Source organism: Pseudomonas sp. PDM19, assembly GCF_014852215.1.
Lineage (GTDB): Bacteria > Pseudomonadota > Gammaproteobacteria > Pseudomonadales > Pseudomonadaceae > Pseudomonas.
Genome location: NZ_JACVBG010000001.1, coordinates 1,316,798 through 1,373,738, shown reverse-complemented (window position 1 = coordinate 1,373,738; position 56,941 = coordinate 1,316,798). Strand labels below are relative to the sequence as shown.

The 56,941-nt window shown below is 66.9% G+C and carries 46 protein-coding genes (2 of these 46 cut by a window edge); 20 read left to right on the top strand and 26 right to left on the bottom strand.

Annotation, left to right across the window (positions count from 1 at the left end; genetic code table 11):
- The 3 genes in view from IB273_RS05905 to IB273_RS05895 are tightly spaced (at most 58 nt apart) and all read right to left on the bottom strand, a layout consistent with a single transcriptional unit that may run on beyond the window.
- Positions 1–892, bottom strand: the 5' portion of a protein-coding gene (locus IB273_RS05905) for a zinc-binding dehydrogenase (protein WP_192223518.1). It extends 134 nt beyond the left edge of the window; 892 of the gene's 1,026 nt are visible here — the first part of the coding sequence; the start codon lies at positions 890–892; its stop codon lies off the left edge, out of view.
- Between the two features lie 58 nt (positions 893–950).
- The gene (gene dkgB / locus IB273_RS05900; protein WP_081520423.1) at positions 951–1,754 is read right to left on the bottom strand and encodes a 2,5-didehydrogluconate reductase DkgB; all 804 of its coding nucleotides are present in this window, start codon (positions 1,752–1,754) and stop codon (positions 951–953) included.
- A gap of 19 nt (positions 1,755–1,773) precedes the next feature.
- Positions 1,774–2,973: an MFS transporter gene (locus IB273_RS05895; RefSeq protein WP_192223517.1), complete on the bottom strand. Its 1,200-nt coding sequence runs from the start codon at positions 2,971–2,973 to the stop codon at positions 1,774–1,776.
- A gap of 177 nt (positions 2,974–3,150) precedes the next feature.
- On the opposite strand from IB273_RS05895, the gene IB273_RS05890 reads away from it, so the two are divergent.
- The gene (locus tag IB273_RS05890; RefSeq protein ID WP_225610080.1) at positions 3,151–3,528 is read left to right on the top strand and encodes a GFA family protein; all 378 of its coding nucleotides are present in this window, start codon (positions 3,151–3,153) and stop codon (positions 3,526–3,528) included.
- Positions 3,529–3,881: 353 nt separating this feature from the next.
- Here the strand turns inward: IB273_RS05890 and IB273_RS05885 are convergent, their stop codons facing one another.
- The 3 genes from IB273_RS05885 to IB273_RS05875 all read right to left on the bottom strand — a co-directional run bounded on the left by IB273_RS05885 (position 3,882) and on the right by IB273_RS05875 (position 8,161).
- Complete coding sequence (locus IB273_RS05885) at positions 3,882–4,214, bottom strand: DUF1508 domain-containing protein (RefSeq protein ID WP_081520420.1); 333 nt, start codon at positions 4,212–4,214, stop codon at positions 3,882–3,884.
- A 147-nt stretch (positions 4,215–4,361) separates the two neighbouring features.
- Positions 4,362–5,627: a carbohydrate porin gene (locus IB273_RS05880; RefSeq protein WP_192223515.1), complete on the bottom strand. Its 1,266-nt coding sequence runs from the start codon at positions 5,625–5,627 to the stop codon at positions 4,362–4,364.
- Positions 5,628–5,734: 107 nt separating this feature from the next.
- On the bottom strand, positions 5,735–8,161 hold the full coding sequence (locus IB273_RS05875) for a glucose/quinate/shikimate family membrane-bound PQQ-dependent dehydrogenase (RefSeq protein WP_192223514.1): 2,427 nt from the start codon (positions 8,159–8,161) through the stop codon (positions 5,735–5,737).
- Positions 8,162–8,513: 352 nt separating this feature from the next.
- Here IB273_RS05875 and IB273_RS05870 point away from each other — a divergent pair, with 352 nt between their 5' ends.
- From IB273_RS05870 to IB273_RS05855, 4 genes are all read left to right on the top strand, one after another.
- Positions 8,514–10,511, top strand: a complete 1,998-nt coding sequence (locus IB273_RS05870) for a TonB-dependent receptor family protein (protein WP_192223813.1) — start codon at positions 8,514–8,516, stop codon at positions 10,509–10,511.
- Between the two features lie 108 nt (positions 10,512–10,619).
- Entirely contained in the window at positions 10,620–11,243 is a 624-nt protein-coding gene (locus tag IB273_RS05865) for a hypothetical protein (RefSeq protein WP_139791685.1), read from the top strand.
- A 134-nt stretch (positions 11,244–11,377) separates the two neighbouring features.
- Positions 11,378–12,763, top strand: coding sequence for an NAD(P)/FAD-dependent oxidoreductase (locus IB273_RS05860; RefSeq protein ID WP_192223513.1), 1,386 nt, complete (start codon positions 11,378–11,380; stop codon positions 12,761–12,763).
- 11 nt (positions 12,764–12,774) lie between these two features.
- Complete coding sequence (locus IB273_RS05855; protein WP_192210971.1) at positions 12,775–13,119, top strand: cupin domain-containing protein; 345 nt, start codon at positions 12,775–12,777, stop codon at positions 13,117–13,119.
- Here the strand turns inward: IB273_RS05855 and IB273_RS05850 are convergent.
- Complete coding sequence (locus tag IB273_RS05850; RefSeq protein WP_192223512.1) at positions 13,109–14,596, bottom strand: PucR family transcriptional regulator; 1,488 nt, start codon at positions 14,594–14,596, stop codon at positions 13,109–13,111. The genes IB273_RS05855 and IB273_RS05850 overlap by 11 nt on opposite strands.
- 263 nt (positions 14,597–14,859) lie before the next feature.
- Between IB273_RS05850 and IB273_RS05845 the strand changes: the two genes are divergently transcribed.
- Positions 14,860–15,900: an ABC transporter substrate-binding protein gene (locus IB273_RS05845; protein WP_081520412.1), complete on the top strand. Its 1,041-nt coding sequence runs from the start codon at positions 14,860–14,862 to the stop codon at positions 15,898–15,900.
- Positions 15,901–16,519: 619 nt separating this feature from the next.
- Here the strand turns inward: IB273_RS05845 and IB273_RS05840 are convergent.
- Positions 16,520–17,881 carry an MFS transporter gene (locus IB273_RS05840; protein WP_192223511.1) on the bottom strand — a complete coding sequence of 454 codons (1,362 nt, stop codon included), beginning with the start codon at positions 17,879–17,881 and terminating at the stop codon, positions 16,520–16,522.
- Positions 17,882–18,079: 198 nt separating this feature from the next.
- On the bottom strand, positions 18,080–19,816 hold the full coding sequence (locus IB273_RS05835; RefSeq protein ID WP_192223510.1) for a response regulator: 1,737 nt from the start codon (positions 19,814–19,816) through the stop codon (positions 18,080–18,082).
- 149 nt (positions 19,817–19,965) lie between these two features.
- Between IB273_RS05835 and IB273_RS05830 the strand changes: the two genes are divergently transcribed.
- From IB273_RS05830 to IB273_RS05810, 5 genes are all read left to right on the top strand, one after another.
- A complete protein-coding gene (locus IB273_RS05830; protein ID WP_192223509.1) occupies positions 19,966–22,890 on the top strand; it encodes an autotransporter outer membrane beta-barrel domain-containing protein in 2,925 nt (974 codons plus the stop codon).
- 48 nt (positions 22,891–22,938) lie between these two features.
- On the top strand, positions 22,939–24,495 hold the full coding sequence (locus IB273_RS05825) for an EAL domain-containing protein (RefSeq protein ID WP_192223508.1): 1,557 nt from the start codon (positions 22,939–22,941) through the stop codon (positions 24,493–24,495).
- 30 nt (positions 24,496–24,525) lie between these two features.
- Entirely contained in the window at positions 24,526–24,930 is a 405-nt protein-coding gene (locus IB273_RS05820; protein ID WP_192223507.1) for a g-type lysozyme inhibitor, read from the top strand.
- Positions 24,931–25,157: 227 nt separating this feature from the next.
- Positions 25,158–26,771: an S-type pyocin domain-containing protein gene (locus tag IB273_RS05815; protein ID WP_192223506.1), complete on the top strand. Its 1,614-nt coding sequence runs from the start codon at positions 25,158–25,160 to the stop codon at positions 26,769–26,771.
- 3 nt (positions 26,772–26,774) lie between these two features.
- Positions 26,775–27,050, top strand: coding sequence for a bacteriocin immunity protein (locus tag IB273_RS05810; protein ID WP_151187193.1), 276 nt, complete (start codon positions 26,775–26,777; stop codon positions 27,048–27,050).
- A gap of 71 nt (positions 27,051–27,121) precedes the next feature.
- On the opposite strand, the gene IB273_RS05805 is transcribed toward IB273_RS05810, so the two are convergent.
- Complete coding sequence (locus IB273_RS05805; protein ID WP_192223505.1) at positions 27,122–27,868, bottom strand: AraC family transcriptional regulator; 747 nt, start codon at positions 27,866–27,868, stop codon at positions 27,122–27,124.
- A gap of 184 nt (positions 27,869–28,052) precedes the next feature.
- Positions 28,053–29,018 (bottom strand): AraC family transcriptional regulator, encoded by a 966-nt coding sequence (locus IB273_RS05800; protein WP_192223504.1) that lies wholly within the window; start codon positions 29,016–29,018, stop codon positions 28,053–28,055.
- Between the two features lie 92 nt (positions 29,019–29,110).
- Between IB273_RS05800 and IB273_RS05795 the strand changes: the two genes are divergently transcribed.
- On the top strand, positions 29,111–29,944 hold the full coding sequence (locus IB273_RS05795; protein WP_192210981.1) for an oxidoreductase: 834 nt from the start codon (positions 29,111–29,113) through the stop codon (positions 29,942–29,944).
- An 8-nt stretch (positions 29,945–29,952) separates the two neighbouring features.
- On the opposite strand, the gene map is transcribed toward IB273_RS05795, so the two are convergent.
- From map to IB273_RS05760, 7 genes are all read right to left on the bottom strand, one after another.
- Complete coding sequence (map, locus tag IB273_RS05790) at positions 29,953–30,723, bottom strand: type I methionyl aminopeptidase (protein ID WP_081520396.1); 771 nt, start codon at positions 30,721–30,723, stop codon at positions 29,953–29,955.
- Entirely contained in the window at positions 30,720–30,929 is a 210-nt protein-coding gene (locus IB273_RS05785; protein ID WP_081520395.1) for a ParD-like family protein, read from the bottom strand. Before IB273_RS05785 ends, map begins: the two co-directional genes overlap by 4 nt.
- Positions 30,930–31,025: 96 nt before the next feature.
- Positions 31,026–32,300, bottom strand: coding sequence for a CaiB/BaiF CoA transferase family protein (locus IB273_RS05780; RefSeq protein ID WP_192223503.1), 1,275 nt, complete (start codon positions 32,298–32,300; stop codon positions 31,026–31,028).
- Positions 32,301–32,326: 26 nt separating this feature from the next.
- A complete protein-coding gene (locus IB273_RS05775; RefSeq protein ID WP_192223502.1) occupies positions 32,327–33,649 on the bottom strand; it encodes an MFS transporter in 1,323 nt (440 codons plus the stop codon).
- Between the two features lie 67 nt (positions 33,650–33,716).
- Positions 33,717–34,715 carry an acyl-CoA dehydrogenase gene (locus IB273_RS05770; RefSeq protein WP_192223501.1) on the bottom strand — a complete coding sequence of 333 codons (999 nt, stop codon included), beginning with the start codon at positions 34,713–34,715 and terminating at the stop codon, positions 33,717–33,719.
- Positions 34,716–34,723: 8 nt separating this feature from the next.
- Positions 34,724–35,872: an acyl-CoA dehydrogenase family protein gene (locus IB273_RS05765; RefSeq protein WP_412548070.1), complete on the bottom strand. Its 1,149-nt coding sequence runs from the start codon at positions 35,870–35,872 to the stop codon at positions 34,724–34,726.
- On the bottom strand, positions 35,869–36,342 hold the full coding sequence (locus tag IB273_RS05760; protein ID WP_081520390.1) for a MaoC family dehydratase: 474 nt from the start codon (positions 36,340–36,342) through the stop codon (positions 35,869–35,871). The genes IB273_RS05765 and IB273_RS05760 overlap by 4 nt, the downstream gene beginning before the upstream one ends.
- A 110-nt stretch (positions 36,343–36,452) precedes the next feature.
- On the opposite strand from IB273_RS05760, the gene IB273_RS05755 reads away from it, so the two are divergent.
- Positions 36,453–37,352, top strand: a complete 900-nt coding sequence (locus tag IB273_RS05755; RefSeq protein ID WP_192223499.1) for a LysR family transcriptional regulator — start codon at positions 36,453–36,455, stop codon at positions 37,350–37,352.
- Here IB273_RS05755 and IB273_RS05750 read toward each other — a convergent pair.
- The 7 genes from IB273_RS05750 to IB273_RS05720 form a co-directional block, all read right to left on the bottom strand.
- The gene (locus tag IB273_RS05750) at positions 37,349–38,584 is read right to left on the bottom strand and encodes a BatD family protein (protein WP_192223498.1); all 1,236 of its coding nucleotides are present in this window, start codon (positions 38,582–38,584) and stop codon (positions 37,349–37,351) included. The two genes, IB273_RS05755 and IB273_RS05750, sit on opposite strands and share 4 nt — an antisense overlap.
- The gene (locus IB273_RS05745; protein WP_192223497.1) at positions 38,581–40,071 is read right to left on the bottom strand and encodes a VWA domain-containing protein; all 1,491 of its coding nucleotides are present in this window, start codon (positions 40,069–40,071) and stop codon (positions 38,581–38,583) included. Before IB273_RS05745 ends, IB273_RS05750 begins: the two co-directional genes overlap by 4 nt.
- Positions 40,072–41,046, bottom strand: coding sequence for a VWA domain-containing protein (locus IB273_RS05740; RefSeq protein ID WP_192223496.1), 975 nt, complete (start codon positions 41,044–41,046; stop codon positions 40,072–40,074). It lies immediately after the preceding gene.
- Complete coding sequence (locus tag IB273_RS05735; protein WP_192223495.1) at positions 41,033–41,527, bottom strand: DUF4381 domain-containing protein; 495 nt, start codon at positions 41,525–41,527, stop codon at positions 41,033–41,035. The genes IB273_RS05740 and IB273_RS05735 overlap by 14 nt, the downstream gene beginning before the upstream one ends.
- Complete coding sequence (locus tag IB273_RS05730) at positions 41,524–42,474, bottom strand: DUF58 domain-containing protein (protein WP_192223494.1); 951 nt, start codon at positions 42,472–42,474, stop codon at positions 41,524–41,526. The genes IB273_RS05735 and IB273_RS05730 overlap by 4 nt, the downstream gene beginning before the upstream one ends.
- On the bottom strand, positions 42,455–43,429 hold the full coding sequence (locus tag IB273_RS05725; RefSeq protein ID WP_081520383.1) for an AAA family ATPase: 975 nt from the start codon (positions 43,427–43,429) through the stop codon (positions 42,455–42,457). Before IB273_RS05725 ends, IB273_RS05730 begins: the two co-directional genes overlap by 20 nt.
- 86 nt (positions 43,430–43,515) lie before the next feature.
- Positions 43,516–45,108, bottom strand: a complete 1,593-nt coding sequence (locus tag IB273_RS05720; protein ID WP_192223493.1) for an arylsulfatase — start codon at positions 45,106–45,108, stop codon at positions 43,516–43,518.
- Positions 45,109–45,450: 342 nt separating this feature from the next.
- Between IB273_RS05720 and IB273_RS05715 the strand changes: the two genes are divergently transcribed.
- The 3 genes from IB273_RS05715 (at position 45,451) to IB273_RS31355 (ending at position 51,279) form a co-directional block, all read left to right on the top strand.
- Complete coding sequence (locus IB273_RS05715; RefSeq protein ID WP_192223492.1) at positions 45,451–47,307, top strand: DUF1302 domain-containing protein; 1,857 nt, start codon at positions 45,451–45,453, stop codon at positions 47,305–47,307.
- Between the two features lie 29 nt (positions 47,308–47,336).
- Positions 47,337–48,701: a DUF1329 domain-containing protein gene (locus IB273_RS05710; RefSeq protein WP_192210992.1), complete on the top strand. Its 1,365-nt coding sequence runs from the start codon at positions 47,337–47,339 to the stop codon at positions 48,699–48,701.
- A gap of 160 nt (positions 48,702–48,861) precedes the next feature.
- Positions 48,862–51,279, top strand: a complete 2,418-nt coding sequence (locus IB273_RS31355; protein WP_225610079.1) for a helix-turn-helix transcriptional regulator — start codon at positions 48,862–48,864, stop codon at positions 51,277–51,279.
- On the opposite strand, the gene IB273_RS05700 is transcribed toward IB273_RS31355, so the two are convergent.
- The gene (locus tag IB273_RS05700) at positions 51,259–52,173 is read right to left on the bottom strand and encodes a LysR substrate-binding domain-containing protein (RefSeq protein WP_081520379.1); all 915 of its coding nucleotides are present in this window, start codon (positions 52,171–52,173) and stop codon (positions 51,259–51,261) included. The genes IB273_RS31355 and IB273_RS05700 overlap by 21 nt on opposite strands.
- A 154-nt stretch (positions 52,174–52,327) precedes the next feature.
- Between IB273_RS05700 and IB273_RS05695 the strand changes: the two genes are divergently transcribed.
- The 4 genes from IB273_RS05695 to IB273_RS05680 all read left to right on the top strand — a co-directional run.
- Positions 52,328–53,155 carry a MaoC family dehydratase N-terminal domain-containing protein gene (locus IB273_RS05695; RefSeq protein ID WP_192223491.1) on the top strand — a complete coding sequence of 276 codons (828 nt, stop codon included), beginning with the start codon at positions 52,328–52,330 and terminating at the stop codon, positions 53,153–53,155.
- Positions 53,156–53,202: 47 nt separating this feature from the next.
- A complete protein-coding gene (locus tag IB273_RS05690) occupies positions 53,203–54,363 on the top strand; it encodes an acyl-CoA dehydrogenase family protein (RefSeq protein ID WP_081520377.1) in 1,161 nt (386 codons plus the stop codon).
- Positions 54,364–54,381: 18 nt separating this feature from the next.
- Positions 54,382–55,731, top strand: a complete 1,350-nt coding sequence (locus IB273_RS05685; RefSeq protein ID WP_192223490.1) for an MmgE/PrpD family protein — start codon at positions 54,382–54,384, stop codon at positions 55,729–55,731.
- Between the two features lie 78 nt (positions 55,732–55,809).
- Positions 55,810–56,941 carry the 5' portion of a CaiB/BaiF CoA transferase family protein gene (locus IB273_RS05680; RefSeq protein ID WP_081520375.1) on the top strand. 59 nt of this gene lie beyond the right edge of the window, so 1,132 of the gene's 1,191 nt are visible here — the first part of the coding sequence; it begins with the start codon at positions 55,810–55,812; its stop codon lies off the right edge, out of view.

Below are 56,941 nucleotides of genomic sequence, written 5' to 3'. Positions count from 1 at the left end.
TGGCGACGCCCTGCATCAGTCGTTCTGCGCCTGCGTGCAGTTCTTGCCAGTCGAGGGTTTCGCCATGGGCGTGGATACTGTTGAGCGCCACTTCATGCAGCGAGATGGCGGTACTGAAAGCCGGCAGCGGGGCGCCTTCCTGGCGGTCCTGGATGCACACCAGGTGGCCGTTGTAGCCCAGCAGCGGGGCGAGGCTGGCGGCGTGGTTACCGCTGACGGTGTCGAAGATCCCGTGCAGGCGACGCGGGCCGAGGGCTTCGAGCAGGTGCTGGGTCCACTGGCCGTCGCGGTAGTCGAAGACTCCGGCGATACCCAGTTGCAGCAGGTGCTCGCGGCGTTTCGCCGAGGCCGTCACCCACACGCGCAGGCCGCGTTGCAGGGCGAGTTGCGCCAGCAGGTAGCCGACTGCTCCGCCGGCCCCGGTCACCAGCACGTCGCGGTTGTTGCAGGCCGGCAGCTTGTCCAGTGCCTGCCAGGCGGTGAGACCGGGGCAGGGCAGGCTGGCGGCGGTGGCGTCGTCCAGCGAATCGGGCACCGGGTAGACGGCGCGGGCGCGCAGCAGGGTGTATTCGGCGAAGCTGCCGCCGCGGGTCAGCGCCTGGTGGTAGGCGACGCGGGCACCGGCGCGCAGGTTCACCTCGCTGCCCACCGCGATGACGATGCCGACGCCATCCACGCCGGGCACCTGGCCTTGCTGCCAGTCGTCGCGGCCCCAGTCGATCATCTTCCAGTCCACCGGGTTCAGTGCGATGGCGGTGTTGGCCACCAGCACTTCGTCCGGGCCCGGCGTGGGCACCGGCAGGCGGGCGAGGGTCAGCCCGTCGAGGCCGGCGCCGGGCGTCCAGGTCCAGGCGGCGTAGTCGTTTGCGGGGGTGTGCTCGGGTGCTCTCATGAGTATTCCTTGGAAGCGGAAAAGCCGCCCCGAGGGGCGGCTATCAGACAGGGACGAATCAATCCCAGGCCGGGGCCAGGCTTTCCGGGCTGGTGATGCGCTCGTTGCGCTCCAGCGCGGCGATGGCGGCCATGTCGGCGTCGGTCAGGCGCAGGTCGACGGCGCGCAGGTTGCCTTCGAGGTTCTCGCGCTTGGTGGACGAGGGGATGACCGAGTAGCCCAGCTGCATGGCCCAGGCCAGGGTGACCTGCGCCGGGGTTGCACCGTGGCGCTTGGCGATCTCGATGATCACCTCGTCGCTGAGCACCTTGCCGTAGCCCAGGGTCATGTAGGAGGTGATGTGGATGCCCTGGCTTTTGGCGAAATCGACGACCTTGCGGTTCTGCAGGTAGGGGTGCAGTTCCACCTGGTTGGTGGCGATCTGGCCCGCACCAACGGCGGCGATGGCTTCCTGCATCAGCGCGATGGTGAAGTTGGAGACGCCGATCTCGCCGGTCAGGCCCTGGGCCTTGGCTTCGGCCAGGGCGCCCATGAATTCGGCGACCGGGACTTCGCCCTTGGGTGACGGCCAGTGGATCAGGGTCAGCTCGACACGGTCGGTACGCAGCTTGTGCAGGCTGTCCTTGAGGCTGGGGATCAGCTTGTCGGCAGCGTAGTTCTCGGTCCAGATCTTGGTGGTCAGGTACAGCTCGTCACGCTTGACCCTGGCGCCGGCAATGGCCTCGCCGACGTCGGCTTCGTTGCCGTAGATCTGCGCGGTGTCGATGGCGCGGTAGCCCAGGTCCAGCGCGGTGCGGATGGAGTCGATGACGGTCTGGCCCTTGAGGCGGAAGGTGCCGAGGCCGAATGCGGGAACGCTCATGGGAAGTCTCCTTGGTCGATCAGTGAGTGGGAACCGCGCCAGCGGCGGCCGGTTCCATGGAATTTCTGCGGTCCAGACGGCCACTCAGGGCGGTCAGGCCGAAGGCGGCGAGGGTGACCACGGCGGCGATCCAGGGGGTGTGGCCCAGGCCCAGGTGACTGACGACCAGACCGCCCGCCCAGGAACCGCCAGCCACGCCGAGGTTGAACGCGGCGATGTTGAAGCCGGCGGCCACGTCTACGGCATCCGGCGCCACGCGCTCGGCCTGTTGCACGACATACACCTGCAGGCCTGGCACGTTGCCGAAGGCCACTGCGCCCCAGGCCAGCACCGTCAGCACCACCAGCCAAGGGTTGCCGGCGGTGAAGGTCAACACCAGCAGTACCGAAGCCAGCAGGCCGAAGATGATCTTCAGGGCGCTGACCGGGCCGCGCTTGTCGGCCAGGCGGCCGCCCCAGATATTGCCGATGGCCACCGAGACACCGTAGGCCAGGAGCACGGCGCCGACCATGTTCGGACTGAAACCGGCCAGGTCCTGGAGGATCGGCGCGAGGAAGGTGAAGGCGATCAGCGAGCCGCCGTAGCCCACGGCGGTCATCGCATAGACCAGCAGCAGGCGCGGTTGCAGCAGCACGCGGGCCTGGCGCAGCAGCGGTGCCGGCGGGGTGTGCTGGATGTTCTTCGGCACGAACAGCAGGCTGCCGAGCAGGGCGACCACGCCAAAGGCGGCGACCACCAGGAAGGTCACGCGCCAGCCCAGGTGCTGGCCGATGAAGGTGCCCAGCGGGATGCCGGTGACGAAGGCCACGGTCATGCCGCTGAACATGGTCGCGATGGCGCTGGCGGCCTTGTCCTTGCTCACCAGGTTGGTGGCGATGATCGAGCCAACCGAGAAGAACACACCGTGAGCCAGGCCGGTGAGGATGCGCGCGATGATCAGCGATTCGTAGCTGGGTGCCTGCCAGGCCACCAGGTTGCCGAGGGTGAACAGTGCCATCAGGCCGACCAGCAAGGCCTTGCGCGGGATGCGCCCGGTCATGGCGGTGAGCAGCGGTGCACCAATGGCGACGCTCAGGGCGTAGAGGCTGACCAGCAGGCCGGCGGAGGGCAGGGTTACGCCCAGGTCGGTGGCGATGGTCGGGATCAGGCCGACGATGACGAACTCCGTCGTGCCGATGGCGAAGGCGCTGAGCGTCAGCGCCAGGAGTGCGAGGGGCATGGTGTGGGGCTCCGGACGAATGGGATGCGATGGGAGGCATTGTCCGGAAGTCAGTCGTTGAGAAAAACGTGGTAAACAGCAAAGGATAGTTGAGTCGGAGTCACGAATACTGGGGTGTCTACGCTGATGTATTCATGAGGATCAGCGATGAAGGGCATCCCCGAGGAGGATTCAGCCATGCATTACACCGGCACCTGCCACTGCGGCGCGGTGGCTTTCGCCTTCGACGCAGAGCTCGATGAACTGGTGCGCTGCGACTGTTCGCTGTGCGGCAAGCGCAACGCCCTGATGGCGACCGTGCCGAAGGACAACTTCCGATTGACCCGCGGTGATCAGGCCCTACACCTGTATCGCTGGAACAGCGGCGTCGCGCTGCATTACTTCTGCGGGACATGCGGCATCTACGTCTACCACCAGCGCCGCAGCAATCCGGCGCTGCTCAGTGTGAATGCCTGCTGCATCGACGGCTTCGACCCGGAGTCGCTGCCGTTGCGGCGGGTGGACGGCAGGAGCATGACCACCGTGGTTTCCGGGAACGACGAAGCCAACCTGTAGGAGCAACTGTCTTTCCCTGGTAGTTCGGTGTTTGTGCTTTCCCCCTCACCCCCAGCCCTCTCCCTCAGGGAGAGGGAGCAAATCGTGCCGGCTGACGCTGTGATTTCATCCGGCACCGAACGGTCCCCTCTCCCCCTGGGAGAGGGTTAGGGTGAGGGCCGATCCGAGCACAGATCTATCCCGTAGGAGCGGGCGCTGTGCGTCGGTAATTCCCGCTAGTTGCGGATTCCGCCGCCCGGGACTTCGCGGATAAGTTCGTAGGGCGCATATCGCGCCAGCGTTATCCGCCCTGCAAGGCCAGATGCCCATAAAAAAGCCCCGCATTGCGCGGGGCTCTTTCATTCACTCGTCACTCAGGCGTGCTTGCGCAGCTCGGTGCTGAGGCCGGCCTGGGCGATCGTTGCGATCGCCTGGTCGCGAGCGGCCTCGGAGTCGTACAGCTTGCTGGTCAGCAGTTCTGCACCGGTGTTATCGCGGATCACGAAGAAATTCTTGCCGCCGGGGGACATCTGGCGCTTGTAGCGCTCGACGGCCGCACAGGAGCTGCGGAGGCTGTTGATGGCCTGCTCGGCTGCCTCCTGTGTCGGGTAGGCCAGAGTTTCCAGCAGAGTACCGTGGGCAGTGTTCTTGAGCAGAACGCGACGGTTGCCGCTGCTGAGTTCCTTGATTTCATACCAACCGGGCATGTGTAGCTCCATATAACCGGTGTCAACGTCCTGCGGGTGTTCCCGCAGGGTGACAGGCCAGTTTAGGAGTACGGGCGTTCTATTTGTATAGGAAAAGTCCTATGAATCATGGGGTTACTGTATCAATTTGTCTCAGGGCCGCGGGTCTCAGAACGTCGCCTTGACCTGCAGGCCGAGCAGCAGGGCGTTGTCGATGTCCTGGCCGGAGAAGGCGCCCGGCTCGATGACGTACTGCACGTCCGGGCGCAGGGTCAGCCAGGGGGTGGCCTGGTAGCCGTAGCTCAGCTCGATCAGTTGTTCGCCGCTGTCCAGGTTCGGATAGTCCTGGCCGTTGGCGAGAGCGTTGTTCTCCTGCACCTCGTGGCTGCGCGGGTTGGGCACGGCGCGGCCATAACCCAGCGCGAGGCTGTCCTTCGAGCGGCCTTCGAAGGGCTTGTAGAGCACGACGCCGGCGCCATACCACTTGGTGAAGGGCGAGGCGGCGCTGCTGGCGGCCGAGGCCTGGCCGAACAGGTGCAGGCTGCGCCCCTTGGTGGCCGGGTCGTTCCACACGGCCTGGTCCACCAGCAGGTAGTGGCCGCTGCGGCCGGACTCCTGCTTGTCGCTGCCGATGCGCTGTACGTCGGAGCTGTCGTAGTACCAGCCCAGCTTGTACTCGCCGGGCAGCTCGCCCTGGGGCTTGTAGATCAGCTCGATGGGCACCACGGTGCCGGTGGTGTGCTTGGGGGTGAGGTGCCAGGCGCGGCTGGAGTTGCCGTTGCTTTCCGGGTCGACGTTGAAGGCGGCGATGCGCAGCTGCCAGTCCGGCGCGAAGCTGTACTTCACCCGCGCTCCCAGGTGCGCGTTGGGGTAGTTGGTCCAGCCGCTGCCGCCGGACATGTTCAGCGGGTGGCCGCAGAAGCCGGCGTTCATGAAGTTGCAGAGGATACCGCTGTCCAGCCCGCCGACGTCGTTGCCCATGGCCATGTAGCCGAGCTTGAGGTTCAGCGCCTGGCTCAGGTCGTGCTCGTAGCTCAGCTCGGTCAGACGGGTGTAGAGGCCGCCGTAGTTTTCCTGGACCGGCAGGCGGTTGCCCACCAGGTCTTCCGAGGCGCTGTTGCCGCGGCGGTCGTTGATGGTCAGCTGGACCTTGCCGCCGTTGTCCAGGCCGTAGAGTTTCGACAGGTCGAACTGCACGCCCAGCTTGATGTTCTGCGAATAGCGCGCCGAGCGGTGCAGGCCGCCGTGGGCGTTGTAGGCGGTCTCGCCGCTGTAGTCGCCGGTGAACTTGACGCCGTCCTGTTCCAGCTGGTGGCGCAGGCCGCCCCAGTCGCCGGTCATGGTGGGTCGGTCGAGCAGGCCTTCTTCGGCCAGCGCAGGCAGCGAGGCGACGCACAGCAGCAGGCCGAGCGTGAGGCGAAGGGAAGTGCGCATGGGATTTCCTGAACGTGAAGCGAATAAAAAAAGGCGCGGTGGTAGTGCCGCGCCGGAAGGAGACGCCCGCACGAGGCGGGCGCGATGGGATCGTCAGGCCGGGCCGCTCACTGCTTGTCGGGCAGGGCGTAGGCCATTACGTAGTCGCCGCGATCGGTGGACTGGCGTGCGCCGCCGGCAGTGATGACGATGAACTGTTTGCCGGTCTTGGGCGACACATAGGTCATCGGGCCGCCCTGGCTGCCGACGGGCAGGCGGGCCTTCCAGATTTCCTTGCCGTTGCCGCTGTCGTAGGCGCGCAGGTAGAAGTCCTGGGTGCCGGCGATGAACACCAGGCCGCCCTGGGTGGACAGCGTGCCGCCGAGGGTCGGCAGGCCGATGGGGATCGGCAGGTGCATGCGGATGCCCAGCGGGCCGGTGTCTTCCACGGTGCCCACCGGAACCTGCCAGGCCACCTGGCGGGTCTTCATGTCGATGGCGGTGAGGGTACCGAACGGCGGCGCCTGGCACGGGATGCCGGCCACCGAGAGGAAGCGGTTCTTGTTCACCGCGTAGGGCGTGCCCTTGAGCGGCACGGCGCCCATCCCGGTGTTCAGCGCTTCGCCGCCGCCGGCCGCCGCGCCCTTGTTGGCCGAGGGGATCATCTGGATCCACAGGCCCAGGCGCATATCGTTGACGAAGATGAAACCGTGCACCGGGTCGGTGGAAAGGCTGCCCCAGTTCATGCCGCCCAGAGAGCCGGGGAAGCTCAGCGACAGGTCGGTACCCGGCGCGGTGTAGAGGCCGTCGTAGCGCATCTTCTTGAAGTCGATGCGGCACAGCAGCTGGTCATACGGCGTGGCGCCCCACATGTCCGATTCGGTGAGGGTCTGCGCGCCGATCTGCGGCATGCCGACGGATTTCGGCTGGGTCGGCGAGTAGGGCTCGTTGGGGATGTTGCCTGGCTTGACCGGTACATCCTTCACCTCGGTGAGCGGTTTGCCGGTGGCGCGGTCGAGCACATAGATCTGCCCGGCCTTGGTGCCGATCACCACCGCCGGCACGGTCTTGCCGTCGTCCCTGGTGAAGTCGATCAGGCTCGGCTGCATCGGCAGGTCGAAGTCCCAGAGGTCGTTGTGCACGGTCTGGTAGACCCACTTCTCGGCGCCGGTGGTGGCGTCCAGGGCCAGGATCGAGGCGCCGTAGGTGTGGTCGAGCTTGCTGCGCTCCACGCCATAGATGTCGGTGGAGGAACTGCCCATGGGCAGGAAGACGGTATTCATCGCCGGGTCGTAGGACATCGGCGCCCAGCTGTTGGGAGTGCTGCGCACGTAGGTCTTGCCGTCTGCCGGGGCCTGCTTGTCTTCCGGGTTGCCCGGATCGAAGGCCCAGCGCATGGCGCCGGTGATGACGTCGAAGCCACGGATCACGCCACCGGGCATGTCGGTCTGGACGTTGTCCGCGACGCGACCGCCGACCACCACGGTGGTACCGGCCATGAGCGGGGCGGAGGAGAGCTGGTAGTAGGAATCGGGCACGTCACCCAGGCCGGCCTTCAGGTCGACCTGGCCATTGTTGCCGAAGCCCTGGCAGAACTCGCCGGTGTCGGCGTCCACGGCGATCAGGCGCGCATCGATGGTGTTGGTCAGCAGGCGACGCTGGCAGTTGGCGCCGGCCGGCACGCTGGCGGCGATGACCTGCGAGCTGTTGGGCTGGGTCGGCTGGGCGATCTCCTTGGTGGCATCGAAGTAGGCCATGCCACGGCAGCGCTGCCAGACCTTGGACTGGGCGTTGATCTCGTTCTTCCAGAGTTCCTTGCCGGTGTCCGCATCGAGGGCGATCAGGTTGTTGTGCGGGGTGCAGATGAACACCTTGTCGCCGACCTGCAGCGGGGTGAGCTGGTCTTCCGCGCCATTGCCGTCGCTGATCGCCACGTCGCCGGTGTGGTAGGTCCAGGCCATCTTGAGCTGGTCGACGTTGCCACGGTTGATCTGGTCCAGTGCGGCGAAGCGGCTGCCGCCCTCGGTGTTGCCGTAGTGGGCCCAGTCCTTCTGCGCGTGGGCCGGGTCAACCGGTGTCAGACCGGGGCCCTTGCCGGTGGGGGCAACGCTGGGGTGGGCGACGAACATGTTGCCGGCGGCGATCACCACCAGCACTGCCAGCACGCCAGCGATGCCGTATGCACCACGACCTGCGTCGCGGCCGGCGGAGCGGGCCAGCAGCGGGTAGACCAGCGCAACTACCACGCCGATCGCGCTGAACATGAACAGGCGCGAGAACAGCGGCCAGAACACCAGACCGGTGTCGGCCACGGCCCAGATCGCGGTTGCCACCAGGAAGGCGGCGAACAGCCAGGCGCCGGCCGGCTTGCGAAGGGCGATCAGCAGGCCGGAAACGGCCATGGCCAGACCGCCGATGAGGAAGTACCAGGAACCGCCGAGGCTGACCAGGCGGATGCCGCCGGCGGCCAGGGCGAGGCCGAGGAGGGCGATGACCACACCCAGGCCGAGGAGGATGAAAGTGCTCACGCGGGAGGCGCGCTGTACCGGTTTCATACAGAAGGTTCTCACTGTTGGATTCGCCGATTATACTCTTAGCAAGCTAATTAACTAGATAGTACAAACGTCGAAGATGCGCCTTTTGTCAAAAGAAGCTGGGACGAATGCCATAGCCTCCTCCGGTTCTTGCCCAGAACATCCCGACCCACAATCCCCCTGTGCAGAGGCTGCCGAGACTGGCAGCATCGCTGCTCGGTCCTACAGAAGAATCCTAGCTGCCGTGCCTGTTTCCCGCTCCGTTGTGCCCGCCCGACTCAAACTGCTGCCGCTGCTGATCTGCGGCGTCACCCACGGCCAGCTGGCCCGCGCCGCCGACCCGCAGAGCGCCGAGCAAGCCCTGGCCGAACCCATGGTGGTGACGGGCGCCTACGCGCCGGTGTCGAGCTTCGACCTGCCGTTTTCCATCGACACCGTGCAGCAGCCGCAGCTCAGCGACGGCCAGCTCGGCGTCAATGCCTCCGAAGTGCTGCAGCGGGTGCCCGGCCTGGTGGTGCAGAACCGCCAGAACTACGCCCAGGACCTGCAGATTTCCTCCCGTGGCTACGGCGCGCGCTCGGCCTTCGGCATTCGCGGTCTGAAGCTGCTCAGCGATGGCATCCCCGCCAGCACGCCGGACGGCCAGGGCCAGGCGGCGACGCTGAACCTCGACGTCGCCGACCGCATCGAGGTGCTGCGCGGCCCGGCCTCGACGCTCTACGGCAGCAACAGCGGCGGGGTGATCCAGATGTTCTCCCGCGACGGTTACGGGGCGCCGAAGGTTGGCGCGGAAACCACCTTCGGCAGCGACGGCTTCAACAAGAACCACCTGTATGCCGAAGGCGGCACCGACCAGGCTGGTTTCCTGCTCGATGCCTCGCGCATGGACACCGACGGCTACCGCGACCACAGCGCCGCGCGCCGCGACCAGACCTTCGCCAAGCTCAACTTCAAGCCCGACGAAGACAGCCGGATGGCGCTGATCTACAGCAGCCTGGAGCAGAACAACACGCAGGACCCGCTGGGCCAGACCTGGGACGCCTATAAGCACGACCCGCGCTCCGTCGCTCCGGCTGCCGAGCTGTACAACACGCGCAAGAGCATCGATCACCAGCAGCTGGGCATGAACTATGAGCGCTATTTCGGCGATGCGACCCTGCAGTTCAACCTCTACGCCGGCCAGCGCAGCGTGGTGCAGTACCTGTCGATCCCCAGGACGGTGGCCTCCAACTCCCAGCGTGGCGGCGGTGTGGTGGACTTCGACCGCGAGTTCCACGGTGGCACCCTGCGTTGGATCCAGCCGGTGCACGGCGTGCCGGGCGAGCTGACCGTCACCACCGGGGTGGACTACGACCGCAGCGAGGATGACCGCAAGGGCTTCCAGAACTTCAGCGGCGACCAGTTGGGCGTGAAGGGCGAGATGCGGCGCAACGAGAACGACATCGCCACCAGCCTCGACTCCTACGTGCAGGCCCGCTGGGAACTGGGTAACTGGACCTTCGACGCGGGCCTGCGGCACAGCACCCTGAAAATGGAAGTGGACGATCGCTACCTGGCCAACGGCGACTCCAGCGGCTCGAAGAAGTACCAGCAGAGCAACCCGTCGCTCTCGGTGATGTACGCCTTCACTCCCGACCTGCACGGCTACGTCAGCGCCGGCAAGGGTTTCGAGACCCCGACCCAGGCCGAGATGGCCTACGCGCCGGGTCTGAGCGAGAGTTTCAACTTCGGCCTCGACCCGGCCACCAGTACCCAGTATGAGGTCGGTCTGAAGGCCAGGGTCGCCGGTAATACGCGGGTCAACGCGGCGATCTTCGAGATACGCACCGACGACGAGATCGTCGTCGCCAGCTCCAGCGGCGGCCGCACCAGTTACCAGAACGCCGGCAAGACTCTGCGCCGGGGTTTCGAGCTGGGGGTGCAGAGCGACCTGTCCGAACACTGGCAGGCCAACCTGGCTTACACGCGCCTCGACGCCACCTACGACGAGGACTTCGTCGAAAGCGGCAGTACCATCGAGAAGGGCAACCACCTGCCCGGTGTGCCCGGCAGCAGCCTGTTCGGCGAGCTGGTGTGGAAGCCGCAGGATGGCATCAGCATGGGCTTCGAAGGCCAGTACCGCAGCAAGGTCTATGTCGAGGACAGCAACGAGGACAAGCCGGCCCCCAGCTATGCGGTGTTCAACTGGCGCACCCGCTTCGAGCAGCACGTCGGGCCCTGGACCTTCCACCAACTGGTGCGCCTGGACAACCTGCTGGATCGCCAGTACGTCGGTTCGGTGATCGTCGGCGACAGCAACGGGCGTTACTACGAGGCGGCGCCGGGGCGCTCGTGGTATGCGGGGGCCGGGCTGGAATACCGGTTCGATTGAGTCGCCGCCGGATCGCCTTCCAATGTTCCGATTGTCGTCTGCGGGGCGCCACAAGGCCCCTGAATCCTCTATCCTCGCGTCCTTTGCATTGCGTGGGACGAGTTGGTAATGGGCAGATGGGCAATGGGCGCACTGTTGATGTGCGTGGCGGGCATGGCGTCGGCGGCTGATCCGCTGTTCGGCAAGTACAACTACGGCGCGGCGCAGAAGGGCTTCGGCAAGCAGCAGGGCTTCGTCGAATGCCTGCAGCCCATGGGCGTCACCGCGCGCTGCAAGGATGGCGTGGACTACGCCGGCACGCGCTTCCGCCTGGCGCTGACCTTCGACAAGCAGAAGCTGGTCGAGGCGGTGCTGTACAGCGAATACAACGATGCCGCCTACCGGCGCGTACTGCAGGAAGTGGCCAAACGCTTCATGCTGGTGGCCATCGCCGACGACAAGAACGTGGTCGACGTGCTGGCGCACACCCTCAACCCGAACCGCACCGAGGCCGACGCCAAGGCCATCGGCGACTTCGAGACCCATGCGCTGCGCAGCGGGATGATCAGCTACCGCCTCTACGAGCAGCTCGACAAGTACATCAAGCCGGGAATGGACGCACAGCAGGTAATGGCCAAGGTGTCATCGAGTATTCGCGTGGCCGAGGTCACGGTGAAGCACGGCAAGTCCGATAACTGGCTGATTGTGAAGTTCTCCAAGCCGGGCCTGGCGCCGAAGAAGCCCAAGGCCTGATATCACCGGCCGCAGCGCCCCGGCTTCATATCTTCGTATGAGGCCTTTCCCCGGATTGCATGGAATGGACGATTGTTCGCCACTGGCCTGACACAGGACAGTGGCGCCACTACCGTTCAACCTGGAATCCGCACATGAAACGTTCCCTGTGGCTGGAGGAAATCGCCTCCGAGCTCACTCCGCTGCCTGCGCTGGAAGGCCCGCTCGACGTCGACGTGGCCATCGTCGGCGGCGGCTTTGTCGGCCTCTGGACTGCGCTGCGCCTGCTCGAGCTCAAGCCTGATTGCCGTATCGCCATCATCGAGCGCGACATCTGTGGCGGCGGCGCCTCTGGGCGCAACGGCGGCTTCGTCATGTCCTGGTGGCCGAAGATCAGTTCGCTGGCCGCGCAGTGCGGCAAGGACGAGGCACTGCGCCTGGCCCGCGCCTCGGCAGCGGCCATCGGTGAGATCGAAGCGTTCTGCAAGGCCCACGACATCGACGCGCACTTCCGCCGTGCCGGCTGGTTGTGGACTGCCACCACCGACGCCCAGCGCGGTGCCTGGAAGGGCGTGCAGCAGACCTGCGAGCGCCTTGGCGAGCCGGTGTTCCAGTCGCTCTCCGACAGCGAAGTGGCGCGCCGCGCGGGATCCGCGAAACACCTCGAAGGCGTGCTCGAAGCCAGCAACGCCACCGTACAGCCCGCCCGCCTGGTGCGCGGCCTGCGCCGGGTGGCGCTGGAGAAGGGCGTGCGTATCTTCGAGAACACCCCCATGCTCAGCCTGGAGCGCGGCCGGCCGGCGGTGATCCGTACCCCCGGTGGCGAGCTGCGCGCACCGAAGGTGGTAATGGCGACCAACGCCTGGGCGGCGGCAATTCCCGAACTGCGCCGTACCATCCTGCCGGTGACCAGCACCGTGGTCGCCACCGCGCCGATCCCGGAGCGCCTGGAGCAGATCGGCTGGACCGGTGGCGAAGCCATCACCGATTCGCAGCTGATGGTCGACTACTACCGCACCACGCAGGACGGCCGCATCGCCTTCGGCAAGGGCACCGGGATGATCAGCTTCGCCAGTCGCATCGACGAGAGCTACGACCACAACCCGCAGCTCAGCGAAGACACCGAGCAGGACCTGCGCCGCACCTACCCGCAGCTGGACGACGTGCCGGTGACCCACAGCTGGTCCGGCCCCATCGACCGTACCTACGACAGCCTGCCGGTGTTCGGCCACCTGGAGGACGCGCCGCACATCGTCTACGGCATCGGCTGGAGCGGCAACGGCGTCGGACCGAGCCGCCTGGGCGGGCGCATCCTCGCCAGCCTGGCGCTGGGCATCGATGACGAGTGGAGCCGTTGCGGCCTGGTCGGCCGGCAGCCCAAGCGCTTCCCGCTCGAACCGGTGCGCTACGTCGGCGGCCTGATGGTGCGCGGCGCGGTGCAACGCAAGGAACAGGCCGAGGCGCAGAACCGCAAGGGCGGCTGGCTCGACCGCACCCTGGCCGGCTTCGCCCCGGCAGGGCTCGAAGACAAGGACCTTTAGGAGAAAGAACCATGCCCCAACCGATCCTGCTCACCGGCACCGCCGGACTCGAACTGCCGGCGCCGCAGCCGGTGAAGGAACCCCTGGGCACTCCGGTATCCAGCGCCGCGACCCACGCCGAGGAAGGCGAGGGCGGCCTGCTCACCGGTGTCTGGGAATGCACGCCCGGCCGCTGGCGGCGCCAGGTGCTGTCGCGGGAATTCAGCCACTTCATCAGCGGCCACTGCCTGTTCATCCCGGACGACGGCGAGCCGATCGAACTGCGCGCCGGCGACGCCGTGCTGTTCCCGGCGAACTGTCAGGGCACCTGGGACATCCGCGAGACCGTGCGCAAGAGCTTCGTGATCATTCCCTGATCCCGGCGTCCATGCCGGCAATCTGCGCCGAGCGCAGCGCGATCCAGAGGACGGCCACGTCCTCGGTGCAGTCCAGCGAGCGCTCGGTGATTTCCTCGATGCGGCGGATGCGGTAGACCAGCGTCTGCTTGTGCACGTTGAGCCGTTGTGCGGCCTTCTGCCAGGAACGGTTCTGCTCGAGGAAGACGCGCAGGGTGTGCTGCAACTGGCCGCCCTGTTGGGCGTCGTAATCCGCCAGCGCGCCGAGCACCCGGCGATGCACACGCCGTGCTTCTTCCAGGCTTGCCGGCAGCCAGGACTGCTCGCCCTGGGCATCGGCATAGGCCACCAGCGGGCGCTGGTGGTTGGCATGGGCCAGCGCGAGGCGCGCCTCGCGCAGGGCTTCCACCGCCCGTAATGCATGGCCCAACGGGTTGCTGTGGCCCAGGGTGCAGTCCAGCTCGGCCTGCAGCGTTGCGGCCTGCGCCGGATCGCTCAGCAGCAGGATCAGTTCGTTGCCCTGGTGTCGCACCAGCAGGCCCATTCCCAGTCGCTGAAGTCGCTGCTGCCAGTGTTGCGGCAGCTCGCCGGCGGCGCGCGCCAGCACCAGGCAGGCGGCATCCACCGGGCAATTCAGCTGCGCCAGCCGTTCCTGCGCGGCGCGCTCGGTGAGGCGCTGCTGCAGCAGATCGTCCAGCAGTTCCGAACCCAGCCGCAGCATGCGTTCGTGCTCGACCTGGGCGCGCTCCAGCTCGATCCCCAGTACCGCCACGATGTGATGCAGCAGGCCGTAGTCGAGCAGCTCGCCGCCGGTGGCGAGGATTTCGCAGGTGGTCAGCGACGGCAGCGGCATCACCAGCGCTTCCTGCTCGCCATTGCTGCAGCGGGTCACGGTGTCCGGCACCGAGCGGCGCTGGGCAAGGGTTGTCCGCCAGCTGGCCGGCAGCGGCGGTAGGCCTTCCTGCCAGGGTTGCAGCGTCGCCGAGTCGAACAGGAACAGCTGCGCGCGCACGTCGCTGCACAACCGGCGCAACAGGCCGGCGAGGCCGAGCCCGCGCAGGCCGATGCGGGCGCTTTCATAGATGCGCGTCACGGCGCTGCGGCGCTCGTGTTCTTCCTGCTTGCTGGCGTCGACGATGGCGCGGGTCACGGCGGAGAAGGGCACCGCGTAATCGGTCATCAGCAGCGGGAAACCCAGCTGGCAGGCTTCGTCCTGCAGGGCCTGGATATCCGCCGGGGCCTGCATGTTCTCGCCGATCATCAGCCCCGAGATGCGTGCCGCGGCCAGGCGTTGCAGGTAATCCCGTTGCGCCTGGGCCTGGGCGGGAATGCCGATGCCGGTGGTCATCAGCAGGTCCCCTTCGCCCAGCCACTGGGTCGGGTCCGCCAGCTCGCACACATGCGCCCAGCGCAGGCGCCGGCCGACGCCTTCGCTGCCGCCGAGCAGGCGGGTGCGCAGGGAAGCGTTGTCGAGGATGTCCTGGATATGGAATGGCATGGCGGGTCCGCGGGCAGGAGTGACGATCGATCGGGCCGGCAAGCATGCCACCAAGCGCGAGGCCTTGTCGCGCCTGGCTTGAGCGAGCCTTGCGGGCTTCGTACCGGGATACGAGCAGGGCCCTTCGAATTGTAGTTCCGTCTGATTGTGGAGCCTGGCGGCGGCCCCAAGACTAGCTGGCAGTGCGCCATGCGAGCCCTTGGAGGCCCCGGATGGTGCCGCCTGCCGCGAGGCGGGCCGTCTACTCACCGGAGACCATAACAATGAACAAGATCCTGAGTTCCTCCATCGCCTGCGCCCTGGGTTGCGCGGCGACTTTCCCTGCCTTCGCCGACCTCACCGTGGTCTCCCACGGCGGCGCCAACAAGGCTGCCCAGGTCAAGGCCTTCTACCAGCCCTACATGCAGCAGAGCGGCAGCCGCCTGATCGCCGACGAGTTCAACGGCGAAATGGCCAAGGTCAAGGTGCAGGTCGATACCGGCAGCGTCTCCTGGGATGTGGTGGAGATGGAAATGCCGGAACTGGCGCGGGCCTGCGACGAGGGCCTGCTGCAGGAAATCGGCGAGCAGCCGGGAATCGCCAAGCTCGCCCCGGAGCTGCTGGATGGCGCGGTACAGCCGTGCGGCGTGGGCTTCTTCGTCTGGTCCACGGTGCTGGCCTACAACGCCGACAAGCTCAAGAGCGCGCCCACCGGCTGGGCGGATTTCTGGGACACGCAGAAATTCCCTGGCAAGCGCGGCCTGCGCAAGGGCGCGATGTACACGCTGGAGTTCGCCCTGATGGCCGACGGCGTGGCGCCGAAGGATGTCTACGCCGTGCTCGGGACGAAGGAAGGCCAGGACCGCGCCTTCAGGAAGCTCGACCAGATCAAGCCGAGCATCCAGTGGTGGGAAGCCGGCGCACAGCCGCCGCAATACCTGGCTTCCGGCGACGTGGTGATGAGCTCCGCCTACAACGGCCGCATCGCTGCCGTGCAGGACGAAAGCCAGCTGCGCGTGGTGTGGAACGGCGGCATCTATGACATGGACGCCTTCGCCATTCCCAAGGGCGCGAAGAATACCGAGGAAGGCCTGCGCTTCATCCAGTACGTGCTGCAGACCGAACAGCAGAAGAACTACGCGCAGCAGATTGCCTATGGCCCGGTGAACCGCGCCGCAGTCCCGCTGGTGGACGCCGCCCGCCGCACCAACATGCCTACCGATGAGGCCAACCTGGCCGGTCAGGTGGCGATGAATGCGGCCTTCTGGGCCGACCATGGCGAGCAGCTGGAGCAGCGCTTCAACGCCTGGGCCGCCAAGCAGTAAAGCTTCACAGTGTGCGGCGTCGCCGCACTTTCAGGCCGCCCTCGGGCGGCCTTTTTTGTGGGCGCTCCTACAACGACTAGCGCCGTGACTCCCCTGTAGGAGCGGGCCACGCCCGCGAACCGCGGACGAAGTCCGCGCGTCCCGTCGTGCATCGGTACCGTAAGCCCTGCTTACGGATCGCGAGCACGGCTCGCTCCTACAACGACTAGCACCGCGACTCCCTTGTAGGAGCGGGCCATGCCCGCGAACCGCGGACGAAGTCCGCGCGTCCCGTCGTGCATCGGTACCGTAAGCCCTGCTTACGGATCGCGAGCATGGCTCGCTTCTACACCGGCTAGCACTGTGACCCCCTTGTAGGAGCGGGCCATGCCCGCGAACCGCGGACGAAGTCCGCGCGTCCCGTCGTGCATCGGTACCGTAAGCCCTGCTTACGGATCGCGAGCATGGCTCGCTCCTGCAGCGGCTAGCACCGCGACTCCCTTGTAGGAGCGGGCCACGCCCGCGAACCGCGGACGAAGTCCGCGCGTCCCTACAGTGAACTCCGTGCCTGGCCGGATCGCCGGGCACAAAAAAGCCCATCGGCAGCGCCGATGGGCTTCGGGTCAAACGCAGGAGCGGATCAGGTCGCCAGGCTCAGCGATGCCGATTGCTGCAGCGAGCGGCCCTTGGTTTCCGGCGCCCACGCCAGGCAGATGAAGAACGCCAGCAGGGTGATGCCCGCACCGATCAGCAGGGTTGCCTGCAGACCGATGGACTCGATGCCGATGGGCATCAGGTAGGTGCCGGTCGCCGCGCCGATGCGGCTGAAGCCGACCGCCACGCCGACGGCGGTGGCGCGTACGGAAGTGGGGAACAGCTCGTTGGGGTAGATCCACTCCAGGATGCTCGGGCCGCCGGAGACGAAGGCGTAGAAGGCGAAGGCACCGACGATGAACCAGGCCGGGGCGTCCGCCCACAGGCCCAGGGCCAGCAGCGGCAACGCCATCAGTGCGAAGGGCACCACCACCATGGGGCGGCGGCCCCAGGTTTCCACCAGCTTCAGCGCCGGGATCACGCCGATGGCGAAGAGGATGGCGATCATCAGCTCGCCCAGGGTCGAGGAGTTCTCGCCTTTGATGCCGGCGGTCAGCAGGATCATGCTGCCGAAGGTGTAGAGCACGTATTGCGGGGTGATCTGCGCGAAGTAGAGCATGCCGCACATGATGGTGCGCTTGAGGTAGCCGCCCGAGGAAATCATCTTCAGGTCGCTTTTCCACGAACGATGACGGCCACCGTCGTTCAGTTCGGCGACGTCGGCGGGGGTGATCACCACGTCCTTGTCGTAGACCAGCTTGATGACCTTCTGCGCTTCCTCGATGCGCCCCTTGCTGGCCAGCCAGCGTGGCGATTCCGGGATGCCGCGGCGGATCAGCACGACGATGATGCCCACCACCGCGCCGCTGAACAGCATCCAGCGCCACAGCGAGTGGTCGCCGGTCCAGGAGACCATCAGGTAGCCGACGATGAAGGCGGTCATGGCGCCGCAGGACCAGGCCAGCCCGGACACGCCGATCATGAAGCCACGGCGCTTGGACGGGGTGAGCTCCGTGAGCAGCGAGGTGGCGATGGGGTAATCCGCGCCGACCGCGAGGCCGATGACGAAACGCAGCACGATCAGTTGCCAGGCCTCGGTGACGAAGGCCGACAGGCCGCAGGCGATCACCAGCACGGTGAGGTCCAGGGCGTACATGGTTTCCCGGCCGATGCGGTCGGTGATGGCACCGAACACCGTCGCGCCGAAGAAGATGCCCAGCAGCGAGGCCGCGCCGATCAGGCCGGTCTCCACCGAGGTGGCGGCGATGTCCTGGCCGAAGCCGATCAGCGCAATGCCGATCAGGCTGAGGATGTAGCCATCGAGGAAGGGGCCTCCGCAGCAGGCCAGCAGCAATTTCCGGTGAAATTTCGATACCGGGGAATGTTCAATGACATCAAACACGCTCATGGGTACAACCTTTGTTGAATTTATAAGTGGCCGGGCAGGCAGCTTTCTGGAGCCGGCAACGGGCGGCAGGAGCCCTTTTCAGAGGCCGGCAAGGGGGAGGGAGAGGGTGCAGGGGGAGGCCCGGGCGGACAATTCACCCAAGGTAAGAAGCGCCGCGGAGGGCCTTGTACGATCGTATGAGCGGCGCCGCCGTGGCGCTCAGCGTGCGCTGGCCTGTTGCAGCAGCAGGTGCACGGTGGCGCAGCAGCCTTGGCCGGGCAGATGGGAAACCTGCAGCTCACCGCCGAGGCTGTTGATCAGGTGCTGGGCGATATTCAGGCTCAGGCTGTTGCGGGCCGGGTTGCGCGCAGGGTAGTCGCGGGTCAGTTCGGAAAGGGAATAGGCGCGCAGTTCACGGCGCTTGCTGCCCGGAAGGCCTTCGAGGGTGATGCGCACACCCATTTGCTGCTGCTTCGGGCTGGCGGCGATGCGCAGCTGGACGCTGCCGTCGTCGGTCAGGTCGATCACGTACAACCCCAGATGGCGCAGGGCCTCGCGCAGGGACTTGGCGTCGACCAGCAGGGCTTTGCGCGAGCGACTGTCGGCCTCCAGTTTCAGCGGCAGCTGTTTCTGGTCGGCCGGTGCGTGCAGGACGTCGAGGACTTCGGAGGCGAGCTCGTCCAGCCGCGTCGGCATCAGGGGAACGTCGTCCTGGGCGATGAGCGCCCGCTTGAGCGAGGCGCCGTGGACCTTCAGTTCCTCGAGTATCGCCAGGGCCTGGTCGAGATCCGTGGCGTTGGGCTGCGCAAGGGAGCCGGCAAGCGCCTCGATACGTTCGTTGAGATGGGTCGTCGCGCTGGTGAACAGGTCGGTCAGCTGCTGGTGTGCCAGTTCGCTGGCTTCGGCACGGCTGCGCAGGTCGTTGAGTTGGTCGTAGCGTTCGGTGATGTCGGTGCTGCAGCAGATCATCCCGAGCAGGTTGCCGTCGCCGTCGCGGTAAGGTGTGCCCCAGTGGTGGAGCACGCGGCGTTCGCCGTGGACCGAGAGTTCGATGTCCTTGCTGAAAGGCTGCTCCTCGGCGAGTGCGCGCTGCAGGAAGCGCAGCATGTTGCGGGCATCGGTCGGTTGATACCAGTCCACCTCGGTGGTGCGGGTGCCGAGCACGTCGTCCAGCTCCGCCTGGTACAGCTCCAGGTGCGCCGGGTTGGCGTAAACCAGGCGCGCCTCGGTATCGCGGACATAGAAGGCTGCCGGCAGGCTTTCCACCATGGAGCGCCACAGGGGGGCCTCACCACCGTCGGCGCCCGTGTCATGGGTATGGCTTGCCGGTGCCGCGAGATGGTTGCGCCGGGCGAAGTCGATCAGCTCGAGCATGCTGGACAGGTTGAGCTTGCTGCGCATGCGTGCGCGATAGGTGCTGACGGACTTTTCGCTGATGGTCAGCTCGTGGGCGATTTCCTGGTTGCTGTAGCCGCTGGCCAGCAGGCTGAGCACGCTGAGTTCTCGGTTGGACAGCGAAGCGACGCGCTCGGCGTCATTCTCGTGCAGGCTGGCGCGGTGCACGCTGCCGAGCATTTCGGCTGGGAAATAGCTGTGCCCGCGCAGGACCACCGCCAGGGCTTCCTTGAGCCGGTCGATGTCCTGGTGCTTGCTGACGAAGCCCGAGGCGCCGACCTGCAGGAAACGGCCGACGTAGTGCTCCGAATCCTGCGTGCTGTAGCCCAGGATCGGCAGCGTCAGGCCGCGGCTGCGCAGGCGTGAGATGACGTCAAGGCCAGTGAGCTGCGACAGGTCGATGTCGATGATCAGCAGGTCCGGTGCGAGGCGGGTGGTCAGGCTCAGCGCCTCGAGGCCATTGCAGGCCTCGCCGACCACCGTGTGGCGCTCCGCCTGCAGCAGCATGCGCACCGCGTAGCGGGTCATCGGGTGTTCGTCCGCGATCAGTATCCGCGCCATCTGTTCCCCCTGGGTTGCCCTTCACTCTAGGGCATGGTGATCGCACTCGTGTAATCATTTTCCTACAAATCGTGACTGGTTTTCGCATCCTCACTTTGAGCGGGCACGCCAAGAATGGCCTCAACCGCTTCCCCTCAAGGTGACTCGCCATGGAACCCCTCACACGCAGTCCCAACCTTTCCCACACACCGCTGGCACTGTTCATTGCCATGCTCATCGCCTCTCCGGCGCTGGCTGTGGACTTCAACTCCCCGCAGGTCTTCACCGCCACCAGCGCACTACCCCACGCGCTGGTGCAGTCGCGCGTCGATATCCCCGGCAACGGCCCAGCCGTCAACGTTCAGGGCACTGACTTTTCCCTGCGTGATGTGCTGCTGCGCAACGCCGGCAGCGGCGGAGCGCTGCAAGCTCTCGGCGGCGCGGTTCTGGACGCGACGGCGCTCGATGCGCAGACGCTGGGTGGCCGTAGCCCGGCCATCCGCGTCGACAGCAGCTCCCTGCGGCTGAGCGATTCGAGCCTGGTGACGCGCGGCATCCTCAGCTACGGCATACAGGTGTCGGGGGCCTCGGCCCTGCAGGTGGAGCACTCGCGCATCGAAACCTTCGAGACCAGTAGCACCGGCATCCTCGTGGAAAGTGACGCGCTTCCCGGTCTGGTCAGCCACTCGCAGATCCACACGCACAAGGCCGAGAGCGCAGGCGTCGGCCTGAGCGCCAGCGGCCCGCTGGAGCTGGTCGACACGCGGATTCTCACCGAGGGCAGTTCCAGCTACGGCGTTTCCGCGAACAACGGCAGCCAGGTGCTGCTGGGCCAGCGCAGTACGGTGAATACGCAGGGAGACTATGCCGCTGCGCTGAGCGCCCGGGACGGCTCGGCCATCGCCATGAGCGACGGCTCGGTGTTCACCCAGGGGCGCCAGTCCAGCGCCGCCTTGGCCGGCCGGTCCAGCCAGATCGAGCTGCAAAATACCCAGTTGCTGAGCGCAGGCGCCCAGTCTTCCGCGCTGGAAATCAGCGGCGACAGCCGCATCGGCCTGTGGGACAGCCAGGCCGCCAACGTCGATGACAGCACCGTGCTGTTCTCCGGAGGGCAGGGTATCGGCCAGCTGGAACTGACCGACTCGGCGCTCACCGGCCAGCAGGACCTGATCGAAACCGCCAGCGGCAGCCAGGGCCACGTTGATGCCCGGGGCGCGCAGCTGCATGTCGTCGCCGGCAGTGCCTTCCTGGTTCGTCCGGGCAGCGTGCTGAACGCCGCTCTGGACTGCTCGACAGTCGAAACCCCGACCCTTGCCAGCGTCGAGGACAACGGCCAGTTCGACCTGCTCGCGAACGGCAGCACCCTGCATGGCAACACTCAGTTGCTGGCTCCGTCCCGTGGCCGGCTGGACATGGACCTGGGCACCAGCACCTGGGAGTTTGCCGGTAACGCCTCCCTGGGCAATCTCAAGCTGCGCGATTCCGCGGTGTTCTTCAGCGGCCCCGGCTACCAGGTGCTGACGGTGAATGGCGACCTCAGTGGCAATGGCCGCTTCCAGATGAAAACCGATCTTTCCACCTCCCGGGGTGACCTGCTGCAGGTGCTGGGCCAGGCCCAGGGCAGCCACGAGATACTGGTGGCCGACAGCGGCCGGGACGCCCAGGGCGCCCCGCTGAAACTGGTCGGCACCGGTGGCGGCACCGGGCAGTTCAGCCTGCTCGGCGGTCATGTGGACGCCGGGGCGTTCCGCTACGGACTTCAGCAGCAAGGCAACGACTGGTACCTGGTGCAGACCGGGCAGGTGGCGCCGATGACTGCGCTCACTCCGTCGCTGCGCCCGCAGTTGGTCCCGCAGCCCAATGGCAGCAGCATCCCGATGACGGCGCTCAACCCCTCGATACCACCGCAGAAGGTGCCCCAGCCCAACGGCAGCAGCGTGCCCATGACTTCGTTGAATCCGTCGCTGCGCCCGCAACTCGTGCCGCAGCCCAATGGCTCGAGCATTCCCATGACGGCGCTGAACCCCTCGATGCGCCCTCAGCTGGTGCCCCAGCCCAAGGTCGATACGCTGCCGATGACGGCGCTGACACCGGCGAATCAACCCGCCGTCGCCACGGGTATCCCGTCCATTGCAATGAGCACACTGACCCCGGCATCGCACCCGGCCAGTCAGGCCCAGCGCCTGTCCAAGGGCGCCAACGCCGCATTGGGCATGCAGAGCGCCGCCGCCAACCTCTGGCAGAGCGAACTGGGCACCCTGACTCGCCGCCTCGGCGAACTGCGCCAGGGGCACGACCAGGGCGGCCTGTGGACCCGCGCCATGGGCGGCAAGATGAACGTCGATAGCGGCGATAGCCGTGCTTTCGAGCAGAGCCTGAGCGGGGCCGAGATCGGCGCCGACCGCGCCTTCGAACAGGCTGACGGCACCCTCTACGTCGGCGGCATGCTCGGGGCCGGCCATGCCGATCAGGACTTCGGCGAGCACAGCTCCGGCGACCTCGACAGCCGCAGCGTCGGCCTCTACGCCACCTACGTGCGCGAAGACGGCTGGTACCTGGACTCGGTACTCAAGTACGACCACCTGCGCGGCGAAGTGAAGGTGCCGACCAACACCGGTGGCCAGGTCCGCGGCCACTACGACTCCGACGCCTACGGCGCCAGCGTCGAGCTGGGTCGCACCGTGCAACTGGGCCAGGGCTGGTTCGTCGAGCCGCAGGTACAGCTTTCTGGCGCCCACCTGCAAGGGCCGCAGTACACCAGCAGCGACCAACTGGAAGTGGATGGCGACGCCGTGGACTCCGTCCAGGCTCGGGCCGGCGGGCGCGCCGGGCGCAACTGGCAACTGGACTCCGGCGCACAGGTGCAGGGCTACCTCAGCGCCTCGTGGATCGACGAACTGGCCGGCGACAGCACGGTCAAGGTCAACGGCCACGCGCTGGACAACCAGCTGCCGGGTTCGCGCGCCGAACTGGGCGCCGGCGGTTCGCTGCTGGTCAGCGCCCACCAGAAGCTGATGCTCGAAGCCCACTACGCCAATGGCCACGAAATCGAGCAACCGCTGTCGCTGACCCTCGGCTACCGCTACCTCTGGTAGTCGACCATTCCGCTCGGGCGTACGCCGTGCGCCCTCTGGAGACCCATCATGAGTCGCGCTCGCATCGTCAGGACCGGCGCCATCGCCAGCCTGCTGGGTGTCGCTCTGGTACTGACCGGCACCGGCTACCTGGCCTGGCATCTGGTCGTGCAACACACCGCGGAACGCCTGGAAACGCTGGCCCGGCTCGCCTCGCAACGGGCGGACAGTACCTTCGCCCAGGCGGCCGCGACGCTTCGCGAACTGAACCGCTCACCGCTGCCGCCCTGCTCGGCGGAGGGCATCGAACAGATGCGTCTGCTGGCCATCGACACGCTGGCGGTGAAGGCGGTCGGCTACGTCGAAGAAGAGGTGTTCGTCTGCAGTTCCTGGGGCCTGGTCGGTCGTCCGGCAGAGCGTTGGCCGGAAGACTTCCGCACTCGCGAAGGCATGGGCGTGTCGATCAACGTGCAGCCGTTCATGGCGCCAGCCAAACCCATGCTGGCCTTGCGCGATGCGGCGTTCAACCTGCTGATCGACCCCGAGCACTTCCTCGAAACCTCCCTCGCGCCCGGCGTCAGCCTGGCCCTGGGCACACCGGCAGGGCACTGGCTGGGCACGCCGGCTGCCGGCTTTGCCCAGGTCCTCACGCGCATCCATAGCGAGCCGCACTCTGCGCTGCGGGGTGGTTACCTCTATACGCGGGTCAACCATGGCAACTGGCAGACGGTGGCTGCGGTCAGTCGCGAGGCCCTGGTCCGCGACCTGTGGCGTGAGCTGCTCATGCTCACGCCGCTGGCTCTGCTGCTTTCCGGCCTGTGGTGCTGGGTGGTTGCACGTCGCGTGCGTGCCTATCTGTCGCCACTGGCAGTGTTGACTAGGGCCGTGGCGAACAATGAGTTCACTGCCTTCTACCAGCCCATCCTCGACCTGCGCGATGGCCGCTGCATCGGCGCCGAAGCGCTCGTGCGCTGGCGTCGCAAGGACGGCTCGGTGACCCTGCCTGAGAGCTTCCTGCCCCTGGCCGAATCCAGTGGCCTGGTCGAGTCGATCACCGCGCAGGTGATCTCGACGGTCTGCCGCGACCTGGGCGCCAGCCTCGCTTCGGGGCAGTTGCAGCATGTCTCGATCAACCTCTCGGCACTCGACGTGGCAAGCGGGACCTTCCTGCCGCACCTGGTCGAAGCACGGCAGCAGGCGGGCATCGATCCCGGCAGCATCTGGCTGGAAGTGACCGAAAGCTGCCTGTTGAGTATCGACGCCGCGCACCGGACACTGGCGCAAAGCCGCGAGGCGGGCCACCCGATCGCCCTGGACGATTTCGGCACCGGTTACTCCAGCCTGCAGTATCTGCGGCGCCTGCCACTGGATCTGCTGAAGATCGACCGCTCCTTCGTCCAGTCGCTGTCGGACGGCGCGCCTTGCCCGGTGACCGACCACACCATCGCCATGGCTCGCCAGCTGGCGCTGCGGATGGTGGCCGAAGGCGTCGAGACCGACGAGCAGCTGCAGTACCTGCGTCAGCGCGGCGTGCAGTACGGCCAGGGCTGGCTGTTCGGCAAGGCGATGCCGCTGAACGAATTCCTCGCTTACCTCGCCGGCCAGACCTGGCTGGCGGCCTCATGATTTCCAACCCCTGACCACAGGATGATCACCATGAAAACCTCCCTGCTGCTGTTCTGCCTGCTCAGTGCCACCCCGGCACTCGCGCTGGCCGCCGATACCGTCACCACCGTCCCGGTGCACTTCGCCAAGGGCGCGAGCAGCACCACCGTCAAAGGCAGTTTCAAGGGCTACGACACGGTTCTCTACACCCTGTCGGCCAAGGCCGGGCAGCACATGAAAGTCGGCGTCAGCGGTAGCAGCAACGCCAACTTCAACGTATTTGCGCCGGGCGACAAACCGGGCGAATCCACCGCCCTGGGCAGCGGCGCCGTCGGCCAGGACTGGAGCGGCGAGCTGCCGGCCTCCGGGACCTACAGCGTGCAGGTCTACCAGATGCGCGCCACCGCCCGCCGCGGGACCAAGGTGGACTACAGCATCCGCTTCGGTATCGAGTAATTCGGATGCGTGATCCTGGCGACTCAGGGCTAAAGTGCCCAGGTCGCCAGGAAGGGGCTCAGGTCGACGCATAACGAACCGGGCAAGGAGGTTGGGGAGTTCATGCGCGCCTTGCTCCTACAGATCGAGCAAGTGAGGGCCGACAGGAGTTCAGGACCAGTCCTGCATTCGATCCAATAACAAACTGCCTATGTTCGCTTCTCCATTCCTTCACTCAGGGAACGAACATGGCGGTTGGGCACTTCATTCGGTTGGGCGATAGGACGACGTGTGGGGGGCAGGTGCTGGAAGCTGACTCCCGCGTCATGATGTTCGGCATTGCACATGCGCGGGAGGGTGACCGAGTCAGCTGCGGCAAGGACGGCAAGGTCTACCAGATCATTGGCGGGATTTCCTATATCAAAAGTCACGGCAGAATCGTTGCCGGTACGTTAGATAGCCTCAGCAGTTGCGCGTGCAGGGCGCGCTTTATCCCATCGTTGTATTCGGCAACCTATCAATCGCGCCGGGGCGGCGCGACGACGGCTAGCGGTGGGGCTACGAGCTCGCCGGCACACTCCGTGGCACCTGCATCGTCTGCTGGCACAGCAAAGTTTGTTGATCCTCAAATTTTCCCGCGTACGGCGTGTGTGTTCGCCAAGTGCAGCAAGCTGCCCGATTCGGTGATCGACTACAGCACCTCGTCGGGTGCGTTTCCTGTCGACAATGCGAGCGACTACGGAAATCTCGTACTGCTAGGGGGCCGCGCGGCAGACGATCACGGCAAGGTGCAGCTCAGGAAGATCAGCGGCAACGTCCCTGCAGGTTTCGGTTCCCTGGCATTGCGCGGGCTTGCTCCCGCAGGGCCGCAAGAATCCTGTGGCGGTCTTTGCGACGTCGTTTCCGCTGGCGGAGCAGTGGCCAGTGGTGGTCAGGTTGCGGCAGGAGTTGGTGGCCGTGCAGTTGGTGGCGGCATCCTCACGGGAGGCGTTGTCGGGGGCGCTCTCCTTGGCGTTGTTGCGATGCTCTGGCCTTCCAGCCTGGGGGACAGCGCCCTCTACACGGAAGAGCAACTTCGCACAATGAGACAGGGGCGAACCCGTGTACGCATTCGTGTAGAGCAGCAATCAGATGGCAAGCTGAAAGGCTACGGCTTCAACACTCAGCTCCGCAGCGAGTGGGAAATGATCCCCGTTGTTCAGTTCGAACCGACTGGTAGCCAGATGGTTGCCGACTTGGGGGATGGGATTGGGCTGATCTGGACGCCTGCTGCCAATCCTGCCGACACCCTGGGTATTCCAGCCTTGGAAGCTGCACCCCAGGCGCCGCAGATCACGATCTACCCGCCTGTGGAACAGGCCGATACCCTCATCGTCAACCCGATCTACCCGCCTGAGTATCGAGACTTCATTCTCGTGTTCCCCGCAGGCTCCGGGATTGCTCCGCTCTACATCGTGATGAATGCCCGGCATGAGCCGGGGACAGTGAGAGGTGCTGGGGAATATGTGTCTGGAACCTGGTTGCTAGGGGCAGCTGAAGGGCTCGGAGCGCCGATTCCAGCGAGTGTTGCTAATGAGTTGCGTGGGAAAAGCTTTAATAGTTTTAACTCGTTCAGGAGGGCGCTTTGGAAGGCCGTAGCGAAAGACTCAGAGCTGGTCGCTAAATCCACCCGGAAGAACCTTCAGCGTATGCAGAAGGGCAAAGCCCCACGTGTACGTGAAGTTGACATGGTGGGCGGGAGGCAATCATTTGAGTTGCACCACGTGGACAGAGTTACGGATGGTGGCGAGGTTTATGACGTAGACAATCTCCGCGTCAACACGCCAAGGAATCACATCACCCTGCACAGAAAGAGCAAGTAGCACATGGCTAAGTACGACATTCTGAAGGAAAGCTTCTCGGACTACACGGAAGCTGAGTTTATCCAACTTCTAGAGGACCTCTTTGAAGAGGATGCATCAGAATCTGATGAGATGGCTGATGTGCTGTTATTGCACTTTCGAAAGGTGAGCCAACACCCTGCTGGCTCCGACTTGATTTACTACCCCGAGCCGGGGGCTGATGACTCAGCAGAGGGAATTACACGCACAGTGAAGGAGTGGCGTGCCGCCAACGGATTGCCCGGATTCAGGAAGAGCTGATCCGCCGAGTCAGCGGCTAACCGAGTTCTAATCGGGAGTTTGGCGGGGTTGAAAAAATAGGACGCTAAGGCTCAAAGCCGCTCCGCCCGATACTGACTGGGCAACCGCCCGAGAACCCGCTTGAAGGTCTGCGAGAACGCACTCGGGCTCTGGTAGCCGTGCTCCAGCGCCACTTCCAGCACCGAGGCGCCGGCGATCAGGCGTTGCAGGCTGAGGACCATGCGCACGCGGGTGCGCCAGTCGCCGAAGTTCATCCCCAGTTCGCGCTGGAACAAGCGGGCGAGGGTGCGGCTGCTCATGTTCAGTTGCTGCGCCCAGTCTTCCATGCCGGTCTCGTCCGCCGGTGCGCCAATCACCGCGTTGCATAGCCGCAGCAGGCGCGGGTCCTGCGGCATGGCGAGGTGGATGCCGACCGTTTGCGCCGCGTCCATCTCCACCAGCAGCAGCTCATGCAGGCAGCGGCGGCGGTGCTCGTTGCCATCGCCGGCCTGCACCGCACTGGCGGCCACCAGCAGCTCGCGCAGTAGCGGCGTGACCGCGATCAACTGGCACTGCTGGCCGCCCCAGGGCCAGCTGGAAGCGGGCATGAACAGGGTGCGCATGCGCACGTTGCCGAACATGCGGATCTGGTGCTCGTTGCCCGGCGGCACCCACAGCGCATGGCCGGCCGGTACCACCCAGTTCTTCTGCGCCGCGCCGACCAGCATCACGCCGGAGATCGAGTGGATCAGCTGCGCCTGGGGATGGCAGTGGGGCAGGATTTCTTCGCCATCCTGATGGTCGTAGGCCAGCGCTTCGAGAGAGAGGGCGCAGGTCATGACGGGCTGCCTTCGGTGCGAGTGGAGGTGTCGAGCGGTTTCATGCGGAGCTCCTGGTGGAGCTTGCATTTTAAGTGAAACTTCTGGCGGATAATCGGCTTTAGAGTGCTGGAAAGTGAATTATCAAGCAATTAATGCTCGAATTATCGGCAGATGAAGCAATCGCCTGAAAGGCGGTGGATGGTCAGTGGGACGAGACAAAAGCCGAACCTTCCTGCGCCGGCGGAATCGCGAAGTTCTCCCGCATGCGCTGCGCCTCCGCCAGGGGCGTACGGCCGAACAGGCGCTTGAACTCGCGGTTGAACTGCGAGGCGCTGGCGTAGCCGACGGCCAGGCTCGCCGCCTGAGCCGTCATGCCCTGGCGTACGATCAGCAGCCGCGCCTGGTGCAGCCGCGTGCACTTGAGGTACTGCATGGGGGAGGTGCGGGTAATGACCTTGAAATGGCTGTGGAATGACGGAACGCTCATGCCGGCCTCGCTGGCCAACTGCGGCAGGTCGATGGGTTGTGCGTAGTCCGTATGGATGCGCTGCAGGGCCCTGGCAATGTTGCCGAAGCGACCATGCATGGCCAGCGCCGCGCGCATGGCATTGCCCTGTGCGCCGGTCAGCACGCGGAAGTACAGCTCGCGCAGCAGGGCCGGCGCGAGGATGGCGGCCTCCAGCGGATCGCCCAGCGCTTCGAGGAAGCGCAGCACGGACTGTGTCAGTGCCGGGTCCATCGGGCTGGAGAACAGGCTGCGCGGGGCGGTTTCTGCGGGTGGCTGGCCCAGCTGGAGGCTGTGCTGGTCGATCTGCAGCATCAGCTCGGCGGCGAGCTGGAAGTCCAGGTGCAGGTAGATGGCCAGCAGCGGACGCTCTGGTGTGGCGTCGGTTTCCATGGTGAAGGGCACCGGCACCGCGACGGCCAGGTAGTGCTGTGCGTCGTAGACGTAGGTTTCATCGCCGAAATAGCCGCGCTTGCAGCCCTGGCGGACGATCACGATGCCGGGATCGTAGAGCACCGGAGTGCGCGCCAGCGGTCGGTTCGAGCGGAGCAGGCGCACGCTTGGCAGTGCGGTGAGGTTGTAGCCCTCCTGCGGAGCCAGTGCTGCGATCAGGGCGACCATGCGCGCCTGGTCACTGCTGGGAGCGTCGATATCGGTATTCATAGAATCAGGCAATAAAGACAGAGCTTGAGGTCTCTGAAAGGGAGGTGAGGCTGCGTATTGTGCACTCATTCCCCCTGCAATGGAGTCACCCCATGTCATCTCCCAAGACCCTGCTGATTACCGGCGCCAATAGCGGCTTCGGCCTGGCCCTGGCCCACGCGGCGCTCGCCGCCGGACATCGCGTGGTGGGTACGGTACGCACCGAGCAGGCCCGCGCCGAACTGGAAGCACTGGCGCCCGGCCAGGCCTTCGGCCGCCTGCTCGACGTGACCGACTTCGACGCCATCCCCGGCGTGGTCGAGGAAGTCGAAGCCAGCGTCGGCCCTCTGGACGTGCTGGTGAACAGCGCCGGCTACGGTCACGAAGGCATTCTCGAGGAGTCGCCACTGGAGGCGATGCGCCGGCAGTTCGAGGTGAACGTCTTCGGCGCCGTGGCGATGCTCCAGGCCGTGCTGCCCTACATGCGCCAGCGCCGGCGCGGGCACATCCTCAACATCACCTCGATGGGCGGCTACATCACGATGCCGGGCATCGCTTACTACTGCGGCAGCAAGTTCGCCCTGGAGGGGATCAGCGACGCGCTGGGCAAGGAAGTCGAGGGCTTCGGCATCGCGGTGACCGCCGTGGCGCCGGGTTCCTTCCGCACCGATTGGGCCGGGCGCTCCATGGTGCGCAGCCCGCGCTCCATCGCCGACTACGACGCGCTGTTCGACCCGGTGCGCCAGGCGCGGCAGGAAAAGAGCGGCAAGCAGCTGGGCGACCCGCAGAAAGCCGCGCAAGCGATGCTGGCGGCGATCGAAGCGCCGCTGCCGCCACGGCATCTGCTGCTGGGCAGCGACGCGCTGGGGCTGGTGCGGCAGAAGCTTTCAGCCCTGCAGGAGGAGATCAGCCACTGGGAAGCGCTCAGCCGCTCCACCGACGGCTGAGCGGCGCATCAGTAGCCGGCGTTGCGCTCCTCGGGGCGTAGCGTGAGGACTTCGAAGCCCGTGGCGGTCACCGCCACGGTGTGTTCGAACTGCGCGGAGAGCTTGCCGTCGAGGGTGACCACGGTCCATTCGTCCGCCAGGGTTTTCACCCCGGAATGGCCCTGGTTGAGCATGGGCTCGATGGTGAAGGTCATGCCTTCGCGCAACACCTGCCCGGTGCGCGGGCGGCCGAAGTGCAGTACCTGCGGCGGCTCGTGCATCTCGCGGCCGATGCCGTGGCCGCAGTAGTCCTCGACCACGGTGTAGCCGTGCTGCCGGGCGTGCCGCTCGATGGCGTGGCCGACGTCGCCCAGGCGCGCGCCGGGCTTCACCGCGCGGATGCCTTTCCACATCGCCTCGTAGGTGATCTCCACCAGCCGCCGGGCAGCGGGGGAGACATTGCCGATCAGGTAGGTCTTGCTCGAATCGGCGATGAAGCCGTTTTTCTCCAGGGTGATGTCGAAGTTGACGATGTCGCCGTCCTGCAGGCGGTCCGCCTCGGACGGCACGCCATGGCAGACCACCTGGTTGCGCGAGGAGTTGAGCACGTAGGCAAAGCCGTACTGGCCTTTGCTGGCCGGCCGCGCGTGCAGTTCATCGACGATGTAGCGCTCGACCCGGTCGTTCACTTCCAGGGTCGTCATGCCTTCCAGCGCCAGCGTGTCGACGAAGCCGAAGACCTTCGCCAGCAACCGGCCGGATTCGGCCATCAGTGCCAGTTCCGCAGGAGTCTTGGTCACTTGGCGCCTCCCGCGGCGGAGTATTTGACCCCGGCTTCCTGCAGTTCGCGGGTGATGATCTCGTTGAAGCTCAGGGTCGGTTCCAGCTCGCAGAGCATGCCGATCTTGATCCAGAACGCCGCCTGGGCGTTGATCGACCGGCAGGCCACGGAGCTGGCTCGGCGCAACTGGTCGTGCAGGTCGTCGTCCAGGTTGATGATGCCCATGATTCTCTCGCCTCTCTCTGACGCAATTCGCTATGAAGCATTACAAAACATATATGCATCATATTGATCGAGGCGAGGGAATGCAAAGTTGGCGGCTCAGCCCACCCGCGAGACGGGCTCGGCCAGTGGTTGGGCCAAAGCGATCGCCCCCTTGCCGGCCAGTTCCGCCAGTTGCTCGGTGGCCAGCCCCAGTTGCTCGGCCAGTACCTGCGCGGTGTCCTGGGCGAACATCGGCGGCGCCAGGCGGTAGGTGGGCGGCGAGGCGGAGAAGCGTGCCGGGTAGCCGAGCAGGGTGACTTCGGTGCCGTCCTGCCGGGTCAGGGTCTGCAACAGGCCGCGGGCCTGTACCTGCGGATCGGCGAGGGCCTGCTGCAGGTTGTTGATCGGGCCGCCGGGCACGCCGGCCTTTTCCATGGCGGCCAGCAGGTCGGCGGCATGCCAGCCGGAGATGCTTTTTGCCAGTTCCACTTCCAGTTCGCGGCGGTGCTGGCTGCGGCCAGGGTTGCGGGTGAAGCGTGGGTCGTCGCCAAGGTCGTCACGGCCGAGGAGGCGGCACAGCGCCTGGAACTGCCCGTCGGAGCCGCAGGCGACGAGGATGTAGTCGTCGTTGCAGGCGAAGTCGCGATACGGCACCACGTTGGGGTGGGCGTTGCCCAGGCGCTGCGGCACCTGCCCGCTGACCAGATGGTTCATCGCCTGGTTGGCCATCAGCGACAGCTGGCTGTCGAGCAGCGCGCAATCGATGTGCTGGCCTTCGCCGCTGGCGTGGCGATGGTTCAGCGCAGCGAGGATCGAGATGGTCGCGTACAGGCCACAGAACAGGTCGCTCACCGGCAGGCCGACCTTCAGCGGCCCGGCGCCGGGTTCGTCGTCGCGGCGCCCGGTGATGCTCATCAGCCCGCTCATGCCCTGCACCAGGAAGTCGTAGCCGCCGCGCCCGGCATAGGGGCCTGTCTGGCCGAAGCCGGTGACCGAGCAGTAGATCAGCTTCGGGTTCAGTGCCTTGAGCGCGGCGTAATCCAGGCCATAGCGCGCCAGGGTGCCGACCTTGTAGTTCTCCACCAGTATGTCTGCCGAGGTGGCCAGCCGGCGCAGCAGCGCCGCGCCGTCGGGGTGGCCGAAGTCCACGGCGATGGCGCGCTTGTTGCGGTTGGCGCAGAAGTAGTAGGCGGCGTCCCAGGTGGGGCTGCTGTCTTCCAGGAAGGGTGGGCCCCAGGTGCGGGTGTCGTCGCGCCGGGTGGGGCGCTCGACCTTGATTACGTCCGCCCCCAGGTCACCGAGTATCTGCGTGGCCCAGGGCCCGGCAAGGACCCGCGAGAGGTCGAGGACGCGCAGGCCCGAGAGCGGGCCGTGCTGTTGAGTGTTGCTCATGCTTCTCTCCAGTTCGCTGCGGGGCTTCAGTGCAGGTCTTTGCCGCGGGTTTCGGGCATGCGCACGAAGGCCACCAGGGTGATCACCGCCATGATCGAGACGTAGACCAGGAACCACTGCTCGTGGCCGCGGCTCTGCAACCAGGTCATCAGGTAGGGCGTGGTGCCGCCGAAGATCGCCACCACCAGGTTGTACGGCAGGCCGATGCCCAGGGCGCGGATATCGGTGCTGAACAGCTCCGACTTGATCGCCGGGGCGATGGCTGAGTACAGCCCGTAGAGCAATAGGCCGAACAGCTCGACGGCGAGGATCGAGGTGAACGAGGCCTCCATGGAACGCACCACCGGATAGAGCAGGACGGCGTAGCCCAGGGCGAAGACGATCAGCTGCGGGCGGCGGCCGATGCGGTCGGACAGCCAGCCGAACAGCGGCTGGGAAATCATGAACACCACCAGCGCCAGGCTGCTGGCGGCATAGGCAGTACCCGGCTCCACGCCGAGGGTGCGGATGGCGTGGACCGGCAGGTAGCTGACGAACAGGTAGAAGGCGAAGGCCCCCAGCAGGCTGATGCCGACCAGGCGTTTCACGGCTTCCGGATGCTCGCGCCAGAGGGTGCGCAGCGGCTGCTCGATGCGTTGGCCGCGGCGCTGCTCCTGGCTCTTGCGGAAGGCCGCGGTCTCGTCGACACCATGGCGAATCCAGAAGCCGGCGAGGCTGCCCAGGCCGCCGATGAAGAACGGAATGCGCCAGCCGAAGTCGATCAGCTGTTCACGGCTCAGCCACTGGCTCAGCACCCAGGCCAGGCCCGAGGCGAACAGCAGCCCGAGGGCGATGCTGGCGAAGAAGAAACCCGAGTACAGGCCACGCTGGCTCGCCGGCGCCGATTCGGCAAGGAAGGTCGCGGCGGCGCCGTACTCGCCGCCTACCGAGAGCCCCTGGACCATGCGCGCCACTACCATCAGCACGGGCGCGGCGATGCCGATGGTGGAATAGGTCGGCATCAGGCTGATCAGCAGCGAGGGCAGCGCCATCATCAGGATGGTCAGGTTGAGCGCCGCCTTGCGCCCGGCGCGGTCATTGAAGATGCCGATCAGCCAGCCGCCCAGCGGGCGCATGGCGAAGCCGATGGCGAACACCGCGAAGGAGGCGAGCAGGGCGGTGGTCTCATTGTCCGAGGGGAAGAACTGGTGGCTGAAGTAGAGCGCGAAGGCGGTGTAGACCGTCCAGTCGAACCATTCCACGGTGTTGCCGACGCTGCCGGCGATGATGGTGCGCCAGGCGATGGGCCGGGCGCTGGCAGCCGCGCTCGTTGAAGCGGCGCGATGCGGTTGGCTGAGAAGGTGGGCCATCGGTGTTCTCCATTGTCATTGTTTTGAGAAGCACGGTTATGAGAAGCACGGTTCTGAGGGGTACGGCTCAGGCTGCGGGCAGGTGGCGACGCAGGAAGGCCAGGCTGTCGCCGCTCTCCCGCAGGGCTGCGCGGCCGATCAGCGGCTGCCAGTGCGCCTCGCTGCCGAAGTCCGCACGCCAGGCATACAGGCGGCGGGTGTAGAGCTGCAGGTCGCATTCCTCGGTGACGCCGATGGCGCCGAAGACGGCATGGGCGATGGTGCAGATGCGCACCGCCGCGCCGCTGCAGCGGGCCTTGGCCACGGCGGCGGGGATGCCTTGCGGCCATGTCGACCCGCGCAGCGCCAGTTGCGCCGCCATGCGCGCGGCGAAGACTTCCTCGGCGAGCACGCTGATCTGTTGCTGGATGGCCTGGAAGCCGCCGACCGGCTTGCCGAACTGCTGGCGGGTAGTGGCGTAGTCCAGGGTCAGTTGCAGTACCCGCTCGGCGGCGCCGGCGATCAGCGCTGCGCTGAAGGTCGCGCCGAGGGCGCGCCAGTCACGATTTGGCGGCAGGCGCTGGGCGTTCTCCGGCAGGCTCGGCCAATGCAGTTCCTCGGTGCTGCTGGCGTGAACGCCATCCGCCCGCCGTTGTGCGCCATCCACCGGCATTAGCCAGGCGTCTTCCGGCAGCGTCGCCAATACCCAGCGGGATTGCGCGGCAAACGGCACCGCATGGCAGCGCAGGCCCTGACCAGCGCGTTCGCCATTGGCCAGGGCGATGGGCCCTTCGGGCAGCGCCAGGCCGGCCTCGGCCAGCGCCAGGCGCGCCCACCAGGTGCTGGCGAGCGGTAGCGGCAGGGCCGCGCCGCCAGCGGCGAACAGCAGGTGGCAGGCGGTTTCGGCACTGGCCGCCGCGCCGCCGAGTTCCTCGGGCAGCAGCAGGTCGGCGAAGCCGTGTTCGGCCAGCGAACGCCACAGCCCGTCGGCGGGCTCGCCCAGGTCGATGCGGCGCACGCGCTCGGCGCTGACTTCGCCTTCGAGCCACTGGCCGAAGGCGTCGAGAATGAGGTTGTCGAGGCTCATGGGGATTCCTATCGCAAGCCGAGGCCGCGGGCGATCACGCCGCGGAGGATTTCGCGGGTGCCGCCGCGCAGAGAGAACACCGGGGCCATGCGTTCCAGGTAGGCCAGGGTGCGTTGCAGCAGGTGCGGGACGGCGGCGCCCTGCACCGCGCCCAGCAGGTCGCCGAGCAGGGTCGGGATGGATTGTTCGAAGCTGGTGCCCAGGTCCTTCACCAGCGCCGCTTCCACTACCGGGCTGCGGCCGTCCGCCAGTTGTGCGGCGAGGCTGACCGACAGCGCACGCAGCACCATCAGCTCGCCCAGCAGTTGGCCCAATAGACGTTCCTGGCCTGCCTGCGGGTCGGTGCGCAGCCAGTCCAGCCAGGCATCGAGCAGGGCAATACTGGAGTAGATGCGCTCCGGCCCGCTGCGCTCGAAAGCCAGCTCGGCGGTTACCTGTTTCCAGCCATCGCCTTCCTCACCGACTAGTGCCGAGGCCGGCAGCTGCACGTTGTCGAAGAACACTTCGCAGAAGTGCTCGGCGCCGGTCAGGTCGCGGATCGGGCGGATGCTCACGCCCGGCAGCGACAGATCGACCAGCACCTGCGACAGCCCGCGATGGCGGTCCTGGGCGCTGCCGGAGGTGCGCACCAGGGCGATCATGTAGTGGCTGTGCTGGGCGTAGGTGGTCCAGATCTTCTGCCCGTTGAGCAGCCAGCCGTCGGCATTGGCTTCGGCGCGGGTGCGCACGCTGGCCAGGTCCGAGCCGGAGTTCGGTTCGCTCATGCCGATGCAGAAGAACTGCTCGCCACGGCAGATCGCCGGCAGGTGCTGGCGCTTCTGCTGTTCGCTGCCAAAGCGCAGCAGCAGCGGGCCGCTCTGGCGGTCGGCGATCCAGTGCGCGGCTACCGGCGCGCCGGCGCAGAGCAGTTCTTCCACCACCACGAAGCGCGCCAGCGGGTCGAGGCCGGCGCCGCCATACTCGCGCGGCAGGGTCAGCCCGACCCAGCCGCGCTCGGCCAGGGCACGGCTGAAGTCGGCGTCGAAGCCTTGCCAGCTGCGCGCCCGCAGGTCAGTGGGATAGTCCCGCAGGCGCTCGGCGAGGAAGCTGCGCAGCTCCTCGCGCAAGGCCTCGTGCCGCGCCGGCAGCGCGCGGAAGTCGAGGGCTACGAGCATCAGCCTTCACTCCGCTCGGGGCGGCCGGCGAGCAGGCGCTTGACCTGGTACTCCATCACCGTTTCCTCGCGCTGGTTGAGCACGAAGACGCGGGAGGTGACCACTGCGCGGTTGTTCTTCGAGGTCGGGCGGACGTCCTCGATCTCCACCACGGCTTCCAGGGTGTCACCTACGACCACCGGGCCTTTCACGCTCTTGTGCAGTTCCAGCAGGGCCAGGCCGGTGCCTTGCAGCATGGTCTGCATGAGGATGCCTTCGATCAGGCTGTAGCTCAGCGCAGCCGGCACCGGGCGGCCCTGGATGGCGCCGTTGAAGGTGCTGTCGATGAAGATGACTTCGGTCTGCCCGGTGACGCCGACGAAGCCGATCAGGTCGGCCTCGGTGACGGTCCGGCGGAAGGTGCGGAAACGCTGGCCGGCTTCGATCTGCTGCCAGTAGTAGCCTTGCCCGAGGGCGATTTCGTTGTGCGCCATGCACCACTCTCCTGTTGGGATTGTTGTCGTCGAGTGGGGTCAGGCTATGGGCAGGGCTCGTACTCATCCAATATTATTTGGAGAACGATTGATACATATGGAGTATCAGTATGGAGCTGCGCCAGATTCACCAGTTCCTCGCCCTGGCCGAGACCCTGAACTTCCGCGAGGCCGCCGAGCGCCTGCACATGTCCCAGCCGCCGCTGTCGGTGTCGATCCGCAAGCTGGAGGAGGAGATCGGCCTGCCGCTGTTCGAGCGCACCACGCGCCAGGTGGCCCTCACCGAAGCCGGCGAGGCGGTCCTGCCGGAGCTGCGCAAGGTGTTGCTGCACTTGCAGCAGGCGCGGCGTTACGCGCTTGAGGCAGGGGCCGGGGAACGCGGGCAATTGACGTTGGGTTCGGTCGGCTCGGCGACGCTTTCGCTGATTCCACAGCTGATTCCGGAGTTCCGCCAGCGCTATCCGGGCATTGCCCTGGAGCTGCGCGAGCTGCCTTCCAGCGGCGTGCTGGAACTGGTGGAGAATGGCGGCGCCGATGTCGGTCTGGTGCGTTTCCCACTGCCGCAGCCGACGGCGCTGAAGCTGATCCCGCTGGTGTGGGAGCCGATGATGCTGGTGGTCCCGCAGGACAGCCCGCTGGCCCAGAGTGGGCGCAGCCGCGTGCACCTGGCGGAAGTCGCCGACCAGCCGCTGATCGATTACCCGCACACCGAGGGCCTGCACTACGTGCTGTTGCAGCTTTGCCAGGCGGCGGGGTTCGTGCCGCAACTGGTGCATTCCACCACCCAGGTGCAGGCGGCCATCAGCCTGGTGGCGTGCGGTCTGGGCGTGGCGCTGGTGCCGGCGCTGCATGCGCGCAACTCATCGGCGCCGGTGTGCTTCCTCGAGCTGGAAACCCCGCGCCAGGAGCGCACCGTGGCACTCGCCCTGGTCTACAACCCGGATAACGAGAGCCGCGTGGTGCGGCAGTTCCGCGATGTGGCGGTAGAGTTGCTGGCCGCGGAAGGCTAGGGGTTGAGCTTGCGCAACGCAGGCGGACGGGGTTGCCGTTCGCCACGCTGACGGCGCAGTTCTGGCAGCAGTCCACGCAGCACGCGCAGGCCCCGTTCGGCATCGGGTGTACTGCCGTACAGCAGACGCAGGGTTCGTTGCAGTTCGGCCGATTGCACCTGCTGCCTCTGCAGCCAGAGGTAGAGACCATCCAGCCGCGCAGGCCGCTGCTGCAGTTGCCGGTGCAGCCGACGCCAGGCCCGATGTTCCGAATGCCGGTAGCGTTGGCGCAGCCGGCTGACGAGGCGCTGCAGCCATCGCAGGGCCGCCGCGGCGGGCACGGCCAGCCAGTGCCAGCCCAGCGCCAGACTGCCGACCAGCAGCAGGCCCACCAGCGCGTGACGCTCGATCCACAGCCCCAATCGATCGCGCCACGTCCTGTGGTTCACCGAAGGCGGTGGTGCGGCCACTTCCAACGTCAGGCCCGGCAGCTGCTCCACGTGCAGTTCGCCGTTGCTGGCTTGCCGCCAGCGCAGTTCCAGCGGCGGCAACTCGATGCGTCCCGCGCGCTCGAACTGATAGGCGACGCTGTCGACACGCAGCGCTCCATCGCTGTGGCCGCGCCCGTCGTCGAGCTCCTGCAGTCGGACGGGGTTCGGGTACTGGCGGGTGCCTTCCACGGCGGCGAATTCGGCGGGAGGCAAAAGCTCCATCGGCGCGCCCCGTACCCGCAGCTCGACGCGGCGCTCCAGGCTGTCGCCCACCTGAAATGCAGCCACGGGCGGTCGCAGAACCTGCTGCAGTTGCACCGAGTCGGCGACCAGGCGGGCGCCGTCGTCCGGTGCGGGCGATACCCCGAAGCTCAACGGCCGGCTGTTGGCGTGAAGCGTGGCCGTGGCTTGCCCGACCTGTGCGCTGACCTGGAGCGCGGGAATCTCGAAACGCTGCGCCTGACGGGGCGTGATCCGGTACTGGTAACGCAGGCCAAAGAAGGTCTGCCCGTCACGCTCCACCGTCAGGTGCACGGGGGAGCCGGCTGGCTCGGCCACGCGGGTGCCTGGCAGTTGCAGGGCAGGGAGCTGCGGCGCGGCGGTGAACCAGGTGTCCGTCAGTACGTCCAGTTGCAGCGCCAGCGTCGCGCCGAGACTTACCTTGGAATCGGGGATGAGCTGGGCTTCGACGCGCAATTGTGGTCCGTCTGCATACGCGGCTGTGGCGAGCAGCATCAGCAGAAACTGCAGGACCCGCTTCAAGGCCTGTCCTCCCCGATGTGGCTGCCCTGCGCGCGGAACTTGTTGCGCAGGAAGGCGGCGGGAGAGGTCTGCAGGCTGTCCAGCCAGTGCTCGTCGGCCGGTCGTTGGCCCGAGGGCTGGGCAATGCTGCGGCCCTTGTCCGCCGAGTCGTCGATGACCTCATCGTCGCCGCGTTGCTTGGGTGCGTTTTGCGCGGCGTCTTCGCGGTCCTTTTCCAGCGCTTCCACCAGCGCAAGGTTGGCGCGGGCTTCGGGGAAGTCGGCCTTCAAGGCCAGGGCCCGGCGATAGGCTTTGATGGCCTCGGTGAGGCGGTATTGTCGGGCTTGGCAATTGCCTGCGTAGAACTGCGCCTCGGCCGTGTCGAGACGGGAGAACAGCGCGAGGGCGCCGGCGTAGTCCGCTGCCTGATAGGTCGCCAGTGCCTTCCAGTAGGGATCGTCGAAGCGCTCGGCGGCCAGTGCCGGGCGTCCATGCTGGAGGGCCCAGCGGCCTTGCTGGTCCGGACTGGCGAAGGCGTCCAGCCAACTGGCGGCCATGGCGGGCGGGCTTGGCAGGGCAGCGCCCAGGGCCAACAGCGCAGCCCCCAGCCAGTGGACCCTACAACCACGGCGCAGGCTGAGCAGCACCAGCGGGAGCAGCGCCCAGCACAGCCAGTAGCCGACTTCCCGCGAACCTTGCGCAGCTTCCTGGCGGGCCTGGAAGTGCCGCACGGCTTGCTGGCCGATCCAGCGCACGTCGCTGTCGTCCGGGCTCAGTGCGCGCAGGCCGGCATCCAGGGCGCTGGCCAGTTCGGTCAGGGAGGCGGAGCGGCCTGAGGGCGCCGCGCTGCAATCCACCAGCAGCCATTGCAGCGCATCGCTGGCGTGGCGTTGCAGGTCGTTGAGTTCGCGAGGGTCCGCATTGTCGGCGAACAGCGCCAGGCTGGCGGGCGTGCCCGCTTCCTCCGAAAGGTTCGCGGCCAGATGCTGGACGCCACGCAGGTCGCTGCCGGGTGTTTCGATCAGGGCGGTGGACAGCGCCTGGACGTAGCTTTCCAGCAGGCCGGGGTCGTCGGTGGGCGGCAGCACCAGGTGTGCGCTGCCGGCATAGGCGATCAGCGCGGTGGGCGCGCCCTGGCGATCCCTGAGCAGATCGTGCAGCTTGCGCTTGGCGGCTTCGAGGCGGGTGGGGCGCAGGTCCGGTGCATCCATGCTGGGCGACAGTTCGACGGCGAGGATCAGCAGGCCGCGATCATCGGCCAGGTCAGCTGTGTGCCCCGGCCAGATGGGGCCGGCAACGGCCACTGCGCCGAGGCAGAGGAACAGCGTCAGCAGGTGCGCCGGGGCGAGCCGGCCTGCGCCCGGCTGATCGAGCAGCAGATGTTGCAGCAGGTGCGGTGCGATGCGTTCTGCCAACCGTCGACCGAGGTCCTGACGACGGCGCCAGAGCTGCAGCAGCAGGAGCGCCACGACGATCAGCAGTAACCAGAGCGGTCGATGGAATGGCATTCAGGCTCTCCGCAGGCTGGGCAGGCGCACGGCGCGGGCGGCCAGCAGATGGCCGCAGCAGGTCAGCAGCAGGGCCAGGCCCAGCGGCCAGTAGAAGCCTTCATGGCGCGGGCGGGGACCCAGCCGTGGCTGTGGGTGCGGAGCGCTGCGGTCCAGTTCGGCGTAGACGTCGGCCAGTGCCCGGCTGTCTTCGGCACGGAAGAAGCGTCCGCCAGTGGTCTCGGCCAGGACTTGCAGGCGCTCGCTGTCGACTTTCTCCGCACCCTGCCCGCGACTGTCGCCGATGGCGATGGCCTGTAGCACTACGCCGCGCTGCACCGCCAGTTCCACCGCGCGCTCCGGAGGAACGGCACTGGCGTTGTCGCTGCCGTCGGTGAGCAGCACGATCTGCTGTGCACGCAACGCCGGCCCGTCCAGCACGCGCAGGCTCAGGCCGATGGCATCGCCGATGGCGGTATCCGGCCCGGCCATGCCGATGGCGCTGTCGTCCAGCAGGCGCAACAGGGTCTTGTGATCGCGAGTCAGCGGGGCCTGCACGTAGGCGCCGCTGCCGAACACCACCAGGGCGAGACGGTCGCCGCTGCGCCGGGCAATGAAGTCGTGCAGCACCTGTTTCACTGCCGTGAGCCGGTCCAGCTGGCGGCCCTGGGGGTCGCGATAGTCGCGGGTGGCCATGGATTGCGACAGGTCGATGGCCAGCACCAGGTCGCGCGCCGGCTCGACCAGCATCTGCGGCGGTTCATAAAAGGCGGGGCGGGCGAGGGCGAGCAGCAACAGGCACCAGTTGAGCTGGTTCAGCCAGCCCTGCCAGCGTGCGGCAGCCTTGCCCAAGGGTGCGTGATGCACGCGGCGCAGTTCGCTGAAGAACGGCACGCGCAATGCCGTGCGCGCCACGCGCTGCTCGGGCAGCAGCCAGATCGCCAGCAGGCCCAGCGGCCACAGGGCCAGCACCCAGGGGTAATCAAGCTGCCACACGGTGAGCCTCCAGCCAGAGGCGTACCTGGGCGAAGAGGGCGTCCCAGTCCGCTTGCGGCCAGCGCTGCAGTTGCGCAGAAGGGGCGTAGGCGAGCTGCGCCAGGCGTTCCGCGAGATCGGAAGCCAGCGGCCACGGGCAGTGCCGTTGCAGGAAGGCCTGCCAGGCCGGGCCGTTCAGCGTGGTGATTTCCGCGTGGCGATTGCGCAGTTCGGGGATCGACAGCGCGCAGCGCTTGAGCAGCGAGGCCAGCTCGCGCCGCTGTTCCGCAGCTTGCAGCGCCAGGAGATCGAGTTGTGCCAGGGCTTCACGCCGGTACTGCTGGCCGCGCCAACGTCGGTAACGCCGCAGGCCGAGCAATGCCGCCACGACGATCAGGACCATCAGCAGCACCCACCAACCCCAGGCCGGCGGCCAGTAGGAAGGCAGCGGCGGCAGCGGCAACTCCTGCAATTGCCGCAGGTCCGGGGCCACGCTGTTCATGCCAGGACTCCGGGGCGCAGCAGTTCGCGGCGCAACTGGTCCAGCGGCGCTTCGGCGGTGCTCAGGCGCAGCAGCGGCACCTGGGCCAGGCGCAGGTGTTCCGCCACGCTGTCCAGGCGACCACGGAGGTAGTCCTGCATGGGATGGCGCACAGTCCTGCGGCGCAGGTCGAGGTCCAGCCAGCCAATGCCATCGCTCAGGCTCAGCGGCGTGTCGCCGTGCAGCTGAAGGGCGAGCGGGTCCTGTACCTGCAAAGCGAGAATCCGGTGGCGCCGACGCAGTTGCTGCAGCAGGTCACGGGTGCGCTCATCGCAGCCCGAGAAGTCGCTGATCAGATACAGCTGCCCGCCACGCTCCGGGCCACTGAGCAGCGTTTCCAGCAACGGGTTCAGCCGCGCGCCGTTCGCCGGGGCGCTATCAGCAGACAGTGCATGGTTGTGCCGCAGCATCGCCGCGCAGAAGGCGCGAATGCCGGCCGGGTTGCGGGTGGGGCGCAGGCGCTCTTCATGGCGGTCACCGAACACCAGCCCGCCGACCCGGTCGCCGCCGTGCAGCGCGCTCCAGGCCAGCAGCGCGCCCAGTTCTACGGCCAGGGTGGATTTCAGGTAGCGCCGCGAGCCGAAGAACATGTCCATGCGCTGGTCGACCCAGATCAGCGCGGGGCGCTCGCGCTCCTCGCTGAAGCTGCGTACCAGCGGCGTGCCGTGGCGCAGGCTGGCGCGGCTGTCGAGACGCCGCAGGTCGTCGCCGGGTCGGTAATGGCGCAGCTCCTGGAAGTCCAGTCCGCGCCCGCGCAGGGTCGAAGCGTGCTGGCCGATCAGGCTGGCGGCGGCAAGGCGGGTAATGCGTGCGCCCAGGCGCCGCGCGGGCATTTCCAGGGCCAGCAGGCGGCCGAGGTCAGCGTAGGCCAGACCGTCGGCGCGGCGCTCAGGCGGGAATGGCGACATGGTCGCGCAGCCGGCAGAGCACGGCGTCGGTATCAATGCCCTCGGCCACCGCCTCGTAGCTGAGCAACAGGCGATGGCGCAGGACGGGCAGCAGCACCGCGTGGATGTCGTCGGGCAGGACGTGGTCGCGGCCTTCCAGCCAGGCGTGGGCGCGTCCGGCGCGGTCCAGGCTGATGGCGCCGCGCGGGCTGCAGCCAACCTCGATCCAGCGCGCCAGTTGCGCGTCGTAATCGGCGGGGCGGCGACTGGCGCGCATCAGGTCCACCAGGTAACGGTCGATGCTCGGCGCCACTTCGATGGCGGCGACCTGCTCCCGTGCCGCCAACAGAATCTCCGCGTCCAGCGGCTCCACGGCTTCGCGGGCACGCGCACCGCCGCAACCTTCGGCACGCAGCAGGCGCAGCATGGTTTCCTCGTGCTCGGGCGCCGGGTAGTCGAGCTTGAGTTTCATCAGGAAACGGTCCAGCTGCGCTTCGGGCAGCGGGTAGGTGCCTTCCTGTTCGATGGGGTTCTGCGTGGCGAGCACCAGGTACAGCTCGGGCAGCGGGTAGCTGCGGCCGGCGCAGGTGATCTGGCGTTCTTCCATGGCTTCGAGCAGCGCCGCCTGGACCTTGGCCGGCGCGCGGTTGATTTCGTCGGCGAGGATCAGGTTGCCGAACAGCGGGCCCGGCTGGAACTGGATTTCGGCATGCCCGCCGTGGGCGTGGAGGGTTTCCGCGCCGGTGATATCCGAGGGCAGCAGGTCGGGGGTGAACTGGATGCGGCTCATCCTGCCGTGCAGGTGTTGCGCCAGGGCCTTGACCGTGCGGGTCTTGGCCAGCCCCGGGAGGCTTTCCAGCAGCAGGTGGCCGTCGGCGAGCAGGGCGATGAGCAGTTGTCGGATCACCGTTTCCTGGCCCAGCACGACGCGGCAGAGGTTGCGCTCCAGGTCCAGGAGCGGGGTGCGAATGTCCAAGAGGGGGCTCCGTGCGGTCACGCCTGGGGTTGTACAGTGCGCGGTGAAGCACCACACCCCTCGTAACGGAGGGGTGTGGTGGTGGCTCAGGGCTTGGCGGCGGCTTGTTGCTGCCTGGCCTTCTCGGCGATCTTCTGGTACACGGCCTGCTGCACCTGGTCGATGGTGAAGCTGGCCGGGCGCTGGCTCGGCGGCCAGTCGACGAAGGTCTGCAGGAACTGCGCGGATTTCATGGTGGCGATGCCCAGCAGGTAGGCGTTCTTCACCAGCCAGTCGCTGTACTGGTCGGAGACGATGTCGGCGGTCTCGTACGGGTCCATGCGCAGGTTGAACAGCTTGGGAATCCGCAGGCAGACGAAGGGCTCGCTCCACACCTCGAAGCCACCGGGCTTGCGCTGTTCGCAGAACACCGCCTTCCAGTCGCCGAAGCGCATGGCCACCAGCTGGCCGTCGTCGTTGAAGTAATAGAACTCGCTGCGCGCGCTCTTCGGGCTCTTGCCGGTCAGGAAGGCGAGCTGGTCGAAGCCGTCCAGGTGGACCTTGTAGCTGGTGCCGCCGGCAACCGGCGCCCAGCCCTTGAGCAGTTTGTCCTTGGCGTCGGGCACGCCGACGGCGGAGAGCAGGGTGGGGAACCAGTCCAGCCCGGAGAACATCCCGTTGGAGACCTGTCCCGCCTCGATGTGCCCCGGCCAGCGGACCATCGCCGGCACGCGGAAGGCGCCCTCGTAGTTGGAGTTCTTCTCGTTGCGGAACGGCGAGGTGGCGGCGTCCGGCCAGGTGAAGCGGTTCGGCCCGTTGTCGGTGGTGTAGATGACGATGGTGTTTTCGGTGAGCTTCAGGTCATCCAGGGTCTTGAGCAGTTTGCCGACGTCGCCGTCGTGCTCGAGCATGCCGTCGGCGTACTCGTTGCCGGGCATGCCGCTCTGGCCCTTCATCGAATCGCGCACGTGGGTATAGAGGTGCATGCGCGTGGTGTTCATCCAGACGAAGAACGGCTTGTCGGCCTTGGCCTGCTTGTCGATGAAGTTGATTGCCGCCTGGGTGGTCTCGTCGTCGATGGTCTCCATGCGCTTCTTGGTCAGCGCGCCGGTGTCCTCGATCTTGCCGTCGGCGTAGGAGTGGATCACCCCGCGCGGGGAGAAGTGCTGGACGAAGGGGTTGCTCGGGTCCTTGGGCCAGTACGGACGCTCGGGCTCTTCCTCGGCGTTGAGATGGTAGAGGTTGCCGAAGAACTCGTCGAAACCATGCTTTGTCGGCAGGTACTCGTCGCGGTCGCCCAGGTGGTTCTTGCCGAACTGGCCGGTGGCGTAGCCCTGGCCCTTGAGCGCCTGGGCCAGGGTGATGTCACGGTCCTGCAGGCCGACCGGCGAGCCCGGCACGCCGACCTTGGTCAGCCCGGTGCGCAGCGAGGCCTGGCCGGTGATGAAGGTCGAGCGCCCGGCGGTGCAGCTGTTCTCCGCGTAGTAGTCGGTGAACAGCATGCCTTCCTTGGCGATACGGTCGATGTTCGGCGTGCGGTAGCCGACCACGCCCTGGGAATAGGCACTGATGTTGGTCTGGCCGATGTCGTCGCCGAAGATCACCAGGATGTTCGGTTTGTCGGCCGCCTGGGCGCCGACTCCAGCCAGCAGGCCGACGGCCAGGGCGAGCCGCGGCAGCCAGCTGCGTTTGCGGGTCATAGCACGGTTCTCCGTGATGCTTGTTGTTGTGGTTTGCAGGCCCTGGCGCAGGTGGCCGGGCACAGGGCGCCATTGAACGCGGCAAGGGATGGGGTGCAAATCACCCGTTGGGGTGGTTCGCCGGATGGTCGTGAGCGGGCGATGTCCAGGGGTGTTACGGGGGGTATCGCGGGGTCAGCCCGCCCCAGGGGAAAGGCGCGCGGGAACGCTGCCGGGTAGCGCGGAAAAAAGCCGGGATCACCTGCACGGGTGAGGATGAAAATCACCTGATCGGGCGGTTTTGGCGGGCCTTGCGCACTGCCAGCATGCGCACTCCAACACCTGGACCACCTGGAGTACCGCATGCCAACAATAACAATGCGCGGACACTTTCGACCGCAGGCGCTGGCGCTGGCCATCGCCCTGGCGAGCGCACCCTGCGCACACGCCGTGAACTTCAATATCGGGGAAATCGAAGGCCAGTTCGACTCGTCGCTGTCCCTGGGCATGAGTTGGGCGCTGAACAATCCCGACCCTAATTTCGTCTCCAACTACAACGTGGTCGGCGCCAAGGGCAAGGCCGCCTCACGCACCGCCGACGATGGCCGGCTGAATTTCAGCAAGGGCGACGTATTCTCGAAGATCTTCAAGGGCACCCACGACCTCGAACTCAAGTACGGCGACTCCGGTGCTTTCCTGCGCGGCAAGTACTGGTACGACTTCAAGCTCAAGGACGAGGACCTGCGCTACTACAACATCGACGACCATGGCCGCGACCAGTCGGCCCAGGCCTCGGGCGGCGAACTCCTCGACGCCTTCGTCTACCACAACTACCAGCTGGGCGACCGGCCGGGCAACGTGCGCTTCGGCAAGCAGGTGGTGAGCTGGGGCGAGAGCACCTTCATTCCCAACTCGATCAACTCCATCAACCCGGTGGACGTCTCGGCGCTGCGCCGCCCCGGCGCCGAGGTGAAGGAAGCGCTGGTGCCGATCCAGCTGCTGTACTTCTCCCAGGGCCTCTCCGAGAACGTCACCGCCGAGGCCTTCTACCAGATCAAGTGGGACAAGACGATCACCGAGAACTGCGGCACCTTCTTCTCCGTGGACGCCGTGGCCAAGGGCTGCGACGACCGCCTGGTGATCGCCGGCCCCGACTTCGCGCCCAACGACCCGCGCGCCAACGCCGGCACCATCCTGGATGTCGCCGGCAACCGCGCCAACGCCTACATCCCGCGCACCGACGACCACGAGCCGGGCGACTCCGGGCAGTTCGGCCTGGCCATGCGCTGGTTCCTGCCGGACTTCAATGACACCGAGGTGGGTGCGTACGTGATGAACTATCACAGCCGCAACCCCTTCCTGAGCTTCACCCGCACCACCTACGCCGGCGCCTCCAACGCGCTGACCACCGCCAGCCGCGTGCGTGGTGCGAGCTACTTCGTCGACTACCCCGAAGACATCCGCCTGTATGGCCTGAGCTTCCAGACCAACCTCGGCGGCGTGGCGCTCAACGGCGAGGTCAGCTACCGGCCGAACATGCCGATGCAGATCAATACCGCCGACCTGAACCTCGCGGCGGTCAATCAGGTGGGGCTGGTCAACGGCGTGGCCACCGCGGTGTCGCCGGTATTCGTCGACGGCCAGGCGGTGAATGCGCCGGGCGCAGCCATCGAAGGCTACAAGCGCCTGCCGTTCACCCAGGTACAGGTCACCGCCACGCAGTTCTTCGACCAGGTGCTGGGCGCCGAACGCCTGACCCTGGTGGGCGAGGTGGGCTACGACCACATCAGTGGCATCGGCAACTCGGTGGGCGACCTGCGCTTCGGCCGCAGCCCGACCTTTGGCGCCGGCGAACTGCTCGACCAGTCGGTGTGCGTGGGCACTGCTGCCGGCACCAAGACCGCCAGCAACCCGCAGCAGGAGTGCAACAACAAGGGCTTCTACACCAGCAGTTCGTGGGGCTACCGCGTGCGTGGCGTGCTCGATTACCCGAACGTCATCGCCGGCATCAACTTCAAGCCGAACATGGCCTGGTCACAGGACATCAACGGCACCGGGCCGAGCTTCGAGGAAGGCGCCAAGGCGATCAGCCTGGGCCTGGATGCCGACTACCAGAACACCTACACGGCGAGCCTGAGTTACACCAACTATTTCGGCGGCGATTACAACACCCTGACTGACCGCGACTACATGTCCGTCAGCGTCGGCGTGAACTTCTGACCCTTCGCCCGCAAGAACTGGAGAGCAGCATGCACATGATGAGTTTGATGAAGGGCACCATCCTCGGTCTGAGCCTTCTGGCAAGTTCGGTACACGCCGCAGTGTCGGCTGACGAAGCCGCCAAGCTGGGTGCCAGCCTGACGCCGCTGGGTGGCGAGAAGGCCGGTAATGCCGACGGCAGTATCCCGGCCTGGGATGGCGGTCTGAAGCCGGGCGCTGCCAAGGTGGAGAACGGTTTCCTCGGCGATCCCTTCCCGGACGACAAGCCCCTGTTCGTGATCACCGCCGCCACGGCCCAGCAATACAAGGACAAGCTGAGCAACGGCCAGGTGGCCATGTTCAAGCGCTATCCCGACACCTACCGCATTCCGGTTTACACCACCCGCCGCACGGCGGCCAGCCCGCAGACGGTCTATGAAGCCGCCAAGGTCAGTGCGCTGCATACCGAAGAAGTGGACGGCGGCAATGGCCTGGCCAACTTCCAGGGACGCAACTATGCCTTCCCGATTCCGAAGAACGGCGTGGAAGTCGTCTGGAACCACCTGACCCGTTATCGCGGCCCCAATCAGCGGCGCCTCAGCGCCCAGGCAACACCGCAAACCAACGGCTCGTTCACGGCGGTCGAGTTCGAGGAAGACCTGAGCTACCCGCAGCTCCTCAAGGACGCGGATCCGAAACAGACCGAGAACGTCCTGTTCTTCTACAAGCAGCGCGTCACCGCGCCGGCGCGCCTGGCTGGCAACGTGCTGCTGGTCCACGAGACCATCGACCAGGTCAAGGAACCCCGCCTGGCCTGGGTCTACAACGCCGGTCAGCGGCGCGTCCGCCGTGCTCCCCAGGTGGCCTATGACGGCCCCGGCACCGCCGCCGACGGCATGCGCACCTCCGATGACTCGGACATGTACAACGGCGCGCCGGACCGCTACGACTGGAAACTGGTGGGCAAGAAGGAGATGTACATCCCCTACAACAACTACCGGCTGTGGTCGCCCAAGCTCAAGTACACCGACATACTCCAGGCCGGCCACGTCAACCCCGACCTGACCCGCTATGAACTGCACCGGGTGTGGGAAGTAGTCGCGACCCTGAAGCCGAACCAGCGGCACATCTACGCCACGCGTCGTTTCTACTTCGACGAGGACACCTGGCAGGCCGTGGAGTCCGAGGCCTACGACGGTCGCGGCCAGCTGTGGCGCGTTGGCGAAGGCTTCGCGGTGAACGACTACCAGCAAGGCACGGCACTGTACGCGGTGAACGCATTGAACGACCTGATCGCCGGGCGCTACCTGGCCATGGCGATGATCAACGAAGCGCGGCGTGGCATCGACTACAGCGCGCAGCCGAGCATGAGCGACTTCACCCCCGCGGCCCTGCGCAACGCCGGTATCCGCTGATCCGCTCTGCCTGAAACAGCCCGGCGCCGCGACTCTCGTGGCGGCGCCGGGTCAGGGCTAGTCCTGCGGCTAGTCCGAACGACCGATTGTCCCGCCTCGCCCCGCAATGATCTTCTGACACCCCGACGCAGCACGAACTACAACGATAACGGGTGTCGCCATGTCCAGTTTCCCCGCCATTGCCACCGCCACGCCGGTCGCCCTGCAATTGCCCCGCGAGCCACTGCTGCACGCCCTGCTGGAGTCGCCCCGGCGCCTGAACCTGCTGTGCGCCCCGGCTGGCTATGGCAAGAGCGCACTGGCGCGCGCCGTGCTGGAACGCCTGCCGTCGAGCTGTGCCCGCGTCTGGCTCGACTTCGCCGGGCAGCCCCTGGCGCTGAGCGCCTGCTGCGCCCAGATCGCCCGTCAGCTGGGCCTGATCGACAGTGACCCGGCCAGCGTGCAACTGGCCCTGCAATCGCGCCGGCAACCCCTGTGGCTGGTGCTGGACGACTACCCTCAGGCCGCCGACCCCGAGCTCGACGCCTGGCTGCAGCGCCTGCTCGGTCTCGCAGAAGCGCCGCTGCATCTGCTGGTGAGCAGTCGCCAGCGGCCGGCCTGGAACCTTTCGCGCCTGCTGCTGGATGAACGCCTCTGTGAGCTGGGCGCCGCGCGTCTCGCGTTCAGCCGTGACGAATGCGACCTGCTGGCGCTGGCGCAGGGCTACGACGCCGACTGCCGCGAGCGCCTGTGGGCCGCAACCCAGGGCTGGTGCGCTGGCGCGCGGCTGGTGCTCAGCGCGCGCGACGGTGTGCACGCGCCGGGGGAGGTGGCTTCCTGGCTGCGTACCTACCTGTCCCAGGAACTGCTGGGCCGGCTCGATGCCGAGACTGGCGCGATGCTCTGCGGTCTTGCCTACCTGCCGCGCTTCAACCGGGAAATCTGCGCGAGCCTGTGGGAAGAGCAGGGCGGCGTGCTCTTCGACCGCCTGCAACAGGGGCAGGGCTTCTTCCTCGCCCTGGATGCCGAGGCCAGCTGCTTCCGCCTGCCGCCGCTGGTGGCCAAGGCATTGCAGTGCCATCTCCAGGGCCCGGCGCTGACCCGCCTGCGCCTGCGTGCCTGTGGCGTGCTGGGCCAGGCCGGCTGGCTGGACGAAGCCATCGAGATGGCGCTGGAAGCCGGCCAGCCGGAAGTCGCCGCCGGCTACATGGACCGCCTGGACATGGACTGGCTGTTCAGCGGCCGTCACCTCGGCCTGCTGCTGGAGTGGCGCGAGCGGCTGCCGGCGACCCTGCTGGAAAGCACCCCCCGGCTGATCAGCCTGAGCGCCCGTGCGCTGCTGTTCAGCTGGCGCCTGGACGAAGCGCACCAGTGCATCGAGCGCCTGGGCAACTTCCTGCCGCAGCCCCAGGCGCCGCGCAACCGCCGCCTGCTGGCCAACTGGCTGGCGCTGCGCGGTGCGCTGGATGGCATGCACGGCCGCCTCGAACAGGCCCGCGACCACTGCAATGCGGCACTCGAAGACCTGGAGGCGCGCGACTGGCGGTCGACCCTGTTGTGCCTGACCACCCTGGCGCGCCTGGACATGGCCACCGGCTCGCTGCCGCAGGCCCGACGTATTCTCCAGGCTGCGCTGGAGCTGGCGCGACGCCAGGGCTGCCTGGCCAGCGAAGTGCTGATCGACTTTGACCGCGTGCGCCTGTGCCTGCTGGCCGGCGAGCGCGAACAGGCCCGCAGCCTGCTGGACGCCTGCCGCGAGCGGCTGCCGGCCAGCGGCGAGGGGCATGAGCTGCTGCGCGGGCGTCTGGCCTTCCTCGATGGCGAACTGCGGTTGCTGCAGGGCGATGCCATGGCTGCTGCGGCCGCGCTGGAAGGCGGGCTGGGCCTGGCGCGCTCCTGCGCCGACCCTTACATCCTCCATGGCCTGCTGGGCCTTGGCGAAGCGGCGTCGCGCAGCGGCGACGCAGCGTCCGCGCAACGCTACTGCGAGGAAGCCGAACGCCGCATGCACTGCTGGAATGTGCAGCCCGACTGCTACCGGCTGTCGCTGGAAAGCCTCAAGTTGCGCCTGCTGGCGCGTCAGGGCCAATGGCTGCGCCTGCACCACGAGGCGACGGTGCTGGACGGGGAGCTGGAACAGCGCCCGGAGCGGGTCGCACCGCTGCATACGCCGTCACTGCCGCAGCGCGTGCGTTACCTGCTGGCGCTGGCGGAAGCCGGCTGTGGCCGGATCGACGCCGCGCGGGCCCGTCTGCTGCAGTTGCGTGAAGAGTGCCAGGCCCTTGGCTATCAGGCATTGGCGGGCGAGGCCGAACATGCCTTGAACAGCCTGCGGGTCGAGATCGCCCCGGAGCGCCTGCCCAGCCTGTTGCCGACGTCCAGCGGCGAGGCCGAGGACAGCGCCCACGGCCTCACCGCGCGGGAAGTGGCCGTGCTGCGTCTGCTCGCCGAGGGCCTGTCGAACCAGGAGATCGGCAACAGCCTGTTCATCTCGCTCAACACCGTGAAAACCCACGCCAAGAAGATCAACGTCAAGCTCGGCGTGCGCCGGCGCACCCAGGCCATCGTCCGCGCCAAGTCACTGGGGCTGCTCGGTTGAGCCGGCCTCCTGCATGCCGCGCAGCAGGTCCACCAGCGCGCGGGCACAAGCCGGCAGGGCCTCGCGGTCGCGCAGCAGCACGCTGCGTTCGCGTACCACCCAGGGCTCGTCCAGCGGCAGAATTCGCAGATTCATGGTGCGGCTGTGGCGGATGGCGGCGGTCTCCGGAATCACGCCGATGCCGACCCCGGCCTCGACCATCCGGCAGATGGCTTCGAAGCTGGCCACCTGGATACGCAGGTTGAGGTCGCCGCCCATGCGCTCGACCCGTTCGCGCAGGAAGCTCTGCAGGGTGCTGCCTTCATGCAGGGCGATGTGCGGGTAGTCCAGGGTGTCGGCGAGGGTCAGGCGGGGCAGGGCACAAAGCGGGTGGTCGGGCGCTACCGCGAGGACCAGCCGGTCAGTGCTGAAGTGGACGATCTGCAGGCCTTCGGCGCGCACCGGGCCGGCGACTATGCCTAAGTCCGCCGAGCCGTCGAGGATGGCGCGGACGATGTCGCGGTTCAGCCGCTCCTGCAGGTCGACGCTGACACCGGGGCGCTCGGCGAGGAAGTCCGCCAGCAGTTCGGGGAGGAATTCGGTGACCGCCGTGGTGTTGGCGAAGATGCGGATGTGCCCGACCTGGTCGCCGGCCTGGCCGCTGAAATCGCTTTTCAGGTGGTCCACCTGGCGCAGGATCAGGCGCGCGTGCTGCAGCAGGCGCTGGCCCGCCGGGGTCAGCTCGACACCACGGTTGTCGCGGTAGAGCAGACGGCAGTCGAGTTGGCCTTCCAGCGCCTTGATCCGTGCGCTGGCGGCGGCCGCCGAGAGATGGGCGCGGCGGGCGCCCTGGGTCAGGCTGGGGGCTTCGGCGATGTGCGCGAAAAGCCGCAGGTCGGCGAGGTCGAAATGCATGGGCGGTTCTCCGCGAAGCGACCAACAGCGGCGCTAGGCTTGAAGTGTGGAAATGGCGTTAGGCATTGCCTAACGCTGGATTATAAAAATGTGGATTCGACGAACGCAAGCCCTGTTGCATGCTCCGTTCATCAAACCTGCCAAGAGGTCCGCAATGAGCGATTCACCCTACGCCGACTGGATCGGCCGCTCCCAGGAGCGCGAGGAAGAACTGAGTACGCTGCTGGTCCGCCGTCTGGCCGTGACCCTGGCCGAAGACGCCCCGGCCGCTGGCGAGGCGCTGCCGCCGCTGTGGCACTGGATGTTCTTCCAGGATGAAGTGACCGAGCCGGGCCTGGGCGCCGACGGCCATCCGGCGCGGGGCGGCTTCCTGCCTCCGGCCGATGGGCGCAACCGCATGTGGGCCGGTGGCCGCCTGGAGTTCCACGAGCCGCTGCGTGTCGGCGGCGTGGCGAAGCGCACCACCACCATCCTGAATGTCGAGGAAAAGCACGGCCGCACCGGCTCGCTGCTGTTCGTCACCCTGCGCCACGAATTCGCCCAGGACGGCCGCCTGGCGTTCAGCGAGGAGCAGGACATCGTCTACCGCGAGCCCACTCCGCCCAAGCTCACAAGCGGCGATGCACTGCCCGCCGGGGACTGGAGTGAAGCAGTAGAGCCGACGCCGATCCTGCTGTTCCGCTACTCCGCGCTGACCTTCAACGGCCACCGCATCCATTACGACTGGCCCTACGTCACCGAGGCCGAGGGCTACCCCGGCCTGGTGGTGCACGGCCCGCTGATCGGCACCCTGAACCTGCGCGCGTTCTGCCGCGCCAACCCCCAGGCACGTCTGCGCCGCTATGCCTACCGTGGCCTGCGCCCGCTGATCAGCCCCGAACCGTTCGACGTCTGCGGCCGCCTGAGCGGCCCTGGCAAGGCCGAAGTCTGGGCCGGCAACGGCGCCGGTATCGCCCAGCGCGGCGAAGTGGAATTCGACTGACCGCACCGCTTCCGGTGCCTCCAACAAGAAAGACATGAGGTGTTTCGATGACGTCCACCCCCGAAGAACTCCAGGCCATCCGTGACGGCGTGCGCGCCCTGTGCGCGGAGTTCCCCGCCGAGTACTGGCGCAAGATCGACGAAGAGAAAGGCTTCCCCGAGGACTTCGTCCGCGCCATGACCGAAGCCGGCTGGCTCTCGGCGATGATCCCGGAAGAATACGGCGGTTCGGGCCTGGGCCTGGCCGAAGCCTCGGTGATCCTCGAGGAGGTGAACCACTGCGGCGGCAACTCCGGCACCATCCACGGGCAGATGTACAACATGTTCACCCTGCTGCGTAACGGCAGCGCCGAGCAGAAGGCCTACTACCTGCCCAAGCTCGCCAGCGGCGAACTGCGCCTGCAGTCCATGGGCGTCACCGAGCCCACCACCGGCACCGACACCACCAAGATCAAGACCACCGCCGTGCGCCAGGGCGACAAGTACGTGATCAACGGCCAGAAGGTGTGGATCTCGCGCATCCAGCATTCCGACCTGATGATCCTGCTGGCCCGCACCACGCCGCTGGCCGAGGTGAAGAAGAAGTCCGAAGGCATGTCGATCTTCCTCGTCGACCTGCGCGAAGCCATCGGCAACGGCCTGACCGTGCAGCCGATTGCCAACATGGTCAACCACGAGACCAACGAGCTGTTCTTCGACAACCTGGAGCTGCCGGCCAGCAGCCTGATCGGCGAGGAAGGCAAGGGCTTCAAGTACATCCTCGACGGCCTCAATGCCGAACGCACGCTGATCGCCGCCGAGTGCATCGGCGACGGCCGCTGGTTCACCGAGAAGTCCGCCCAGTACGCCCGTGACCGCGTGGTGTTCGGCCGCCCGATCGGGCAGAACCAGGGCGTGCAGTTCCCCATCGCCGAGGCGCATATCGAGATCGAGGCTGCCGACCTGATGCGCTGGCGCGCCTGCCAGGAGTACGACAGCGGCAAGAACGCCGGCGCCGCCGCCAACATGGCCAAGTACCTGGCTGCCAAGGCCAGCTGGGAAGCGGCCAACGCCTGCCTGCAGACCCACGGCGGCTTCGGCTTCGCCAACGAGTACGACGTCGAGCGCAAATTCCGCGAGACCCGCCTGTACCAGGTGGCGCCGATCTCCACCAACCTGATCCTGTCCTACGTGGCCGAGCACCTGCTCGAACTGCCGCGCTCCTTCTAAGCCGGGACGAGAAGAACAATGAACAATACCCACGCCCTTGCCGAGTTCCTTGCCGGCCTGCGCTACGAAGACCTGCCCACGTCCGTGGTCGAGTACACCGAGGAGCTGTTCCTCGACTGGCTCGGCTCGGCCCTGGCCAGCCAGAACCGCCACCCGATCCCGCTGTTCCAGCGCTACGCCCAGCGCATGGGCCCGGCCAGCGGCAAGAGCCGCGTGCTGGTGGACGGCAGCTCGACCTCCGCGTACTTCGCCGCGCTGGTCAACGGTGCCAGCTCGCACCTGGTAGAGCAGGACGACCTGCACAACAGCTCCGTGCTGCACCCGGCCACCGTGGTCTTCCCGGCGGCCCTGGCGGCCGCGCAGGAACTGGGCAAGTCCGGCCGCGAACTGATCCTCGCCAGCGTCGCCGGCTACGAGGCCGGCATCCGCATCGGCGAGTTCCTCGGTCGCTCGCATTACCGCATCTTCCACACCACCGCCACGGTCGGCACTCTGGCCGCCGCGGTGGCCGTGGGCAAACTGCTGGGGCTGGACAGCCGGCAGTTCGTGAACTGCCTGGGCAGCGCCGGCACCCAGGCCGCCGGGCTCTGGGAGTTCCTCCGCGACGCCGCCGACTCCAAGCAGCTGCACACCGCCAAGGCCGCCGCTGACGGCCTGCTCGCCGCCTACCTGACGGCGGACGGCCTGACCGGCGCGCAGAACATCCTCGAAGGCGAGCAGGGCATGGCTGCCGGCATGTCCAGCGACGCCGACCCGAGCCGTCTGGTGGACGGCCTGGGTACCCGCTGGGCGCTCTGCGAGACCTCCTACAAGTTCCATGCTTCCTGCCGCCATACCCATCCCGCCGCCGATGCGCTGCTGGGCCTGATGCAGCGTGAAGGGCTCAGCCATGGCGACATCGCCAAGGTCACCACCCGCGTGCACCAGGGTGCGATCGACGTGCTCGGCCGCGTAGTCGTGCCGCAGACCGTGCACCAGGCGAAGTTCTCCATGGGCACCGTACTCGGCCTGATCGCCGTACACGGCAAGGCCGGTCTGGTGGAGTTCGAGGAGTTCTCCCTGAACGATGCCCAGGTGGCGGCGTTCCGCGAGAAGGTCAGCATGCAGCTCGATGCGGAAGTGGACGGTGCCTACCCGCGGCGCTGGCTGGGCCGCGTCGACGTGCTCACCACCGACGGCCGCCAGCTTCACGGCGCCATCGATGAGCCCAAGGGCGACCCGGGCAACGGCCTGAGCCGCGCCGAGCTGGAAGACAAGTTCCGCCGCCTGCTGGCCTTCGCCGGCCAGCGCAGCCAGGCCGAAGCGGATCGCCTGGTGCAGGCCAGCTGGGCTCTGCACCAGTTGCCAAGCCTCGACGTCTTTCACTGAGTCTTCTGCGGGCGGCCAGTCTGCCCGATTCTTCCGAAGCAAGCGCGTCGGCCAGCTGGCCGGCGTCTGGAGTTGCCCATGAGTTCGCGTCCCCTCGACGGCATCACCGTCGTCAGCCTGGAACACGCCATCGCCGCGCCGTTCTGCACCCGTCAGCTGGCCGACCTCGGCGCCCGCGTGATCAAGGTCGAGCGCCCCGGCGTCGGCGATTTCGCCCGTGGCTATGACGAGCGCGTGCGCGGCCTGGCCTCGCATTTCGTCTGGACCAACCGCTCCAAGGAAAGCCTGTCCCTGGACCTCAAGCAGGAGCCGGCGCAGGCCGTGCTGGAGCAACTGCTGGAAACCGCCGACGTGCTGGTGCAGAACCTCGCGCCGGGCGCCGCCGCGCGCCTGGGGCTGTCGTTCGACGCGCTGCACGAACGCTTCCCGCGCCTGATCGTCTGTGACATTTCCGGCTACGGCGAAGGCGGCCCCTACGAGCAGAAGAAGGCCTATGACCTGCTGATCCAGAGCGAGAGCGGCTTCCTCTCGGTGACCGGCGGGCCCGGCGCCGACGAGATGGCCAAGGCCGGCTGCTCGATTGCCGACATTTCCGCCGGCATGTACGCCTACAGCGGCATCCTCTCCGCGCTGCTGCTGCGTGGCCGTACGGGAGAGGGCAGCCGCGTCGAGGTGTCGATGCTCGAAGGCATGGCCGAGTGGATGGGCTTCCCCATGTACTACGCCTTCGAAGGCCAGTCGCAGCCGCCGCGCGCCGGCGCTGCCCACGCCACCATCTATCCCTACGGGCCGTTCCCCACCGGCGACGGCGGCAGCGTCATGCTCGGCGTACAGAACGAGCGCGAGTGGAAGCTGTTCTGCGAAGTGGTCCTGCAGCGTCCGGAGCTGGCGGTCGATCCGCGTTTCACCGCGACCAGCCTGCGGGTGGCCAACCGCGATGCCCTGCGTGGACTGATCGTCGAAGCCTTTGCCAGCCTTGGCGCCGAACAGGTGGTCGAACGCCTGGAACAGGCGCAGATCGCCAACGCCCACGTCAACGACATGCGTGGCCTGTGGCAACACCCGCAACTCGCCGCCCGCGACCGCTGGCGTGAGATCGACAGCCCGGCCGGCCGCCTGCCGGCGCTTTTGCCGCCGGTGAACAGCAATGCCTACGCGCCGCGCATGGACGCCGTGCCGGCATTAGGTCAGCAGACGGATGACCTGCTGC

What these genes read in the sequence shown, in the direction of transcription:
- IB273_RS05800 (WP_192223504.1), bottom strand. Translation starts at nt 29,018, where the DNA reads ATGAATACCGATATCGACGCTCCCAGCAGTGACCAGGCGCGCATGGTC.
- IB273_RS05695 (WP_192223491.1), top strand. Translation starts at nt 52,328, where the DNA reads ATGAGCGATTCACCCTACGCCGACTGGATCGGCCGCTCCCAGGAGCGC.
- IB273_RS05890 (WP_225610080.1), top strand. Translation starts at nt 3,151, where the DNA reads ATGCATTACACCGGCACCTGCCACTGCGGCGCGGTGGCTTTCGCCTTC.
- IB273_RS31355 (WP_225610079.1), top strand. Translation starts at nt 48,862, where the DNA reads ATGTCCAGTTTCCCCGCCATTGCCACCGCCACGCCGGTCGCCCTGCAA.
- IB273_RS05710 (WP_192210992.1), top strand. Translation starts at nt 47,337, where the DNA reads ATGCACATGATGAGTTTGATGAAGGGCACCATCCTCGGTCTGAGCCTT.
- IB273_RS05865 (WP_139791685.1), top strand. Translation starts at nt 10,620, where the DNA reads ATGGGCAGATGGGCAATGGGCGCACTGTTGATGTGCGTGGCGGGCATG.
- IB273_RS05810 (WP_151187193.1), top strand. Translation starts at nt 26,775, where the DNA reads ATGGCTAAGTACGACATTCTGAAGGAAAGCTTCTCGGACTACACGGAA.
- IB273_RS05880 (WP_192223515.1), bottom strand. Translation starts at nt 5,627, where the DNA reads ATGCGCACTTCCCTTCGCCTCACGCTCGGCCTGCTGCTGTGCGTCGCC.
- IB273_RS05785 (WP_081520395.1), bottom strand. Translation starts at nt 30,929, where the DNA reads ATGGGCATCATCAACCTGGACGACGACCTGCACGACCAGTTGCGCCGA.
- IB273_RS05815 (WP_192223506.1), top strand. Translation starts at nt 25,158, where the DNA reads ATGGCGGTTGGGCACTTCATTCGGTTGGGCGATAGGACGACGTGTGGG.
- IB273_RS05780 (WP_192223503.1), bottom strand. Translation starts at nt 32,300, where the DNA reads ATGAGCAACACTCAACAGCACGGCCCGCTCTCGGGCCTGCGCGTCCTC.
- IB273_RS05820 (WP_192223507.1), top strand. Translation starts at nt 24,526, where the DNA reads ATGAAAACCTCCCTGCTGCTGTTCTGCCTGCTCAGTGCCACCCCGGCA.
- IB273_RS05825 (WP_192223508.1), top strand. Translation starts at nt 22,939, where the DNA reads ATGAGTCGCGCTCGCATCGTCAGGACCGGCGCCATCGCCAGCCTGCTG.
- IB273_RS05770 (WP_192223501.1), bottom strand. Translation starts at nt 34,715, where the DNA reads ATGAGCCTCGACAACCTCATTCTCGACGCCTTCGGCCAGTGGCTCGAA.
- IB273_RS05895 (WP_192223517.1), bottom strand. Translation starts at nt 2,973, where the DNA reads ATGCCCCTCGCACTCCTGGCGCTGACGCTCAGCGCCTTCGCCATCGGC.
- IB273_RS05805 (WP_192223505.1), bottom strand. Translation starts at nt 27,868, where the DNA reads ATGACCTGCGCCCTCTCTCTCGAAGCGCTGGCCTACGACCATCAGGAT.
- IB273_RS05840 (WP_192223511.1), bottom strand. Translation starts at nt 17,881, where the DNA reads ATGAGCGTGTTTGATGTCATTGAACATTCCCCGGTATCGAAATTTCAC.
- dkgB (WP_081520423.1), bottom strand. Translation starts at nt 1,754, where the DNA reads ATGAGCGTTCCCGCATTCGGCCTCGGCACCTTCCGCCTCAAGGGCCAG.
- IB273_RS05855 (WP_192210971.1), top strand. Translation starts at nt 12,775, where the DNA reads ATGCCCCAACCGATCCTGCTCACCGGCACCGCCGGACTCGAACTGCCG.
- IB273_RS05760 (WP_081520390.1), bottom strand. Translation starts at nt 36,342, where the DNA reads ATGGCGCACAACGAAATCGCCCTCGGGCAAGGCTACTACTGGCAGCAG.
- IB273_RS05690 (WP_081520377.1), top strand. Translation starts at nt 53,203, where the DNA reads ATGACGTCCACCCCCGAAGAACTCCAGGCCATCCGTGACGGCGTGCGC.
- IB273_RS05835 (WP_192223510.1), bottom strand. Translation starts at nt 19,816, where the DNA reads ATGGCGCGGATACTGATCGCGGACGAACACCCGATGACCCGCTACGCG.
- IB273_RS05875 (WP_192223514.1), bottom strand. Translation starts at nt 8,161, where the DNA reads ATGAAACCGGTACAGCGCGCCTCCCGCGTGAGCACTTTCATCCTCCTC.
- IB273_RS05845 (WP_081520412.1), top strand. Translation starts at nt 14,860, where the DNA reads ATGAACAAGATCCTGAGTTCCTCCATCGCCTGCGCCCTGGGTTGCGCG.
- IB273_RS05720 (WP_192223493.1), bottom strand. Translation starts at nt 45,108, where the DNA reads ATGACCCGCAAACGCAGCTGGCTGCCGCGGCTCGCCCTGGCCGTCGGC.
- IB273_RS05735 (WP_192223495.1), bottom strand. Translation starts at nt 41,527, where the DNA reads ATGAACAGCGTGGCCCCGGACCTGCGGCAATTGCAGGAGTTGCCGCTG.
- IB273_RS05885 (WP_081520420.1), bottom strand. Translation starts at nt 4,214, where the DNA reads ATGCCCGGTTGGTATGAAATCAAGGAACTCAGCAGCGGCAACCGTCGC.
- IB273_RS05730 (WP_192223494.1), bottom strand. Translation starts at nt 42,474, where the DNA reads ATGTCGCCATTCCCGCCTGAGCGCCGCGCCGACGGTCTGGCCTACGCT.
- IB273_RS05745 (WP_192223497.1), bottom strand. Translation starts at nt 40,071, where the DNA reads ATGCCATTCCATCGACCGCTCTGGTTACTGCTGATCGTCGTGGCGCTC.
- IB273_RS05775 (WP_192223502.1), bottom strand. Translation starts at nt 33,649, where the DNA reads ATGGCCCACCTTCTCAGCCAACCGCATCGCGCCGCTTCAACGAGCGCG.
- IB273_RS05715 (WP_192223492.1), top strand. Translation starts at nt 45,451, where the DNA reads ATGCCAACAATAACAATGCGCGGACACTTTCGACCGCAGGCGCTGGCG.
- IB273_RS05700 (WP_081520379.1), bottom strand. Translation starts at nt 52,173, where the DNA reads ATGCATTTCGACCTCGCCGACCTGCGGCTTTTCGCGCACATCGCCGAA.
- IB273_RS05795 (WP_192210981.1), top strand. Translation starts at nt 29,111, where the DNA reads ATGTCATCTCCCAAGACCCTGCTGATTACCGGCGCCAATAGCGGCTTC.
- IB273_RS05685 (WP_192223490.1), top strand. Translation starts at nt 54,382, where the DNA reads ATGAACAATACCCACGCCCTTGCCGAGTTCCTTGCCGGCCTGCGCTAC.
- IB273_RS05755 (WP_192223499.1), top strand. Translation starts at nt 36,453, where the DNA reads ATGGAGCTGCGCCAGATTCACCAGTTCCTCGCCCTGGCCGAGACCCTG.
- IB273_RS05850 (WP_192223512.1), bottom strand. Translation starts at nt 14,596, where the DNA reads ATGCCATTCCATATCCAGGACATCCTCGACAACGCTTCCCTGCGCACC.
- IB273_RS05860 (WP_192223513.1), top strand. Translation starts at nt 11,378, where the DNA reads ATGAAACGTTCCCTGTGGCTGGAGGAAATCGCCTCCGAGCTCACTCCG.
- IB273_RS05870 (WP_192223813.1), top strand. Translation starts at nt 8,514, where the DNA reads ATGGTGGTGACGGGCGCCTACGCGCCGGTGTCGAGCTTCGACCTGCCG.
- IB273_RS05830 (WP_192223509.1), top strand. Translation starts at nt 19,966, where the DNA reads ATGGAACCCCTCACACGCAGTCCCAACCTTTCCCACACACCGCTGGCA.